Annotated in this window: 33 protein-coding genes (1 of these 33 running past the window's edge); 24 read left to right on the top strand and 9 right to left on the bottom strand. The window is 34.4% G+C overall.

Annotated elements, in window-relative coordinates; all coding sequences use genetic code 11:
* Positions 1 to 1,105: the 3' portion of a CTP synthase gene (locus tag CQ046_RS13710; RefSeq protein WP_105702813.1), read on the top strand. The gene continues 503 nt to the left of window position 1, outside the view; 1,105 of the gene's 1,608 nt are visible here — the last part of the coding sequence; its start codon lies off the left edge, out of view; it ends in the stop codon at positions 1,103 to 1,105.
* A 178-nt stretch (positions 1,106 to 1,283) separates the two neighbouring features.
* Positions 1,284 to 3,083, top strand: coding sequence for a membrane protein insertase YidC (yidC, locus tag CQ046_RS13705; protein WP_105702812.1), 1,800 nt, complete (start codon positions 1,284 to 1,286; stop codon positions 3,081 to 3,083).
* Positions 3,084 to 3,214: 131 nt separating this feature from the next.
* Here yidC and CQ046_RS13700 read toward each other — a convergent pair whose 3' ends face one another.
* Entirely contained in the window at positions 3,215 to 3,799 is a 585-nt protein-coding gene (locus tag CQ046_RS13700; protein WP_105702811.1) for a ribonuclease HII, read from the bottom strand.
* Between the two features lie 555 nt (positions 3,800 to 4,354).
* On the opposite strand from CQ046_RS13700, the gene CQ046_RS13695 reads away from it, so the two are divergent.
* The 10 genes from CQ046_RS13695 (at position 4,355) to argS (ending at position 25,600) form a co-directional block, all read left to right on the top strand.
* Entirely contained in the window at positions 4,355 to 7,360 is a 3,006-nt protein-coding gene (locus CQ046_RS13695) for a SusC/RagA family TonB-linked outer membrane protein (RefSeq protein ID WP_105702810.1), read from the top strand.
* Between the two features lie 24 nt (positions 7,361 to 7,384).
* A complete protein-coding gene (locus CQ046_RS13690) occupies positions 7,385 to 8,998 on the top strand; it encodes a SusD/RagB family nutrient-binding outer membrane lipoprotein (protein WP_105702809.1) in 1,614 nt (537 codons plus the stop codon).
* Between the two features lie 406 nt (positions 8,999 to 9,404).
* Positions 9,405 to 12,362 carry a SusC/RagA family TonB-linked outer membrane protein gene (locus CQ046_RS13685; protein WP_105702808.1) on the top strand — a complete coding sequence of 986 codons (2,958 nt, stop codon included), beginning with the start codon at positions 9,405 to 9,407 and terminating at the stop codon, positions 12,360 to 12,362.
* Positions 12,363 to 12,365: 3 nt separating this feature from the next.
* Positions 12,366 to 13,826 carry a SusD/RagB family nutrient-binding outer membrane lipoprotein gene (locus CQ046_RS13680; protein WP_105702807.1) on the top strand — a complete coding sequence of 487 codons (1,461 nt, stop codon included), beginning with the start codon at positions 12,366 to 12,368 and terminating at the stop codon, positions 13,824 to 13,826.
* Between the two features lie 57 nt (positions 13,827 to 13,883).
* A complete protein-coding gene (locus CQ046_RS13675; protein WP_105702806.1) occupies positions 13,884 to 14,330 on the top strand; it encodes a lipocalin family protein in 447 nt (148 codons plus the stop codon).
* A gap of 332 nt (positions 14,331 to 14,662) precedes the next feature.
* Positions 14,663 to 17,581, top strand: a complete 2,919-nt coding sequence (locus CQ046_RS13670; protein WP_105702805.1) for a SusC/RagA family TonB-linked outer membrane protein — start codon at positions 14,663 to 14,665, stop codon at positions 17,579 to 17,581.
* A 2-nt stretch (positions 17,582 to 17,583) separates the two neighbouring features.
* Positions 17,584 to 18,948, top strand: a complete 1,365-nt coding sequence (locus CQ046_RS13665) for a SusD/RagB family nutrient-binding outer membrane lipoprotein (protein ID WP_105702804.1) — start codon at positions 17,584 to 17,586, stop codon at positions 18,946 to 18,948.
* 323 nt (positions 18,949 to 19,271) lie between these two features.
* On the top strand, positions 19,272 to 22,274 hold the full coding sequence (locus CQ046_RS13660; RefSeq protein WP_105702803.1) for a SusC/RagA family TonB-linked outer membrane protein: 3,003 nt from the start codon (positions 19,272 to 19,274) through the stop codon (positions 22,272 to 22,274).
* Between the two features lie 10 nt (positions 22,275 to 22,284).
* Positions 22,285 to 23,706 carry a SusD/RagB family nutrient-binding outer membrane lipoprotein gene (locus tag CQ046_RS13655; protein WP_105702802.1) on the top strand — a complete coding sequence of 474 codons (1,422 nt, stop codon included), beginning with the start codon at positions 22,285 to 22,287 and terminating at the stop codon, positions 23,704 to 23,706.
* 136 nt (positions 23,707 to 23,842) lie between these two features.
* Positions 23,843 to 25,600 carry an arginine--tRNA ligase gene (argS, locus tag CQ046_RS13650; RefSeq protein WP_105702801.1) on the top strand — a complete coding sequence of 586 codons (1,758 nt, stop codon included), beginning with the start codon at positions 23,843 to 23,845 and terminating at the stop codon, positions 25,598 to 25,600.
* 254 nt (positions 25,601 to 25,854) lie between these two features.
* Here the strand turns inward: argS and CQ046_RS13645 are convergent, their stop codons facing one another.
* From CQ046_RS13645 to ccoN, 5 genes are all read right to left on the bottom strand, one after another.
* The gene (locus CQ046_RS13645) at positions 25,855 to 26,802 is read right to left on the bottom strand and encodes a YihY/virulence factor BrkB family protein (protein WP_105702800.1); all 948 of its coding nucleotides are present in this window, start codon (positions 26,800 to 26,802) and stop codon (positions 25,855 to 25,857) included.
* 1 nt (position 26,803) lies between these two features.
* On the bottom strand, positions 26,804 to 29,131 hold the full coding sequence (locus CQ046_RS13640; RefSeq protein ID WP_105702799.1) for a BamA/TamA family outer membrane protein: 2,328 nt from the start codon (positions 29,129 to 29,131) through the stop codon (positions 26,804 to 26,806).
* Positions 29,131 to 34,158, bottom strand: coding sequence for a translocation/assembly module TamB (locus tag CQ046_RS13635; RefSeq protein WP_105702798.1), 5,028 nt, complete (start codon positions 34,156 to 34,158; stop codon positions 29,131 to 29,133). The genes CQ046_RS13640 and CQ046_RS13635 overlap by 1 nt, the downstream gene beginning before the upstream one ends.
* A 288-nt stretch (positions 34,159 to 34,446) precedes the next feature.
* A complete protein-coding gene (locus CQ046_RS13630) occupies positions 34,447 to 35,334 on the bottom strand; it encodes a cbb3-type cytochrome c oxidase N-terminal domain-containing protein (protein WP_105702797.1) in 888 nt (295 codons plus the stop codon).
* A 19-nt stretch (positions 35,335 to 35,353) separates the two neighbouring features.
* Positions 35,354 to 37,633 (bottom strand): cytochrome-c oxidase, cbb3-type subunit I, encoded by a 2,280-nt coding sequence (ccoN, locus tag CQ046_RS13625; protein WP_105702870.1) that lies wholly within the window; start codon positions 37,631 to 37,633, stop codon positions 35,354 to 35,356.
* Between the two features lie 184 nt (positions 37,634 to 37,817).
* On the opposite strand from ccoN, the gene CQ046_RS13620 reads away from it, so the two are divergent.
* The 5 genes from CQ046_RS13620 (at position 37,818) to CQ046_RS13605 (ending at position 41,343) form a co-directional block, all read left to right on the top strand.
* Entirely contained in the window at positions 37,818 to 38,111 is a 294-nt protein-coding gene (locus CQ046_RS13620) for a helix-turn-helix domain-containing protein (RefSeq protein WP_105702796.1), read from the top strand.
* 312 nt (positions 38,112 to 38,423) lie between these two features.
* On the top strand, positions 38,424 to 39,842 hold the full coding sequence (locus CQ046_RS13615; protein ID WP_105702795.1) for an amino acid permease: 1,419 nt from the start codon (positions 38,424 to 38,426) through the stop codon (positions 39,840 to 39,842).
* A gap of 213 nt (positions 39,843 to 40,055) precedes the next feature.
* On the top strand, positions 40,056 to 40,292 hold the full coding sequence (locus CQ046_RS23980; RefSeq protein WP_262498053.1) for a hypothetical protein: 237 nt from the start codon (positions 40,056 to 40,058) through the stop codon (positions 40,290 to 40,292).
* Positions 40,293 to 40,306: 14 nt separating this feature from the next.
* Positions 40,307 to 40,474: an agmatine deiminase family protein gene (locus CQ046_RS23975; RefSeq protein ID WP_262498052.1), complete on the top strand. Its 168-nt coding sequence runs from the start codon at positions 40,307 to 40,309 to the stop codon at positions 40,472 to 40,474.
* A 236-nt stretch (positions 40,475 to 40,710) separates the two neighbouring features.
* A complete protein-coding gene (locus CQ046_RS13605; protein ID WP_105702794.1) occupies positions 40,711 to 41,343 on the top strand; it encodes an HdeD family acid-resistance protein in 633 nt (210 codons plus the stop codon).
* A gap of 56 nt (positions 41,344 to 41,399) precedes the next feature.
* Here CQ046_RS13605 and CQ046_RS13600 read toward each other — a convergent pair whose 3' ends face one another.
* Both CQ046_RS13600 and CQ046_RS13595 read right to left on the bottom strand, forming a co-directional pair.
* Positions 41,400 to 41,672, bottom strand: a complete 273-nt coding sequence (locus CQ046_RS13600; protein WP_105702793.1) for a hypothetical protein — start codon at positions 41,670 to 41,672, stop codon at positions 41,400 to 41,402.
* A gap of 271 nt (positions 41,673 to 41,943) precedes the next feature.
* Positions 41,944 to 43,536 (bottom strand): hypothetical protein, encoded by a 1,593-nt coding sequence (locus tag CQ046_RS13595; protein WP_123906618.1) that lies wholly within the window; start codon positions 43,534 to 43,536, stop codon positions 41,944 to 41,946.
* Positions 43,537 to 44,471: 935 nt separating this feature from the next.
* Here CQ046_RS13595 and CQ046_RS13590 point away from each other — a divergent pair.
* Both CQ046_RS13590 and CQ046_RS13585 read left to right on the top strand, forming a co-directional pair.
* Positions 44,472 to 45,797 (top strand): site-specific integrase, encoded by a 1,326-nt coding sequence (locus tag CQ046_RS13590; RefSeq protein WP_105702791.1) that lies wholly within the window; start codon positions 44,472 to 44,474, stop codon positions 45,795 to 45,797.
* Positions 45,798 to 46,199: 402 nt separating this feature from the next.
* Positions 46,200 to 47,378, top strand: a complete 1,179-nt coding sequence (locus tag CQ046_RS13585; RefSeq protein WP_105702790.1) for an NUMOD4 domain-containing protein — start codon at positions 46,200 to 46,202, stop codon at positions 47,376 to 47,378.
* 284 nt (positions 47,379 to 47,662) lie between these two features.
* Here the strand turns inward: CQ046_RS13585 and CQ046_RS13580 are convergent, their stop codons facing one another.
* A complete protein-coding gene (locus tag CQ046_RS13580) occupies positions 47,663 to 48,043 on the bottom strand; it encodes a helix-turn-helix domain-containing protein (protein WP_105702789.1) in 381 nt (126 codons plus the stop codon).
* Between the two features lie 362 nt (positions 48,044 to 48,405).
* Here CQ046_RS13580 and CQ046_RS13575 point away from each other — a divergent pair, with 362 nt between their 5' ends.
* The 5 genes from CQ046_RS13575 (at position 48,406) to CQ046_RS13555 (ending at position 57,498) form a co-directional block, all read left to right on the top strand.
* Positions 48,406 to 49,953, top strand: a complete 1,548-nt coding sequence (locus tag CQ046_RS13575; protein WP_105702788.1) for a T9SS type A sorting domain-containing protein — start codon at positions 48,406 to 48,408, stop codon at positions 49,951 to 49,953.
* Between the two features lie 5 nt (positions 49,954 to 49,958).
* A complete protein-coding gene (locus CQ046_RS13570; RefSeq protein ID WP_105702787.1) occupies positions 49,959 to 52,763 on the top strand; it encodes a hypothetical protein in 2,805 nt (934 codons plus the stop codon).
* 3 nt (positions 52,764 to 52,766) lie between these two features.
* Positions 52,767 to 56,267, top strand: coding sequence for a DUF6443 domain-containing protein (locus CQ046_RS13565; protein WP_105702786.1), 3,501 nt, complete (start codon positions 52,767 to 52,769; stop codon positions 56,265 to 56,267).
* Between the two features lie 11 nt (positions 56,268 to 56,278).
* Positions 56,279 to 56,908, top strand: coding sequence for a hypothetical protein (locus CQ046_RS13560; protein WP_105702785.1), 630 nt, complete (start codon positions 56,279 to 56,281; stop codon positions 56,906 to 56,908).
* A 263-nt stretch (positions 56,909 to 57,171) separates the two neighbouring features.
* Positions 57,172 to 57,498 carry a hypothetical protein gene (locus CQ046_RS13555; protein WP_105702784.1) on the top strand — a complete coding sequence of 109 codons (327 nt, stop codon included), beginning with the start codon at positions 57,172 to 57,174 and terminating at the stop codon, positions 57,496 to 57,498.
* The last annotated feature ends 173 nt before the right edge of the window (positions 57,499 to 57,671 follow it).

Raw genomic sequence — 57,671 nt, 5'->3', positions numbered from 1 at the left:
AGGAGAGAAAAATTCTATGGTGATTCACCTTACTTTATTGCCATATCTGGCTTCAAGTGGAGAATTAAAAACAAAACCATCTCAGCATTCCGTTCGTCAGTTGATGGAAAGCGGAATTATGGCAGATGTTTTAGTGTGCAGAACAGAACATAAAATTCCTAAAGATCAGAGAGCAAAATTGGCTCAGTTCTGTAACGTTCCTTTAGATAATGTTATCGAATGTAAAGATCTTGAAACGATCTATGAAGTTCCAATGTATCTTCAGAAACAAAATTTTGATGATGTAGTATTGAAAGAACTGGATCTGAAAAGTGATAAAGATGCAGATCTTAAAGACTGGAAGAATTTCCTTAAGAAATTCCAGAACCCTAAGAAAACTGTTGAAATTGCATTGGTAGGGAAATATATTTCACTTCAGGATTCTTATATTTCTATTGCTGAAGCTTTCAAACATGCAGGAGCTGACCTTGAAACTGAGGTAAAAGTAAGATGGGTATACAGTGGAGATATTACGGAGGAAAATATCAAAGATACTCTGAAAGGAGTGAATGGTATCCTTGTAGCTCCTGGTTTCGGAGACAGAGGGATTGAAGGAAAAGTTCTTACTGCAAAATATGCAAGAGAAAATAAAATTCCAATGTTGGGAATCTGTTTAGGAATGCAGATTATGACGATTGAATTTGCAAGAAATGTTTTAGGACATACCAAAGCAAACTCTATGGAATTTGATACCGCTACTCCGGATCCTGTAATCTCTTTAATGGAAGAACAGAAAAATATAGTAGATAAAGGAGGTACAATGCGTCTTGGAGCATGGAAATGTTCTTTGAAGAACGGATCTAAATTAAATGATATCTACGGAACCAAAAATATCTCTGAAAGACACCGTCACCGTTATGAATTCAACAGTGAATATCTTCAGGAGTTTGAGAAAAATGGTTTCCTTGCTACAGGTACTAACCCTGAAACAGGTTTGGTAGAAGCACTTGAACTTCCGGATCACCCATTCTATGTAGGAGTTCAGTATCACCCGGAATATAAGAGTACGGTAGCTACACCGCATCCTTTGTTCAGAGCTTTCATTAAGGCTTGCGAAAAGAAATAAGGTAAAACTTTATCATAAACGTCTACACATAAACTCAAGCTGAGAATAATCAGCTTGAGTTTATTATATAGTAACAACGTAAAGCATAGAGTTTTGATAAAAAAACAGTATTTTTGTCAGCTCAAATTATGTACGCTGATACGTATATTTTAAGTTTAAAATTTTAATATAAAATAAAATGCAACAAAACAACGGAATCGATAAGAAGCAAATGATTAGCTTCGCGGTTTTATGCCTTGTTCTCTTCGGTTTTATGTTCTACTTCCAGAACAAACAAACGAAAGAAGCGGAGTTGAAAGCTCAGGAGCAGAAAACGGAACAGGTAAAAAATGCCGTAAAGCAAACTCAGGCAAACAATATCAATCCAAATGTAACTCCTAATGCAATCCAGACAGCAAGTCTTGGAAATAATGAATTGAAACTTGAATTTTCAAGCTTAGGAGGGCAGGTTTCTAAAGTAGAGCTTTTAAAATATAAAGCATACAACCACAAAACAGACAATGCTGATCAGCCACTTTATCTGATCAATAAAAATAATTCAAACTACGGTTTTCAGTTTAAAGACAAAACAGGAAAGGTTATTAATACTAAAGATTTAGTTTTCTCGCCTACTGTTAACGGTAATGCAGTAACCTTAACTGCAGATTACAACGGTGCTGTCATTCAGTTTATTTATACATTGCTTCCTAAATATACTCTTGATTTTAAAGTAAGAACTCAGGGGCTTTCTAAAATTACTTCAGACAACAAAGCTGATTTTATTTGGGATTATAATGTGAGAAACTTAGAAAAGGGTAGAGCTCAGGAGCAGTCTCACTCAGAATTTTCTTATGCTTTCAATAATTATAAAGACTATGATTATGATGGAAGAACCACAATGGATGAAGAAAAGGAAACCCTTAACTGGATTGGGGTGAAGCAGCAGTTTTTCTCTTCAGTAATTGAAGCTAAAAACGGATTTACCCAAAGTAAAGGAAACCAGGAAACTGTTGAAGAAGGAGAATATTTAAAGAAATTCAACTATGAAGGTTTTGTTCAGATGACAGGAAGTGAGCTGAACCAGGATTTCACATGGTATTTTATGCCATTGGACTTACCATTGCTTAAATCTTATGATAAGAACTTTGATGAGATTCTTCCATTAGGCTGGTCATTCATCGGAGCAATGAACCGTTATTTCTTCATGTGGTTATACAGTATTATTGCTGCGTGGGGATTATCAGCGGGTTGGGTAATTTTTGTAATGACGATCATTGTAAAGCTGATTCTTTCACCAATTATGTATAAGCAGCATAAATTGAGTGCGATGATGAAAGTAATTCGTCCGGAAATTGATGAAGCAAATGCGAAGTTCAAAGATGCAGATCCAATGAAGAAGCAGCAGGCTACAATGGAGATCTATAGAAAAGCCGGAGTGAATCAGATGGCGGGATGTTTACCTGCATTGGTTCAGATTCCTATCTTCTATGCTTTATTCCGTTTCTTCCCGAACTTTATTGACCTTAGAGGACAAGGGTTTTGGTTTGCAAAGGATTTGACAGCTTATGATGATTTGATCAAGCTTCCGTTTAAAGTTCCTTTCTTAGGAGATCACTTAAGTATTTTTGCATTAGCTTGTACAGTTGTTATTTTAATTTATACAGTAATGACTTCAGGAAACATGCAGCAGCCTCAGCAGGAAGGAATGCCAAATATGAAAGTATTAATGTACATCTTCCCGATTACATTCCTATTTTTCCTTAACACTTCAGCTTCAGGGCTTTCATGGTATTATTTTGTATCAAATGCGATTAACATTTTAATCATCCTTGTTATTAAGTATGTGATTCTGGATGAGAAGAAAATCCATGCTCAGATTCAGTCTAATAAGGAAAAGCCAAAAGCAGAAGGTAAGTTCCAAAAGAGAATGAGAGAAATGATGGAGAAGGCTCAGGAGCAGCAAAAAACTCAGGAGCAGCAAAGGAATAAAAAGAAATAATTCTTAAATTATAACATAAAAAGAGAAGCAGTTTTTAAATTGCTTCTCTTTTTTTATCTGGCCTTTTATTTAGAATGGTTTTAAATTTCCTATCAATGGATGATGATTTAATAATTGAAAATCAAGGGTTTTCAATCATATTTTAGTCTGAAAGATTGTCTGTGATGAGATGTCGGGCCATACTTTATAAGAGCTTCCTGATGCTTTTTTGTAGCATAGCCAAAATTAGTGTCCCAACCATATTGAGGATGTTCTTCATGGAGCTGGATCATTAGTGTATCCCTATAGTTTTTAGCAAGAATTGATGCCGCTGCAATAGATAAAACCTTAGAATCTCCTTTGATAATACATTGATGTGGAATGTAATTGTAAGGATGAAATTTATTACCATCCACCAAAATAAGTTCTGGTGTTATGGTAAGTTTATCCAGAGCGCGATGCATTGCATGAATGCTTGCATTGAGAATATTATGCTCATCAATAAAAGAAGGAGGAAGTTCTGCTATGGCGTAGCTTTTCACGTTATCTTTGATGTAGCCATCCAGGTCCATCCTTGTTTTGAATGTTAATTTTTTGGAATCATTAACAAGGTTTTGATTGAAATCATCATCCAGAATTACTGCAGCAGCCACTACCGGCCCGCTTAAACATCCTCTTCCTACTTCATCACATCCTGCTTCGATGTAAAGGTTTGACCAGTTTTTTATTAGCTCCATATTTATCTAAAATGACAGATGCAAAATTAAAAAAACAAATATAATTAATCTATTATTTGACTGGATGATTTTGCTAATGTAAAGTGATATGATTAAGGCATTTTTTTGTGGATGATTTTTAAATATCTGATATTGATGTTTTTTGTTAAAAAAGGTTATTTTTTTGATGATTATACTATTATTTTTGATCGTTGCTGTTTTATGTTGTTTTTTTTGATAGAAAGATAATTTGTGCGAATTGAAAATATTATAGTATTATATTGTTTTTTTTAATTTATTTCACAGGTGCTATCTTTGTTTTTTTGTTTTTTTTACAGTTGTTTTGTGAGTTTTATGTAAAAATTATCAATTGTAATTTGTATTGTAATTTTTTGAATAATGTAGTCTAATAATGTTGTGATATTTGTTAAAACTTAATATTTTAACAAATATTAATATCTTATTTGTTGTATTTTTTGATAATAATTTAAATTTTTATATTTTTTTAAGAAAATGCTTTGTGTTTTTAAGAAAGTTTTACAAATTTGTAGCCTGTAAAAAATAATTGAATTTGATATGAAGAAATTAACTGCGAGTGTATTTGCGGTGGTACTATCGTCATCATTTATGATGGTATCAGCTCAAAACACGAAGGATACTCTAAAAACCAAAAATATAGAGGAGATAGTTGTTACCGGAGCCTTAGGTATCAAAAGAAAAGCTGACGCGGTAACAAATACACAGCAAGTTGTAACGACAAAAGAATTAAATCAGGCGTCTGCACCAACCGCTGTACAGGCATTGACGGGTAAGGTTTCAGGTTTACAAATCAATTTGACAAATAATGGGGTTGATCCTAGTTATAGAGTTGTCTTAAGAGGAGCTAAATCTATTACGGGTAATAACCAGGCATTAATTGTAATTGATAACGTTATTTCATCTGCTGATATCTTACAGCAGATACCACCAGAAGCAATCGAAAACATTAACGTAATTAAAGGTTTACAGGGAGCAGCTCTTTATGGTCAGCAAGGGGTAAACGGTGTAATTATCGTAACTACAAAAAGAGGTACAAAATCTGAGAAACTTCAGATGACCTTCAATTCTTCTATTGATATTTCTAACGTTTTCATGATGCCGAAAGTTCAGCAGAAATACGGAAAAGGAGTTCAGGATGAAGGATGGAGTGATGTAAGCTACGGTGGTACAAACTATGTGCCATGGGAAAACATGTCCTGGGGTGCTGCTTATGACAACCCGGCAATCGGAGGAACTATGATGCCTTCAGGTCTTCCACAGGCTGACGGATCATTTATTTATGAAAAATATGCTCCTGTAAAAAATTTCATGAACAAATTCTTCTCTACGGGAGTATTAACTCAAAACGGAATTACTGCTACTGCAGGCGGATCTGATGCTTATGTTTCTTTCTCTGCTAACAGAACAGAAAATAACTTCGTAGTTGAAGGTGATAAATTAAGACAAAACAGTTTTATCTTCAAAGCTGGTAAGAAAATTGGAAAATTAAAAATTGATGGTAACATCAACTACATTAACAGAATAGTATCTAACACGAATTCATCTCTATATGATGATATTCTTCAGACACCTACTAACAATAACATTAAACTTTATAGAAACAGTGGAATTGAAGGATATTATACAGGTTATGCTGTAAACCCGTACTGGACTATCGATCACGAAAGATATGACAGACGTAGTGATTACTTCAGTGCAATTCTTGGTTTAGATTATGAACTGAATAAGAACATCAACATTACGTATACAGGTAACCTTACTTCAAGAGGAATGACTTATACAAGACATAATGATGGAGCTATTTTCACTAAAACATATAATCTTCCTGGAGCGTCTATTGATGGAGCTACTTTTGGAGATTTAGGACAAGGAGATATTACTTCTTGGTACTATGAAAGTACATCAAAAGAAAGAAATTATTATGGTGACTTAATGATTAACTTTAACTATGATTTATCTGATAAAATCAACTTAAAGCTAAACATTGGTAATAACATCCAGGATAGAACTTACAACGTAACATCTGTAGGTGGTAATAACCTTGATATCCCAGGGTGGTACAATATTAAGAACGTTCTTAATCCGGATCCTTTCTCAAGTGCTAATTTAGATAACTATCAAACGAATAACAGAATTATTGCAGGATTTGCTAATTTAGATTTAAGCTATAATGATTATTTATTCTTAAACTCTACTTTCAGAATTGAGCAGTCTTCAGTAATGTCTACTATTCCTTACAATACAGGTAAGAGAACAAACCCAGTTTATCCATATTACTCTGTAGGTTTGTCTTTTGTTCCTACAAAAGCATTTGCTAACTTAAAAGGCGATATCCTTAACTACGCAAAAATTACAGGTTCATATACAAGAGTCGGTAACACTTCTGCGATTCCTCCATATGCAACTGACGAAATTGGAGTATTCCCAACAGGGTTCCCTTTCAATGGATTAAGTTCATATATCAATAACCAGACTCCTACAGCAGTAGATATTAAGCCAGAATTTGTTAATACTTTAGATTTCGGAGTTTCTTTAGGATTCCTTAAAGACAGAGTGAGATTAGATGCTTCAGTTTACCAGTCTACTACTGATGATTTGATTACAGCTAAAACAACTTCTAGTGCATCTGGTTTAACCAGCGTTCTTGATAATGTAGGTAAAATGAGACTAAGAGGTCTTGAACTTGATTTAGGATTAACACCTATTAAAACAAAAGACTTTACTTGGGATATGAAAGTATCATATTCTACTTACAGATCTAAAGTATTGGAATTGGCTGATGGAGCTGATGAAGTATCTCTATTGAGCAGTACTGCTGCTGCGGTAGGTATTTTTGCTGTAAAAGGATCAGACTTCCCGGTAATTAAAGGAAGTGCATTCCAAAGAGATGATCAAGGAAGAATTATTGTTGATTCTAAAGGAAATCCTTTAACAACAAGTAATCTTCAGGTTTTAGGTAGAGCTACCCCTGATTACATTCTTGGATTCTCAACTAATATTAAATATAAGGGATTCACCTTATCTGCGATGGGAGACTTTAGAAAAGGAGGTCAATTTGTATCATTTACGAAAAACTTACTTGCCTTTACAGGAGGTTTAGAAGAGTCGGCTGAGTTTGACAGAACACAAGGATATATTGTTCCTAACTCAGTACAGAATACAGGTACGGCTGCGAATCCGATATATACTCCTAACAGTACTCCAGTTGGAGGTGCAGGAACTTATACTAACGTTACTAACTACTTCTCAAGTAGTGCATATAGAGCTGTTGGAGAAAACTTAGTAGTTGATGCAACTGCATTAAAGATCAGAGAAATTGCATTGAGTTATGACATACCAAAATCAGTATTAAGTTCTACTTTCTTGAATTCATTGACAGTTGGTGTTTACTCAAGAAACCCATTCTTTAAGTATGCGGATAACAATAGAAACTATGCGGATCCGGAAACTGCAAGTACAACAGGGAATGCTGCTGGTTTTGCTTATACAACGCAGTACCCGTCAACTAGAAGCTTTGGGGTGAATCTTAAAGCATCTTTCTAAACTTTAATTAATTATTACTTGAAAATGAAAAAATTTAAATATACAATACTAGGTTTAATCGTTGCCTCTATGACGTTGACTTCATGTGATCATTATTTGGATATTAATGAAAACCCAAATAACATCCATGCAGAAGCTATTACTCCAACTTTATTATTTCCTGGTGCTGTTGCTCAGACTTATAGAACTCAAGCTACATGGATGAATAGATTTGGTGGGCTTATGATGAACTCTTATGCTGGTAACTCTTATTCTTTTGGATCTCCGTTTGGAAATGAGTATACTCTGAATGTAGATAGTTCTTTTTATCCACAGATCTGGGATGGTTTATACAGAAACGTAAGTAACTTTGTGGCAATTGAAAAATTTGACAATTCAACGCATAAGTATGACAATTACTTAGCGGCTGCAAAAGTAATGAAGGCATTCTATATGCAGACTATTGTAGATTTATATGGTGATGCTCCTTATAGTGAAGCATTTATGGGACAGGCAAATGCTACTCCAAAATATGACAATGATGAGGAAATCTACAGATCATTAATCCTTGGTATCAATGATGCAATTACTATTATTGATAATGCAAATGCTGCAGCGCTTGAATTAGGTGCTACTGATATAGTTTTCCAGGGGAATATGGATAACTGGAGACGTCTTGCTAATACTGTAAAATTAAGAATGTTGGTGAGAATGTCTAAAGTAACAGGTTCTATGGCTACTTTTAGAGATCAGCAATTACAGACTTTATCAGGAGAGGATTTTGTAAGCAGTGATGTTTTAGTAAATCCTGGATACAGTGCTGCTAATGATGATCAGCAGAATCCGTTTTATGGATATTATGTAAGAAATAGTTCTAATTCTCAGTTGCAGAACAATACATTATTCACAGCATCTGAACATGTTGCAACTTGTCTTAATGGTAACCCTTATAATATGACTGATAATGTTTATCAGAAATTTAATGGTATCATAGATGGAAGAAGAGGAAGAATGTTCTCATTAATTACTTATAACGGACTTTCAGTTGTTAAAGGAGTTAGACAAGGTGCTACGCCTGGTCAGCCAGGAGCTCCAACGGACCTAACAACGGTTTCAAGATTTGGAAATGGTTGGATATTTGGTAGTGGTAGCCCTAGTACTACTGCTCAATTAACATCTGTTGGTTCTGCTAAATCAGGAGTTATAATGAGCTTAGCAGAAGCTAAATTCTTATTGGCAGAGGCTGCAGTTAGATACCCTAGTATCTTCTCCAATGGACAAGGCGTATTTGAAGAAGGAATCAAAGCATCTTTTGATTATCTATATGCTGCTACTGCTGACTATACTGCATACAAAAATGCGATACAGACTAAAGTAGGTTTAGGATGGACTGGAACTAACGATAATAAGATTGAAGCGATCATGACTCAAAAATGGTTAGCTACTGCAGGAATTAACCCTACGGAATCTTTCATTGATTATAACAGAACTGGTTTCCCTATTACGCCTATGGCGACTACTTCTGCGAAGCCTAACAAACCATACAGATTAATGTATCCGTCTTCTGAATATGTAGCTAACTCAGCGAACGTTCCTCAGATTTCAAATGCTCAATGTTTTACTAAGAACCAGACGACTCCATTCTGGAATCAGAACTAATTCTTATAATACAATTTCAATATATTTTACCGCCTTCGGGCGGTTTTTTTTGTTTTAAAATCAGAAAAATTTTCAAATTCAAAAATATGCCTAGCATAGTACCGGTTGTGAATATTTATGGGTTTTGTCTTTTTTATTTTTTTAATTTATTGATATTCAATTTGTTTATAATAATAATTGAATTTGAAATATAGATTATATCAATTTAATTGATTGTTATTATTTCTTAAAAAAAATTAAGTTTTAAATGAGGCGTTTTTGTTAAATGTTTTGTTTTTAACTTATTTTAATAATTTATTGATTGTTTTTATTCTAAAATGTTGAATAGGTTGCAATTTTTCTACATTTTTCTTTGTGGTATTAAGAAAGTTTTACAAATTTGTAAAGTCACAAAAATTAATTTGATATGAAGAAACTAACAGCAAGTCTTCTTGTTTTAGTAATGTCTTCCTCAATTGCTGTTGCAAATGCTCAGCAAAAGAATGATACTATTAAAACAAAAGAAATTGAGGGGGTGGTTGTAACCGCACTCGGGATTAAAAGAGAGAAAAAATCTCTTGGTTATGCTTCTGAAGAAGTTAAGGCTGCAGAATTAACCGGTGGAACTACCAATACCGGTAACGTAGCATCTCTTCTTTCAGGTAAGGTGGCCGGACTACAGGTAAATACTAACAACAACTTTGGCGGATCTGCAAATCTTTTGATCAGAGGATATAAATCTTTAGGTGGTGGCGGACCTCTTATTGTAATCGACGGCTCACCAGTTAATAATAGTACTGTATCAGGGTCTACATTTGATTATGGTAACTTCCTTTCAGATATCAATCAGGAAGATATTGAATCTGTAAACGTACTGAAAGGTGCTGCTGCATCTGCTTTGTACGGTGAAAGAGGTAGTGACGGGGTAATCTTGATTGTAACGAAAAGCGGAAGAGGAAATAACGACGGAAGCTGGGGGGTTACTCTAAACTCAGGAATTACAGCCGGATTTATTGATAAATCTACTTTCCCTACTTATCAGAAAAAATATGGAGCAGGATATGGTGGGCAAGCCTGGAATGAGGCTCCTGGTCCTGGAGGCTACAACTATGCTAACTTTGTAGATGATGCATCTTACGGGCCGGCATTTAATCCTAATCAATTGGTCTACCAATGGGATTCATTTGATCCCTCTTCTCCAAACTATGGAAAAGCTACACCTTGGGTTGCTGCGAAAAACGGACCTATTAAATTCTTTGAAACACCAGTCACTTATATTAATACAATAACCATTGAAAAAGGAAATAAAACATCCAATCTTTCCTTGTCATATTCTAATATGTTATCCAATGGTTTGCTGCCTAATTCAGAGCTTAGAAAAAATACAATTTCAGCAAAGTTTAATCATGATTTTACAGATAAACTACATGCCTCTGTTTTCACAACTTTAACTTTACAAGACACAAAAGGTCGTAACGAAACTGGATATTCCGACAATGTTGTTACCGGTTTCAGACAGTGGTGGCAGACCAACGTAGATGTATTAGCATTAAGAGATGCTTATGCTAACAATGGAAACAGTAATTTTTCATGGAACAGATCTACTGCGGCTGACGGGACTCCTCAATATTGGAATAATCCCTATTTCCAGAGATATCAGAATTATCAGTCTGATAATAGAACGAGAATATTCAGTTATGCTCAGTTGAAATATGATATTTCCAAGAACTTCGGAATCACAGGGAAATTATCTTATGATGATTTACAAATGGTTGTAGAAGAAAGATTGATGAATGGATCTCTTCCTCAGGCATTTGGTGCTTCACAGCTTAATGTAAGTTCAGGATATTCAAGAACCAATGTGAAAAATTCGGAGCTTAACTTTGATGTATTTGCTAACTATAAATTCGACATTACTCCTGATTTGAATGTAAGTGGTATTGTAGGGGGGAATGTTAGAAGAAATCTTATTGACAATATTTTCATGAGCACAGAAGGAGGCTTATCCAAGCCTGGGCTCTTTGCCATTTCCAACTCGGTAAGAACAATACTTCCGCCTGATGAAAATTATGCAAAAAAGCTTACTTCCAGTTTATATGCTACAGCTTCTTTTGCGTATAAAAATTTCTTATTTGTTGATGGTACTTATAGAATTGATCAGTCTTCTAACTTACCAAAAGCGAACAATAATTATGATTATTATTCTGTAACAGGAGCCATTATTTTATCTGAATTTGTTAAGCAGCCATGGTTAAGCTTCTGGAAAGTAAGAGGTAACTATGCAGAAGTAGGTTCTTCAACAGATAATTACAGATTGGTAAATACCTTTAAAGCAAGAGGTGAAGGATTGTTTGATCAGCCTTATTTCCTTGCAAACCCGAATTTAAAACCTCAGAGATCTAAAGAAACTGAATTCGGTATGGAAGCTCAGTTTTTCAAAAACAGGTTAGGTTTTGATATCGCCATCTATAAAACCAGAACAATTGACCAGATTATCAACTTACCAGTTTCTTCTGCAACAGGATATAGAACATTCCTTGTAAACGCAGGGCAGATTGATAATAAAGGTATAGAAGTACAGTTAAACGGTACACCATTTAAATCAGATAATTTTACATGGGATGTTAATGTGAACTGGTCTAAAAATGAAAATAAAGTTATTGCATTGAATGGTGATTCTCAGAATTACCTTATGGCAAGTTACCAGGGAGGAGTATCTCTTAATGCACGTGTAGGAGAAGCTTTTGGAGCTTTGGTAGGATCAGATTATGTATACAATGCTAACGGAGATAAAGTAATTGATCCGGCAACAGGTCGTTATCTGAGAAATAATAATCAGGTTATCGGAAATATTACGCCAGACTGGGTAGGAGGTATTAGAAACAGCTTCCGTTATAAAAACTTTACAGTAAGTTTCCTTATTGATGTGAAAAAAGGTGGAGATGTATTCTCTACGGATATGTATTACGGATTGGCTACTGGTCTTTATGCAGAAACGGCTGATTACAGAGAAAGTGGTCTTGTACATCCGGGAGTTAATCCAAATGGAAACGTAAATACTACCCCTACAATCAATCCAGGATCTTTTGGTAACGTTGACGGATATAGAAGAATGCCGAATAAAAGATTTATTTATGATGCATCTTACGTAAAACTGAGAGAAGCAAGTATAGGATACAGCCTTCCTAAATCAATCCTTGCCAATACATCTATTCGTGAGGCAAAAATTTCAATTGTAGGGAGAAACCTTTGGATTATCCACAAAAACTTACCTTATGCAGATCCGGAAGCGGGTACAGGGAATGGTTTAGCATCTAAAGGTAATTCTATTGGAGTATTACCTACTACCCGTGATATTGGAATAGATTTAACTTTAAAATTCTAGAAAATGAAAAAATTATTTTTAATTATAGGTTTAGCTTCATTAGCATTGACGTTTACATCATGTGAAAGAGATGTCACTTCACTCAATGAAGATCCTAAACACCCAACAGAAGTTCCTTCAGGAGTCCTTTTTGCCAGCGCTGAGCATGCCCTTCTTGATCAGGTATTGTCTGCCAATGTAAACCGTAATATTACAAGGTTTTTTACACAGCAGTGGTCAGAAACTACCTATACTGATGAGACCAATTATGATATGGTGACAAGGCCAATCCCAAGAAACCACTATAACCGTATGATGGCATCAGCATCAGCAACAATTAACTCTCCGGGAGTATTATCTGCATTAAGAGATGCAAGAAGATTCCTTGAAAGCGAAGGACTGGATCCTGTTACTAAAAACAATAATATTGCAATGATTGAATTAGTAAATGTCTATGCATGGGCTAATTTAGTTGACACCTATGGTGATATTCCTTATTTCGGAGCATTGAAAGCTACTGCTGAAAATCCTGGAAGTGCAGAAATTCCTTATGATGATGCAAAAACAGTGTATCTGGATCTTATCAAAAGAATTGATGCAGCCGTTGCTATGATTAATACTTCTGGTAGTGGATATGACAAAGATTTGATCTACAAAGGAGATATGACTAAGTGGAAGAAAATGGGTAATTCCTTGAAATTCAGAATGGCTGTTACTTTAGCAGATTCTGACCCTGCTTTAGCTAAAAGTTATGCTGAGGCTGCTTACACTGCGGGATTATTTACAGACAAAATGGATAATTTCGGACTGCAGACTTTCCCATCAGGATTATTGTCAAACCCAGTTTATCAGGATGTAATTCAATCTGGTAGAAATGACTTTGTTCCTTCTGATATTCTTGTTGATTTCATGAATACTACATCTGACCCAAGAAGAGCAACATGGTTTACAACGGTTGCTGGTGCTTATGTTGGAGGTGTGTATGGTGATCAGAATGTTTTCAGCAGCTATTCTCACTTTACAAATGTTATTTCAGGTGAAAATGCACAGGGCTTTTTATTAGATTTTTCTGAAATTCAGTTCTTGAGAACTGAAGCCGCTGCAAGAGGTTTTAGTGTTGGAGATACTGCTGCTAACTTATATTCTGCTGCAATTAAAGCTTCAATGACTGAATATAATATCAATGATGCTACTGCAAATGCATTTATTGCTGCTAATCCATATAATGCAGCCAATTGGAAAAAATCTGTAGGAGAGCAGGCTTGGATCGCGATGTTCAACAAAGGATTCCAGGCATGGAACTTTGCAAGAAGACTGGATTTCCCTGTTTTCCAAAATCCTGGAGGTTCTGTAGTAGAATCAGTACCAGTAAGAATGCGTTATTCTGATCAGGAGTATCTTCTTAATGCTAAAAATGTGAACGCAGCAGCTTCAAAAATTGGAGGTGATAAAGTATCTACAAAAATATTTTGGGATAAATTTTAAATTAAATAATAATTCTTCAAGTCTATTTGCAGGCTTGAAGAATATAAAAACTTTTATATGAGACTTTTTATAGGAATTCTTCTTTTAATGAGTATTGCATCATGTTCTAGTGATGATGACCGTACAGTTGTAAATGAAAATGTAAGTATTAATGGTACATGGAAACCGTATAAGTACGAATTTAAGGGTAAAGAAATCATGCTGAGTGATTGTGAAAAGAAAGGAATAATATTTATTAATCCGGATTTCTCAGGATCTTATGAAAGATATGATGCTTCTTCTTCAGGAAATTGCAATCTGTTTGATTCTTTTGGAGGAAAATGGACTTTTGATAAAATGTATCAGACATTAACTCTTACTTATACGGAATCAGGAGTTTCAAAAACATTGAAAAAAGAAATTGATTCCTATTCCAGTACCGAACTCCGAATTAATGATAGCAGTAAAAATCTGGATACTACCCCTGGAAATGATGAGGCAGTCCTCGTTTTCAGAAAAGAATAAATTTTCTCATTTACCTATAAAAACCGCTATTTGGCGGTTTTTTTTATTTGTAATCGTTTTTTTTATAGTAAATAGTGAATTATATTTGGTTTTTTAATTCATATATTACATAAAATCAGTTAGTTGTGGTTGTTTTGTTGTGGTGAATTTTGATCACTTCAATTAAGATATTGAGGTTATTTTTTTTTTATTAAATCATTTGTTTTTAACATATTTTATTAATTAATTTAATTGTTTTTATATCAATTAATGGATTATTTGTTATTTTATTCAGCTTTAGTTGTTAAGTTATTAATAAAAATACAAATTTACTCCCTAAAAATTAATTTGATATGAAGAAACTAACAGCGAGTCTGCTTGTTTTGGTATTGTCTTCGTCTGTTGCTGTTGCAAATGCCCAGCAGAAGAAAAGTGATTCCGCAACACAGACAAAGGAAATTGAAGGTGTAGTGGTAACTGCACTTGGGATTAAAAAAGAGAAGAGGACAATAGGATATGCTACTTCACAAGTCAATGGAGATGATTTAAAAAAATCAGGGGAGGCAAATATTATTCAAGGTTTAGCAGGAAAAGCTGCGGGAATTCAAGTTACAGGTTCTTCTGGTACTCCAGGAGCGTCAAGCAAAATTCTGATTAGAGGTCAAAAGTCAATCAATCTGTCAAGCCAACCTATTATCGTTTTAGATGGCCAGATTATTGATAATTCTGTTAATAATAATGCAGGGCAGGGCAGTAATTTGGCTGGAGTAGATGACTCAAACAGAGCTATTGATATAAACCCTGATGATATTGAAAGTGTATCCATTTTGAAAGGAGGAGCAGCAGCTGCGTTATATGGAGAAAATGCAAGGAATGGTGTAATTATTTATACAAGTAAGAAAGGTAGAAAAAAGAAAGGAATTGGAATTGATTTCTCCACAGCTGTATCTTTTGATATGATTACTCGTTTGCCAAAACTTCAAAAAACCTATGCTGCAGGAACTAATGGAGCCACCTATATTGAACCAGCTCAATATAGCTCTGATGGCCATGCTATCACAGGTGGAACTAATCAAAGTTGGGGACCATTAATTTCAAGTGTAGTTGGTTTGAAAGCTTATGATAATGCAAAAAATTTCTTTGAAACAGGAGCTACACAAAATTATAACCTGGCATTTTCAGGCGGAGGTGATTATGGGAATTTCAGAGCATCATTTGGACATATTGATCAAACGGGGATTATTCCAAATACATCACTTAAAAAGACAAGTTTTGGTGTAAATTCTGAATTTAAGTTAACCGATAAACTAAAAGCTGGTGCTGATGTAAAATATTCAAATACAAATGGTTTAAGAGCTCAGAAAGGAAGCAATACTGCTGGAGTAATGTTATCTTTGCTTAGAACACCTACAACATACGATCTTAGGGATTATCAAACTGTGCAAGGATATAATAAAAATTATTTTGCAGCATATGATAATCCATATTATACTGTATATAATAATCCCTATAAGGATGAGACAAATAGATCTATCATTAGTGGTTATTTAACCTACAGTTATAATAAGGCTTTTAATATATTGTTAAGAGCAGGAGTTGATACCTATACAACTCATGCTCAGCAGAATTATTCATATTCAAGTAATGGTAATTCAACAGCAGACGGTACGGGGCAGGTAGTTGTAGATAGTTACACACAAAGTCAGTACAATTTAGATTTAATTTTTAGCGGATTAGTCAACTTTACTGATAATATTAATTTGAATTATAGTTTTGGTGGGCAGATTATTTCTAAATTTGGAAATGATCAATATACTCAAGGGTCTACAATGTTGGAGCCTAATCAATTCAACCTTTCTAACTTCACCACTTTTGTCGCCAATAATACAGATTTCAAACAAATTAAAAGAGGGATATTGGCTTCCGCAGAATTAGGATTTTATGATCAGTTTTATTTAACATTTACAGGTAGAAATGATTGGAGCAGCACATTGCCTAAACAAAATAGTTCCTATTTTTATCCTTCTGTTTCAGGATCGTGGTTGTTTAATAAGACATTAAATTTACCAAATTGGGTTAATTTAGGAAAAGTAAGAGTCGCTTATGCAAAAACTTTTGCATCTGCTAATCCATATAATATTGTTAGCACTTATGTAACTCCAACCTATTTTGATACATTTGGTCCACAATTAACTTCTCCATATCTGGGGGTTGGAGCCTATGGACTAACAACCATTGCGAAAAATCCAAATTTAAAGCCTGAACGCAATGACGAATTTGAAGTGGGTTTAGAATTAGAATTATTTAAGAGATTACATTTAAACGCGAGTGCTTATAAATCAACTAATTATGATCTGCTTATCCAAGCTCCTGTTGCACCATCTTCTGGATTTCAGAATTATTTTACCAACGGTCCTACAGTTGAAAACAAAGGTTTAGAAATAGAATTAGGATATGATATTCTTAAAAATCAAAATTTTAACTGGAGTGTAAACTTTAACTGGGCTAAAAACGTAAATAAAGTAGTTGAAATACAAGACAATTTAAATTTCTCCAGTGAAGGTGGTGATTTTTTTTCGGGAAATGTTGTTCCCGCAATTATTAAAGGGCAACCACTTGGTGTTTTTTATGGAACAGCTTGGGAAAGAGATTCAGCAGGAAATGTAATTATAGGATCTGATGGCTTGCCGCTGGTTTCTGCACAATCTCAAATTATAGGAAATCCTAATCCAGACTGGTTAGGAGGAATCAGAAATAATTTCAGTTATAAGAACTTGTCTTTAAGCTTTTTAATAGATATTCGTAAAGGTGGAGATATTTGGAATGGAACATTAGCGAGATTGCATAGATTAGGAATGACCCAGGCTTCTGCTGAAGACAGATCTGCTATGTATGTAATACCTGGTGTTACTGAAACAGGAGCTCCTAATACAGTAGCAATTAATAACAAAACTTATTATTCAAGCTTTTTAGGAGATGGATCAGGTAGTGCAAACGAACAACAGATGGAAAAGGATATAAACTGGCTTAGATTAAGAGATGTGAGTCTATCATATAATTTTGGTAAAATTTTGTCTAATACTCAAACTCTATCTTTTATAAGAGATGCTCAGGTTACTTTTTCCGCTAGAAACTTATTTTTAATTACTAACTATAAAGGTGTAGATCCGGAAACATCTATTGCTGGTGCTAGTTCAAATACTAATGGATTTGATTATTTCAATAATCCAGGGACCAGAAGTTATACACTATCATTTAAATTCACTTTCTAATTATGAAAAAAATAATTTACATACCTATAATTATAGCTGGATTATTTCTAAATTCTTGCCAGCATGAACTAGATACGTTTAATGATAACCCCAATAGCCCGACAGAAATTACTTCTCCTAAAACATTACTCACAGGAGGGGAAATTGGAACTATTAATAATGGAACAGGTAATCTTACAAGAGAAATAAGTTTACTTACCCAGCATACCAATGGAAATCAGTTTCAATCACTGGATTATACCAATTATTTTTTAACGGAATTAGATAACGAAACAGATTGGTCTAATATCTATAAGACTGGAGTAAACCTTCATCAGATTATCACTCAGTTTGGGGATAAATATCCTTACTATTCAGGTATAGCTAAGATTTTGCTAGCCTTAAATATAGGTTATGCCACTGATACATGGGGTGATGTACCTTTTTCAGAGGCGTTTCAAGGAGTGGATAATTTTTCTCCAAAGTTTGATACCCAGCAAAATGTTATTGCTCAAATTCAAAGTTATCTTGATAGTGCAATAGTAGATTTATCAAAACCTGGAAATGCTAACTTAGAATTACCAGCAGGTGATGATATTTTTTATGCAGGAAATATAGGTAAATGGAAAAAATTAGCCTATGCAATTAAAGCAAGATATGCCCTAAGACTTACTCAAAGAGAAGGTAGTACTGTTGCAGCAGAAAAAGCTTTAAATTATTTAGCAAATTCTTTTAGTTCTAAAGATGATAACTTAATAGCTAAGTTTGATGGGGGAAATAATCAAAATCTTTGGTTTGGGTTTAACAACCAAAGATCAGGTTATATGTCTATGGGAAAATATTTTATAGATCTTTTACAGAATAGTAATGATCCAAGACTACCTTATTATGCTGAATTAAATACATCTGGTGGTTATTCTGGGTCAGCTCCAGAAGATAGTGATATAAATGCTTCACCATTTGGAAGTTATTTTGCAGGAAATGCAAGTACATCGAATATAATATTTAGTTATAGTGAAATAAAATTCATAGAAGCTGAAGCACAATTCAGATTAGGAAACACTACAACTGCTCAAATGGCTCTGAAAAATGCTGTAAGTGTGTCTTTGATAGATGTTACAGGTGCTGATAACCCTACTTTTGCTACTACAGCTTCAGCTTCAGTAACATTACAGAATATAATCACTCAAAAATATTCTGCCTTGTTTACTACAATGGAGCCTTATAATGATTGGAGACGTACAGGTTTCCCTATATTAACACCTAACCAGAATAGTCAATCTAAAAAAATACCTTTGAGATTAATAACTCCTAAAGCTGAAAGAACATTAAATAACAATGCAACAGTTGTGAGTGATGTAAATATACCTGTTTGGTGGGATAACTAAGACTATTAAATTTTTAAACCGCCTTCGGGCGGTTTTTTATTTGTGAGTGTTTTTTATAGGATTTTATGAATTAAATTATTTTTTTTAATTTATAAATTTCAGTAATTCAGTGCTTTGTGTGTTGTTTTTGATGATGAACTTTCATTACTCCGATTAAAGTGTTGGGGTTGTTTTTTTTTATCAAATCGTTTGCTTTTAACGTATTTTATTAATTAATTTAATTATTTTTCATATCAATTAATGGGTTGTTTGTTATTTTATTCAGCTTTAGTTGTTAAGTTGTTAATAAAAATACAAATTTGCTTCCTAAAAATTAATTTGATATGAAGAAACTGACAACGAGTCTGCTTGTTTTGGTATTGTCTTCGTCTGTTGCCGTTGCAAATGCCCAGCAGAAGAAAAATGATAGTACTACACATACAAAAGAAATTGAAGGTGTAGTAGTAACAGCACTAGGTATTAAGAGGGAGAAAAAGTCTCTGGGGTATGCCTCACAGGAAATTAAAGGAAGTGCACTTTCAGATGGGACAACGAACACAGGAAATATTGCATCTCAATTATCGGGTAAAGTAGCGGGTTTGAATGTTACGACCAACAATAACTTTGGAGGATCTTCTAACTTATTAATTAGAGGAATAAAGACATTGGGGGGAGGAAATCCTTTAATTGTTATTGATGGCTCACCTGTTAATAATAATTATACTCAAGAAAAAAATGTAGATTATGGAAATGCTTTATCTGATATAAACCAGGAAGATATAGAATCTATAAACGTTTTAAAAGGAGCTGCAGCATCAGCTCTTTATGGAGAAAGAGGGCTAAATGGAGTGATTGTTATTACCACTAAAAATGGGAAAGGAAAGGATGATGGATCATGGGGAGTTACATTTTCATCTTCCATGCAGATTGGATTTATTGATAAATCTACATTTCCGGAATATCAAACAAGATATGGAGCTGGTTATTCTCAAAAATTCGGTACACAAGCTAGTAATGGCTTGAATAATGTCAACTTTGGAGCAGACGCTTCGTGGGGTCCAAAATTTGACCCTAACCTAATGGTGTATCAATGGGATTCTTATGATCCTACATCTCCAAATTATGGAAAGGCAACACCATGGGTAGCTGCTAAAAACGGACCGATTAAATTTTTTGATAATCCGACTACATTTAGTAATAGTGTAACCCTGGAAAAAGGACAAAAAGGAAAAAATATTAGTTTTACCTATGAAAATATGATGTCCGATGGTTTGATGCCTAATTCGCATCTTAATAAAAATAACTTCTCTTTAAAAATTAATTATGATTTAACTCCCAAACTTCATACTTCTTTTTATTCTACAATGACTTTACAGGATACAAAAGGACGTAGTATTACGGGATATTCAAATAATACAGTGACAGGTTTTAGACAATGGTGGCAAACCAATGTGGACTTAAAAGATTTGGAAAGAGCATATCTGGCTAATGTAGATCCTGATGTTGCAAGTGCTGCTAATAACTATGGTAATGTTGTATGGAATAGAAAATCTGCTGCTAATGGCGCACCAGCATACTGGAATAATCCCTATTTTCAAGCATATCAAAACTATACCTCAGATAACAGGTTTAGAAGTTTTACTTATGCATTGGCAACTTATGATATAATAGATAATATTTCTGTAACCGGAAAAGTTTCTTATGATAGATCTAATCTTTTGGCAGAAAATAGATTAGCAGTGGGGTCTTTACCACAAGCTTTTGGACAGTCAAATAATTCAGTTACTTCCGGCTATGCCAGACGTGATGTATTGAGGACCGAAACCAATTACGACTTAATGGTGAATTATAAGTTTAATATTACGGATAATATTAATGTTTCTGGTGTGCTTGGTGGAAACATCCGCAGAAACTATTTTAATTCTGTATATGCTTCTACAGAAGGAGGTTTGGTAATTGCCGGAATTTATGCGTTGTCAAATAGTAAAAAAGCTCCTTTAGCATCTGATGAAAATCAGTTCATTACCCAGACAAACTCAGGTTACGCTACCGCTTCATTTGATTTCTTTAAAAAATTCTATATAGATGGAACATGGCGAGTAGATCAAAGTTCCACATTACCAGCTGGAAATAATGTGTATAATTATCCTTCTGTAACAGGATCAGTTATTATGTCCGAAATTCTAAATACTAAGAATTGGATGAATTTCTGGAAATTAAGAGCAAATTATGCTGAGGTTGGTGGAACTGCAGATCCTTACCAACTTGAAAATAATTACAAATCTGCCGGAATCTTATCAGGTGTAGGAATATATAATTCAATTTTAAATCAGCCTAACCCTAATTTGAAACCGCAACGATCTAAGGAATTTGAAATAGGTACTGAAGCTCATTTCTTAAAAGACAGAATAACAATTGATTTTGCTTATTATAAAACTAAAACAATAGATCAAATTATACCTCTTCCAGTGTCTTCAGGAACTGGATTCACAGCTAAAATAATCAATGCGGGTAGAATTGATAATACTGGTTATGAAGTACAGCTAGGTTTAGTACCTATAAAACTAAAAGATTTCTCATGGAATATCGATGTAAACTGGTCTAAAAACAAAAATGAAGTAGTCAGCCTTTATCCGGGAATTACCAACCTTTTATTGAACAGTTTTCAGGGAGGTGTTTCTTTGAATGCGAGAGTAGGAGAAGCTTGGGGAACACTAGTTGGTGCTGATTATACTTATTTAAATGGAGAAAAAGTTATTGATCCGAAAACCGGAAAATATCTACCAAATAATAATCAAGTCATTGGCAATACAACTCCAGATTGGATTGGAGGTATCAGAAATAGTATCAGTTATAAAGGCTTCTCTTTAAGTTTCTTAATTGACATGCGTAAAGGAGGAAGTGTATTCTCAACTGATATGTATTATGGCTTATCTTCAGGTCTATATAAAGAAACTGCCATAGGGGATTATAGAGATAAAAATGTTGTATTATCCGGTGTTCTTCCAGATGGAACCCCTAATAATATTGCTTTGTCTCAATTTGATAATGGAAGTGCTGTGGGATATAAAACACAACCTGCCAGTGAGTTTGTTTATGATGGCTCTTTTATTAAGCTAAGAGAAGCAAGTATAGGATATACGCTTCCTAAGTCTTTATTAGCCGGAACCAAAATCTATGATGCTAAAATTTCGATTGTAGGAAGAAATTTATGGATTATTCATAAAAACTTACCATATGCAGATCCTGAAGCAATGGTAGGTGGAGGACTTAACTCTTATGGATGGTCTATTGGTTCAATGCCAACAACAAGAGATATTGGAGTTAATGTAACATTTAAATTCTAAATTATTAAAAATGAAAAATATTATAAAAATTAGTTTGATGTCTGTATGTATTGGATTGGGGGTAAGCTCATGCCAAAGTGATTTAACATCTCTTAATGATGATCCTAAACATCCGGCAATCCTTCCATCTGAAAATTTATTAGCTACAGCTTTATATCAGTCGTCTTATTATATAGATAATCCCAGTGTGAATTTTAACAATTACAGATTTTTCACACAGCAAATGTCAGAGACTCAATATCCTGATGAGACTCAATATAATTTGGTTACACGTACTCAGCCTCGTAATCATTTCAATAGAATGTATGTTTATAGTTTAAATAACATTAAGCAAGCAAAAGACAATCTAAAACATGAGGTAGAGACTGATGATGTTCGTACAAATAAACTGGCAACTTTAGAGATTGAAGAAATTTTTATTTGGGAAAACTTAGTAGATACTTTTGGTGATATTCCTTATTCTGAAAGTTTTAAATCTGATGAGGCCTTAACACCTAAATATGATGATGCTAAAGTAATTTATCTTGATTTAATTAAGAGAATTGATGCAGTTACTGCTACTATAAAGCCTTCTGCTAGCGGATATAATGACTTGGTATATGCAGGTAATATGACAAAATGGAAAAAATTTGCTAATTCTATTAAACTAAGATTAGGAATGAATTTAGCAGATACTGATCCGGCATTGTCAAAAACTACTGTTGAGTCAGCAATAGCTGATGGTGTTATTTCGTCTGATGATGAAGCTTATAAATTTAATTATGACGGGAATACTTTTTCCAGCCCTGTTTTCGATAATCTGGTAGCTTCTGGTAGGAATGATTTTTTACCTAGTGAACTTACTGTTACAACAATGAGCACTCTTTCAGATCCAAGAATGGATGTGTGGTTTACAAAAGTTGGAGGTGTTTATAAAGGAGGTGTTTTTGGAGAGATCAACGATCCTTATACCAATTATTCACAATTGAGTTCTTACTTTAGAAGTGCTACTAAAGCATCAAATTTATTAAGTTATGCCGAAGTTGCATTTTTAAAAGCCGAGGCTGCTGCAAGAGGATATGTTGCAGGTGGAACAGCAGCAACTCTTTATATAATGGCTGTAACAGAATCTATGAGGGAAAATGGAGTAAGCACAGCAAATACTACAACTTACTTATCTTTAAATCCTTATAATGCTGCAAACTGGAAACAATCTATCGGCGTACAGGCATGGATTGCAATGTTCAATAAAGGATTTGCCAGTTGGAATTTTACCAGACGCCTAGATTATCCAATCTTAGTGAATCCTCCCAAGTCGAATTTATCTTCTGTACCTTACAGAATGCCGTATTCGGATCAGGAATATGTGCTAAATGGAGCTAATGTTAAAGCAGCTGGTGATAAAATTGGCGGAGATAAAGCAACAACCAAACTTTTCTGGGATAAAAACTAACAAAAAAGTTTTTATACTATATATAAACCGCCTTCGGGCGGTTTTTTTATTTCCGTATATTTGTAGCTCAGATTGTAGGCGGAAACATACTGTGAAAATGTTTCAGCTGTAAGCATTAAAAAGAGAATTTAGAAAAATGAATATTAAAGATATTATAGAACAAAAGCTTTCGGAAGTCATTTTAAATGTATATCAGTTAAAAGACATCAAGCTGGAAGTTCAGGAAAATAAAACGGAATTTGAGGGTGATTTTACCATTGTCACTTTTCCGTTGGTAAAACAACTGAAAAAAAATCCTGAGAGCATCGGGGTTGAATTAGGTGAAGCTTTGACAGAAACAGATCTTTTCGAAAGCTTTAACGTAGTTAAAGGTTTTCTTAATGTTAAGGTGAAAAACCAACTGTTTGTAGACAACTTCAGATCAGTCACTAAGAATTTCTCTACTATAGAAAAGAAAAATGCTACAGTAATGGTAGAATATTCTTCACCTAATACGAATAAACCTTTACACTTAGGGCACATCAGAAATAATTTATTAGGATTTTCGGTAGCTCAGATTTTAAAAGAAGCCGGATATGACGTGATCAAAACTCAGATCATCAATGACAGAGGTATTCATATATGTAAATCTATGCTGGCTTGGGAGAAATTCGGGAACGGAGAAACTCCTGAAACTACGAATACGAAAGGAGATAAATTTGTTGGAAACTATTATGTAGAATTTGACAAAAATTATAAAAAAGAAATTTCAGAACTTGTAGAGCAAGGTGTAGGAGAAGAGCAGGCTAAAAAAGAGGCTTCTGTAATGAAAGAAGCTCAGAAAATGCTTTTAGATTGGGAAAATGGAGATGAGGCAGTAAGAGCGCTTTGGGCAGAAATGAACTCATGGGTTTACAAAGGATTCAATGAAACCTATAAAAGATTAGGTGTTGATTTTGACCAGGTTCAATATGAAAGCAATACTTATATTTTAGGAAAAGATCTTATTCAGGCTGGATTAGACAAAGGTGTATTGTATCAAAAAGAAGACGGTTCTGTTTGGTGTGATCTTACAGATGAAGGGCTAGATCAGAAGCTTTTACTACGTTCAGACGGTACATCTGTTTATATGACACAGGATCTTGGGACAGCAGTTGAACGTTTTAAACAAAATAATATCCAAAAACTGATCTATACAGTAGGAAACGAACAGGATTATCACTTCCAGGTTTTGTTTAAAATCCTGAAAAAATTAGGATATGAATGGGCGGATCAGTTGTTCCACCTTTCTTACGGAATGGTAGAGCTTCCTGAAGGTAAAATGAAATCCCGCGAAGGAACTGTGGTAGATGCAGATGACCTGATGCAGGAAATGTATGAAACGGCAAAATCTAAAGCTCAGGAATTAGGAAAATTAGAAAGCCTTTCAGAAGAAGATAAAGAAGCATCTTATGAAACGGTAGGACTGGGAGCATTGAAATATTTCATGCTGAAAGTAGATCCTAAGAAAAAAATGCTTTTCAATCCTGCAGAAAGTATTGATTTCAACGGAAATACAGGTCCATTCATTCAATATACTTATGCACGTATTCAATCATTATTGTCTAAAGCAGGTAGTTTGCAGACGGAAACTGCTGATATTGAATTAAATCAATCTGAAAAAGAATTGATTATGCAGTTGACCAACTTCAAAACTACAGTAGCGAAATCAGCTGAAAGCTTAAGTCCGGCTTTAGTAGCCAACTATGTGTATGATCTTGTGAAGGCTTACAACTCTTTCTATCAGAATAACCCAATTCTGAATCAGGAAGATGAAAACGTAAAACAATTCCGTTTGAATATTTCAGATATCACAGCAAAGACGATCAAAAAATCGTTAGAATTGCTGGGAATCGGAACGGTAAACAGAATGTAAAAATAAAAGGCCTCCTGAAAAATTCAGGAGGCTTTTTTGTATATAGGAGTTGTTTAGACTTAAAAAATGTTGAATATATTGAACCCATTAAGAATGAGTTAAGAAATAAAGTATAGTTAAGATGAATCATTCTGATTTTTAAGCTTAAAGCGAAGCTTATCTTAATACTCTTAACGCCTTAATACAATCTTAATGTTTTAAAAATAAAAGATTAAACAGGTTCGTAAAATAATCTTGCAACTCGCAACCCGAATCTACGTTTTATCATTAGTATTACTTTCACCATTCATCTGCTTCAAACTATCCGCATACAACTTCGCAGGAGTCCATCGTGCATGTTTGGAAAGAACTACTTTATATCCTTTTTTGTAAGTGTAAACCTTGGTAAATTCCGCACCGAAGAATATCAGCATGCAGGAATAATTAATCCACATCATAATCAGAATAACTGTTCCGGCAGCACCAAAGGCTGAAGTAGGTTTTATCTGGTTAAAATAAAGACTTAATAAAAACTTTCCAAGGGTGAATAAAACAGTAGTCAGAAATGCTCCTTTCCATACCGGTTTCCAGCTGACCAAAACATCAGGGAGAACTTTAAACATTAAAGCAAATAAAAGTATCACAAGACCAAAACCAACAGCAAAATTTACCGTTTCTACCAGCATATAGGTTTCAAAACCAAAATATTGAGTGATAATAGTATTAAAAAGGCTGATTAAGGAAGATAAAACCATGGTGATCATCAGAAGAAATCCCAGGATAAGAATCATTCCCAAAGAATTGGCTCTGTCTAATAAGAACTTGACCAGTGCCTTTTTGGGAGCAGCTTCTACTTCCCAAAGTGTATTTAATGTATGCTGTAGTTGAAAGAAAAGAGTAGTAGAACCAAAAACCAATGATCCGACTCCTACAGCTTTCATAAAAATATTCTTTTTGTCAATCAAGGCACCGGCGAGCATCCCTTCGATACTTTTAGCCACATCCGGTCCCATAATACCGCTGATTTGTGTGCTGATCTGACCACGGATAGCTTCTTCACCAAAGAAATTTCCAAGTACCCAGATAATAATGATCAATAATCCCGGGATAGAAAAGATGGCATAATATGCAAGACTTGCTGAATCTTTTGATGCAGAAGAATTGTTCCATTCCGTAAACGTGTCTTTCAGAACTTCCCAGAAAAATTTAACAGTATTGATCATATTAAAATGGATATCCGATGGCAATATTTAAAACAAGATTATCTTTTCTCCAGCTTGAGTCTCCGAAATTGATTTTATCGAAAGCCCATCTGTCTCCTTTCTGATAGTAAGGAACTCTCAGTGGCATCGCAAGATCCAGTCTTAGAATCAGGATAGAAAAATCCAGTCTCAGACCTACTCCGGCTCCCACCGCAATTTCATTTAGAAAGTCTTTCGAAAACTTAGCGCCTGGTCTTTTATCATCATCGTGAAGCAGCCAGATATTTCCGGCATCTACAAAAACGGCAGCATTTAAAAATTTATAAAGATTGGCGCGGTATTCCGCATTTAATTCAAGTTTAATATCTCCGGACTGATCAAAATAGGCTCCCTGTTTAATAGTTCTCGGGTCAAAACTTCCGGGGCCTAATGTTCTTGCACGGAATGCTCTGATACTGTTGCTACCTCCTGAGAAAAACTGCTTGGAGAAAGGAATAAATTCTGAGTTTCCGTATGGATAAGCAATTCCTCCAATAAATCTCGTAGCCAGTGAAGATTTTTCAGTGAACTTATGATAGAATCTGAAATCGTTTTCAATCTTTACATACTGGCTGAAAGGAATTCCAAATATTTTCTTTTCCTTATCCTTCTTTACATCAGCTCCTGTAGCCAGCCCTGTAATATTTCCTGCCAGATCAAGCGTACCTTTATAATAAACGGTATTGGTCTTTGGAAGCATTGTGTTGGTGTAGGTGTAAGAATAGGTTGGTCCAAAAATTAATTGTTTATCTACAATTCTCTGCATTGCAGGATTGTCAGCAGATATTTTTCTGTATTCATCAGTAACATTTGCAGGAGAGACCAATGTAATATCAATTACCTTTAGCTCATGTTCTTTTCTTGCATTTTCTTTCCACAGATATCCGAATGAACCGGTAAAATTATTTAGAGTATAGTATTTCGTCCTGTTTTGGAATTCATAGCCTAATGTAATATTCGTTCTCGGAACAAATTCACTGGAAGAATGAAAACGGAATGGAGCTACAATTCTTGGGATTGAAAGCTGTGCATTCGCTCCTGCACGGAAAATATTATTGGCATCCTGAGCACCTCCCATCTGGAAATCAAAAGCTCCGAAGATGGCTGCCTTGAATTGCTCTGCCCCTCTGAAGAAATTTCGGTGGGTCCAGTTCAGGTTGAGTTCACTACCTGCATAATTCGCAGAGTTTGTTCTTCCTAAAGCTTCCAGACGAAGTGACTGGATTTGTCTTGTTGTTAATAAATAATAGGCATCAAATTTATGACTTAATGAATCTGAAACCACGAACTCATTTTTCACAAATTTAAAGACACCGAGACTGATCAAACGGTTTAGCGTAAGATTATGATTGGAGCGGTTATAAAGATCTCCTTTTTTGAAATACAGCGCCCTGTCAAAAATTTTCGGTTTGAATTTATGTTGAGGATCAATGACGTAAATATCATCAAAAGCATATTTGGAAAGAGAATCTTTATTCATCGGAATGCTGTATTTCCCCTCTTTTACATCCTGAATGTTGTAATTGGGAAATACAATAACATTATTAATACTGAATTGTTGGGTTGCTAAATCAGGCGTATTGTCTTTCAGTTTTACGTTAAGTTCAACCTTATGATTTTTGCTTACAGTACTGTCTGCCTGTACGATGATATTATCAGGATGGAAATAATAAAAACCTCTTTCTTTTAAACCATTATCAATTCTTTCTCTTTCTGCTTTGATGACATCCAGATCAAATGGTTTACCGTTTTTAAGAAACGTTCTTTTTGTTAAACCCTGGATTTCCTGGTTTACCAATGTAGAATCCTTCTGAAATTTTACCCCGTCAATCAGATATCTGGAACCCGGTCTTACCGTATAAATAACCTGAGCCTTTTTGTTCTTGGAAACTGTATCATAAGAAGCTTTTGCATTGAAATAGCCTTTGTTTTCAGAGTAATTAACAATGATGTCTTTATTGAATTCACGGTCTACATCTCCCAACAGTACAGGCTTTTCACCTATTTTATATTTAAGCCAATAATTAAAACCTTTATCCTTTTTCGGTTCCTTGGCAATATTATAAAAATACAGCTTGGGACGCATTCCCAAAAATGTAGAATTGGGTTTTGGGGTGAGATTAGCTTCCAGTGCGGCCTGAAGATCTTTTTTTTCTTTTTTGGAAATCGTATCGTTTTCAATCTTTACTTTGGCTCCTGTATACAGCATTTGCCCTTCTTTCAAAAACCTTGTGTTGCTGCACGAGACTACTGTGGATGCCATCCCGGAAACCAACAGATACTTACAATATATATGGAACTTATTACTCATTATTTAAATTCTACCACTTGGTTATTTTGATTCTTTTTTTGCTTTTTCTCCTTAGATTTCTGGAAGATCTCACGGAATTTGTCATAATCCAATGTAATAATGAACCCGACTCCGGTCTCTATAATCTGCCCCTGAAGAGCCACCTGATATTCATCCTTACGATAAGCACGCAGCATGTATCTTCCGTCTTTGGAAAGGCTGTAATCCACAGAAACATTCCCTGCAATATTGGTCATATTTTCGTTCTGACGTGCCTGACCTTCCAATCCGAAGTTACTTCCTACCGTTACTTTCAGACGGTCATTCAGTAATTTTTTACTGATGTCTACATTCAGGTCGGTTCTTGTATTTTTCTCTCCGCTGGAATAATCTTCCGTAGAATCCAGACCAAAATTAAGATCTACTCCTTTAATCAGTCCGGAGGCAAGATTATTTAACTGTTGGGAAAGAATTTTACTCACACTCTGTCTTGCCATGGTTTCTGCAGACATTCCTGCACCGCTTTCAAATGGATTTTCTCCGATGAAACGGTTCAGAAGAAGTAAAGCAAATACCTGTTTGTTCATTTCTGATTCCTGAGTTCTGAGCTGGGCGAGTTTCGCATTCACATCCTCAGTTACTGTTGAAGCAACGGAATTATTCTTTTCATCAGTCGTAATGTCAAAAGAGAGCTGAGGTTTCAACAGTTCTCCTTTCATTTTTAATAAAGTATTAAAAGGAATTTTTTGTTTATACTGATTCATCAGTGAAGCTGCTTTTCCGCTGAGTTGCTGCTCTAAAAGATCAATAGGCGGAGCTTCTGTTTTATATACAGCCGTAATATTCATTTGAGCTATAGTAGGCTCACCTGTCCATGTAATCGTGCTGCCTTTCTGAATATCAAATTTACGTTTAAGCAAGCTCACAGAAAGGTCATAGCTTCCTTTTTCCACTTCATAAACTCCTACTAGTGTCATTTTTCCGGAAGGGTCAATTCCACCTGTCAGCTCAGCTTCTCCCTGAAGTTTTACAAAATCACCATTTACTTTATCAATAATAATAGAGAGTTTGGCTTCTTTGCTGACTTCAATATTCACACTTACATCCATTCCTTTGATACGGCTTTTGGAGTCGAGAGAATCTGTTTTGATCGTTTTATTTAAAACTACCTGATCCTGATCTATAAACTCTACAATACCGTCTCTTTCCTGTAAAGATGGAGAAGATTGAGGAAGAACAAAGGTAAAGTCCGTGTTGTCTGCCACATTGAGTTTTCCGTCTACTTTAGGAAGATCAAGGTTTCCTCGGATATGAAGTCCGGCATCAATGGCCAAAACACCATACATCATCGCATCGTTTGATTTTTCTGAATTGACAACTTTAAAATCTTTAGCATTTACATTCAGATTAAAGGCAAAATCTCTGTAAGTTTGAGTAAGAACCTGTCCGTTTACAACCAAAGCATTTCCGTCTTTGTCTTTGATCTTGAATTTATCAAACTCAATTCCACGGCTGGTAAAATCTATTTCATCACTCAGGTGTCTGAAGTCACTTCCTGTTTTTGCTATTTCTAAGCCTGCATCATTGAATTTTACTTTTCCTAAAATATTGGGTTTGTCAGCAGTTCCTGTGATTTTTAAATTTCCTGAAAGATAGCCTTCCGTATTGGTAATGGCATTCATGGAGAACCCTTGAATACTCTTCATCTGAAGCTGGTTGATGGCCATATTCAGATCAAAAGTACTTGAAGAAGTATTATAATCACCAAGGATTTTTACGTCATTGTTATTTCCGGAAAGCGCAATATATGCATTTAAAACATTCGGTGAAGCATTATTTACTTTTACCGCAAGATTTCCGACAGGACTTCCATACACAATTAAATCTGAAATATTCAGATCAGAATTGAAAGTCATTTTTTTCGTTACATCCCGAAGCTGTGCTGTCCCGTTGATAGTTCCTCTTGCCAAAACAGTATCTTTTTTAATCAATTCTGTAATGGTTTCGATTTTAAAATCTTTCAACGAAATATTTAAAGGACTGCTTGGGCTGTTGCTTTCAGACTGCACCGCAATTTGGCTGTTTCCATTGGATAGAATGAAATTATCCGCCAGAATTCCTTTATTACTGATCTGGATTTTGTTGTTTTCTGCAACATTCCAATCTGTGTAATTGAGTTTTAATCCGTTCGGATTTAAAGATATTTCTGTAATATCATTCAGTGATTTTGCATTTCCTGCAATCAGGAACTGGGTAGCATCTTTCTCGTCTTTTGTAGTGACATTGTATCGGATCGTATTGTCTGCTACATCTCCGTCAATATTGATTTTATTTAAAGAAAAGCTTGAACTTTTCAAAGCGGCAACATTCAGGCTGTACTGCAATGCCTGATTTTCATTCGTGACTTTTAAAGCTCCTTTTTCAATGGTATTTTCACCATATAATAATCTTGGAATCTGCCCGTCAATTTCAATTTTCTGAGAATCTGCATCATAATTTCCGACAAGATTGATGGTTTCAAAATCTTTCAGATCCGGAACAAATTTTCTGATCAGATCATCATTTTTAATTTTTGCTGTAAAGGTAAAATGTTGCCCCGGATCAATTTTCTGTTTGTTATCCGGTTTCTGGAACTGATAATACTGATTCAAGGTTTTCGTTAAAGCACCAAAAATCTGAGTCAGTTTATATTTACCTTTCAGTTCTACATCTGCGATCTGAGAATTGAAAATAATCTGCGTTGAATCTGTTGTGGATGAAGCTTTCAGATTCACTTCCTGTACGGGATAAACCTCTTTCGTATCTGAGAATGCGAAATCTTTAAGGTTTAAATATCCATTTAGATTATTCGGGTCTAAGCTGGTGAAATCTCCATCAATTTTTCCGGCAATAATCATTGGTTTTTCATAGAAACCAAGTTTATTGACGTCCAGTTTGATGACTTCTCCGTTCACTTTTACGGTAGGATTTTTTTCATCGTACACTCCGGAAGCGGTCAGCTGTAAACTGGCATTCGGGTCTTTGGAATCTAAAATTACATGATAAGCTCCTTTATTGATCTTTCCGGTAAGGTTCATATTTTGATAACGGTACCCTTTGTAGAATGCGGATGCAACATGTCCTTTTAAGTCGGCATTAGCATTTTTAAAATCAAAGCTTTCTCCTTTCGCAGCAATTTGTGCGGTGATGGGACCAATATCTTTATTCTGAATAATTTTTCCTACCTGTATTCCCTGAAGATTGGCCTTTACATCATATAATTCATGATTTTTTTTGCGCATGTCTACCTGTGCGATCACCGCTGCGTTCCCCAAAGTAGAGTAGAGGTTAAGATCTGTATTCACCACTTTGGTTGTTCCTTTTGCATTTCCTTTGATGCTGAAATGGGAAGGAAGAGAAATATTGGAAGGAATCGTATTTTTAGGAACAAGATTGAATATCGTTTTAGCACTGGAAGAAAATTCCCCGATTCTCAGATCATAATACAACTGATCCGGATTCATGGCATTTTTGATCTTTCCGGATGCCATTACTCTCAATTGATCCAGGCCAGAAACTTTAAGATCCTGAATTAACAGATCATTGACGCTTCCTTTTACATTCGCATTGACATTAAGAATAGCGTTCGGATATTTGTTGAATGGAACCGTATTTTTTAAAGTCGGAACCAGATTCAGAATATCGGAGAATCCTATTTTTGAATCTTTAATATTGGCTGAAATCTTTACGGCACCAAGGTTTGAAGTGAGCTGATCAATGGAGTTATAATTTAAAATAACCTCATCACGCAATATCGTTTTCGGGGTTTGAAGATAAAGATCCTTTAGGTAGGCTTCTTTTTCTGCGTATACAAAATCAGTATTGAATTTTTGGATATCCAGGCCTCTTCCTTCTTTGATTTCTGCCGTATTCACTGTGCCGGCAAAAGTGTTATTCTCCATTTTGAAACTTCTTACCTCCACATTCATTTTTGAAAATTGAAGGTGGTTGAAATCCATTCCCTGTTTAGTCGGAGCAATAGCTGTATTGTTGTAATTAACTTTTACATCATTTAAAACTAATTTTCCTAAGAGAAGTTTCATAGCCTTATCCTGATCGGAAGCTTTGGAAACCTCAGGTTCTTTTGTTGCTTTCGGATTGGCATTCTGAGCCGGAAGATAAAGATTGGCATTAATATCTGCTCCGGAAAGAAATACATTTGCTACGTTGAATGCATTATTTTCCAGATCAAGTTTATTAACCTTTGTGCTCAGTTCTTTGAAGATAACTTTTGCAAATGTTTTGGTGTTTTCATCACCGTAATCAATATCGAAATGAGTAAGCTTGATTCCTCTCAGTCCAATATTCATCGGCTTCTTTTCATTGAGAGAATCTACTTTTTTCTCAACCTTTTTAGCAACTTCTTCTACAAGTCCCTGCTTTAACTTTAATTTTAATCCGTCAAGGTTGATATCATTGACTGCATAATTATTTTTGCTGAGATCAAAAGTCTTAACTCTGGTATCAAAAGACTTAAAGTAGAGTTGAATATCATTTTTCGACTGCTGGTCATTGAAGGTTACCCCAACATCTTTTAAATTGATTTTATCAAGAGAAATGATAAATGGCTTGGAAGGACTTTCTTCCTTATCTGTGGAAGCAAAAGCATCAAGAATATAATCAAAATTGAATTTGCCGTCTGGTTTTCGTACTACATTAGCACGGGCACCTTCCATATTGACTGATGTAATATCTGCCGTAGAATTAAGAAGCTTCAGCATATGCAGTCCTACATCCAGCTTTTTAACGGCCAAGAGGGTGTCTACATCCTGTCCTTTAAGATAGAGATTTTCCATAACAAGGCTGTTGGGAAAACCTATATAAACCCTTTCAAGGCTTACAGGAGTTTTAATTTTCTTTTCCAGATAAACAATAAGCTTGTCTTTGATAAAGTTTTGAACGGCAGGAAGCCTTAAGCTTAGGATCAACAGGGTAAGAAGAACCAATATTGAAATAAAGGTTATTGCAATACGCCTTAAAAGTTTTGTGGTGTTGATTTTCAGTTTCAAATGCGATGAGGTTTCTAACAAAGATAATAATACTATTTTACTTGGTCTTTGTTGTGGTACCCTTTTGCGAATGCAAAAATCCTGCCTTGGCTGTCTTTTTATGGAATTTCTAGTTTGTAGTTGTCAAGTGAATAGTTGAGTAAGACAGCCAAAGTAAGGATTGTTATTTTTAAAAAACGCCCCCATGTTATCATTTTTTAATGTTGAAAAGGTAGTTAGCAAAAATGAAATTCAAATGTTAGTAGTTGTGAAGGGGGCGTGGCATGGTTTATATGATAGATAATAATTTTAATTGTTTCCGTTTTCCCATTTTACTTCTTCTCCCTGAGGAGCGGCACCGCCTTGTGCCGTAGTGATAGGGGCGGTTTCCTGGTTGATGTGATAAATATAAGCGGCAATTTTTTCAGCATCTCTTCCGGTAATGGTTCCTTCCTTGATGAAAGGTCTCATGGTTGGATTGTTTGGAGAGCCGTTTTCAAGCATCCAGAATACATTTTTAAATAAGCTTTTTTCTTTTATATTGATCCAGTGGGTATCGGTAAGGTTGGGGCCTATGCCTCCTTTTCCGGCATCACCATGGCAGGTAACACAGTTTGTTTTAAATAGTTCCTGTCCTTCGGCGATATTATCAGCACTGTATTTTGCAGATTCCAGATTGATCTGAGGTGCTGTTTTCTCATACTCCGCGATAGATGCTAACATGGTTTTTGTTTCTTTGGTGTATTCTGCTTCCGGATGAGCATAGTCTGTGAAAGAAAAGGCAAACAGATAGACAGCACAGAAGATACATCCGAACCAGAACAGGCCAATCCACCATTTCGGAAGCGAGTTGTCCAGCTCCGTAATTCCGTCAAAACCATGGTCGATAAGAATATCTTTTTCTTCCGTAGCGGTTTGTTTTTTGAAGGCCGAATTCCATAATTTTTGGTAATACGGAACTTTTTTCTCTTCCAGATATTGTTTTTTCTCTTCCTCAGATAATTTGCTGAAGCTTTGATTTTCTACCAAATCTCCGATAGAGTTCATGATCAGCAGCAGGATCGTAGCGATTAAGATCAGTGCCCAGAAAAAAGGAGAAGAAAAATATCCTGAATCACTGGCAAACATTTCAAAGGCCATGATCGTTAAACCTATCGTTGCTGCGATATATATTGAAATGGGGGTTCTCGTTTTCATTGCAGTTTAATTTTAAATGTTACTCTACACTTGCGGTTTGTACCTGTGTTGTTTTGATATCCGTACCTAATCTCTGCAGATAAGCGATCATTGCTACAATTTCTCTTTGCTCAAGCGGTACATAAGCCGATCCTTTGGCTGTTTTTTCTTTTACCATCTGATCTTTTACATCTGTTGCTTCAGAATATATTCTCTGTACAATGGCTTTTGACTGGTTATCCGCCCATTGGTTGGCAGAATCTATCTGCGCTTTTGTATAAGGAACATTGAAGGCATTTTTCATCAGTTTCATTTTATCCACCATTTGTGTTTTGTCCAGTTTATTGGTGATTAACCATGGGAAACGAGGCATGATAGAACCGGCAGAAGTAATTCTTGGGTTATACATATGTTTGAAGTGCCATGAATCCGGGTTTCTTCCTCCTTCTCTATGTAAATCAGGTCCTGTTCTTTTGGATCCCCATAAGAATGGTCTGTCGTAGACAAATTCTCCCGCTTTGGAATACTGTCCGTTTTTCCCTTCAAATCTTACCACCTCATCACGGAAAGGTCTGATCATCTGAGAGTGGCAGGAGTTACAGCCTTCACGGATATACAAATCTCTACCTTCCAGCTCCAGTGGAGTGTACGGTTTTACCGCTGAAATTGTCGGAACACTCTGCTTCAGTGATAGTGTCGGAACAATTTCCACCAGTCCACCGATTGCTATGGTAATGAAAGCTAATACAGAAAGGAGAGTAGGTGTTCTTTCCAACCAAAGGTGTACACCTTCGCCTTCTTTTCTGTTTTTACTGATGTTTGCCAACGCTGGAGCTTCAGCAGGAACTTCTTTCTGGAATGAACCAGCCTTGATCGTTTTGATAACATTGATCACCATTAAAATAGATCCTGATAAATAAAGTAGTCCACCTAAAAATCTCATTTTAAAGTAAGGAATAATTGCCGTTACCGTATCCAGCCAGTTTTTCCACAATAAGGTTCCGTCCGGATTGAATTGTTTCCACATTAATCCCTGTGTGAATCCTGAAATATACATTGGAACTGCATAGAAAATGATTCCTAAAGTACCTAACCAGAAATGCCAGTTGGCCAGCTTTTTAGACCAAAGGGATGTTCTCCACATGATCGGAACCAGGTAATATACCACCCCGAATGCCATGAAACCATTCCATCCAAGAGCTCCTAAGTGTACGTGGCCAATCACCCAGTCGGTATAGTGACCAATTTTATTTAATGATTTTGTTGCTAATAAAGGTCCTTCGAAAGTAGCCATACCATAGCATGTAACTGCTACTACAAAGAATTTTAGAATCGGATTTTCTCTTACTTTATCCCAGGCTCCTCTTAGTGTAAGAAGACCGTTCAGCATTCCTCCCCATGACGGTGCAATCAGCATGATAGAGAATCCTGTTCCCACTGCCTGAGCCCATGCCGGTAAAGCTGTATATTGCAGGTGGTGAGGCCCGGCCCAAAGGTATACAAAGATCAGCGACCAGAAGTGAATAATGGATAGTTTGTATGAGAATACCGGTCGCTGAGCTGCTTTTGGCATAAAATAATACATCAGACCTAATACAGGGGTGGTTAATACGAATGCTACTGCATTGTGCCCATACCACCATTGTACTAATGCATCTTTTACACCTGCATATACAGAATAGGATTTCCAGCTTGTGAAAGATAACGGGACTTCCAGATTATTGAAGATGTGAAGCATCGCAACAGCAATCCAAGTGGCTATATAGAACCAGATGGCTACATATAAATGTCTCACTCTTCTTTTGGCAATCGTTCCGAACATATTGATTCCGAAAATGATCCATGAAAATGCAATTAAGATATCAATAGGCCATTCATGTTCGGCATATTCTTTAGAAGTATTGATTCCCATAAGGAATGTGATCACTACACTGATAATCATAATCTGCCATGACCAGAAGTGAATCCATGAAAGGGTGTCACTGTACAATCTGGTTTTAAGAAGTCTCTGCATGCTGTAGTAAGCACCACAGAAAAAGGAATTACATACGAAAGCAAAAATAACAGCACTTGTATGAAGCATTCTGATTCTTCCAAAGCCCATAGCTCCCTGGGTATTGATAAGCCCCTGAATATTGCCCGAAGCCAAGCTTTTAATAGTTGTATCGTCCGTACCGAATAAAAATTCAGGCAGTTCAGGATAAAAAAGCATCAATGCAGCTGTAAGCCCAAGCAGAAATCCTACAAGTCCGAATGCGATAGTCGCATAAAGGAATGCTCTGACAATATTATTGTCATAATTAAATTTTTGCGTCTCCATAAATTCCAATAGTGTTTACCGAAGTGATATTTTCTCTGAAAAAAGGTGTATTTTTAGTCCTTTTCTATGTTGAAAATAAATATCATGTAACGTGTGTAATGTTTTGCCAAAGGTATTTATTAACTTTGTTGAAGGCTAATAGCTAATCTTCTAAAATATACCGAAAACTACTAAAACAAAAACGATGAAAGTATGTGGACAAAATATCAGGAAAATACGTAGGAGCAGAGACCTTACGCAGGAGTACATGGCTTTTGAAATGGGGATTTCCCAAAAAGCTTATTCCGATATTGAGAACTCCAAGGTGAAGATCAACCTGGAAATACTGACTAAAATATCAGATATTTTAGACATCAAACCATCTGATATCTGTAGTATTTCGCATAAATGTGGAACAGATGGATATGAAGATAGATATCAAAACCTTTTGGAATACATGAAAAAAAATAATATTTCAGTTCCTAAAGAGTTTTTATAAATTTTTGCTTTCCGTTTTATATTCAATGTAAATCATGATAAAAAAGTGATCTCTTTCCATAGCGGAAGGAGATCATTTTTTTGAAATACGTTTGTGATGAATAGCAAATAATTTCATATCAAAACTTTAAAATTCAATCTTTATTTCACTTGTCAAGGTTGTTTTGGTAAATGTATTTTGAACTTTATCAGAAATAGAGTAAAAATAAAAGGGGTGTGCGCTCCGGGATGAGGTGGAATTCTCAATTTACCCCATGGAATGTGAATTTCTCTGAAAAGTTTTTATATATTTAGCGACCGAATAATTCATTCAATGAGCAACGAAAATAAAACAGGACAAAACGAGACTTTAGTTAGAGGATTAACAAACCGACATATACAATTAATTGCCCTTGGAGGTGCCATAGGAACAGGGTTATTTCTGGGAATTGGGCCCGCAGCAGTACTGGCAGGACCATCCGTAATCTTAGGTTATGCTCTGGCAGGAATTATCGCCTTTTTTATTATGCGTCAGCTGGGTGAAATGGTAGTTCAGGAACCTGTTTCGGGAAGTTTTAGCTACTTTGCCTACAAATATTGGGGAAATTTCCCAGGTTTTGCTTCCGGATGGAACTACTGGATTCTCTATATTTTGGTAAGTATGGCGGAGCTTACAGCAATTGGCCATTATATTCACTTCTGGTGGCCGGAAATACCACTCTGGGTTTCCAGTTTGTTCTTTTTTATAGTCATCAACGCACTTAACCTTGCTTCTGTAAAGGTGTATGGAGAAACAGAATTCTGGTTTTCCATCATCAAAGTAGTGGCTATTATTGCAATGATTATTTTCGGAATTTATCTTTTAATAAGTGGTACAGGAGGAGAAAAAGCAACCATTACCAATCTTTGGAATGATGGAGGATTTTTCCCGAAAGGATTATTCAATAAAACAGAAAACGGATATTCGGGGCTATTTGCAGCCATGGCGATGATCATGTTCTCCTTTGGTGGGCTTGAACTTATCGGAATTACAGCTGCAGAAGCGAAGAATCCTGAAAAAACAATTCCACAGGCTACCAATCAGGTGATCTATAGAATTCTTATTTTCTACGTAGGAGCGTTGGTGATTTTATTCTCATTAAGTCCTTGGAGAGATATTACAGAAGGTTCCAGCCCGTTTGTAATGGTATTTCAAAATCTGAATGGCCTTGAATTCAGCCTTTTTGGTAAAGTGATTCAGTTCAATACATTAATTGCGAATGTTTTGAACCTGATTGTTTTAACAGCAGCTTTGTCAGTATACAACAGTAGTGTTTACAGTAACAGCAGAATGCTTTTCGGATTGGCTCAACAGGGTAATGCTCCTAAATTTCTGAAAAAACTAAACAAAAACGCTGTTCCTACCAACGCAATCATTATTTCTTCGTGCTTTGCTGGGATTTGTATTATCATTAATAAATTAGTGCCGGAAAAAGCTTTTGAATACCTAATGGCTTTGGTAGTATCTACGCTGATTATCAACTGGCTGATGATATGCTACACGCATTTAAAGTTTAAAAAATCAATCAATGCAGAAGGTATTCAATCCAAATTCCCTTCTATATTTTACCCGATCTCCAACTATATCTGCATAGCATTTTTGGTTCTGATTTTAGGACTGATGAGTATCACAGGGATGGAAATTCAGGTGATTCTGATTCCGATATGGATTGGCTTCCTGTTCGTGATGTACAAATTATACAAACCGAAATAAAAATATAAAACAGATCTAAACATGTTTTGGAAAGGTGAAAATCAATTGACTTTCACCTTTTTGTTTTTATTTTCAGCAAATTTAGGATAGAAAATAAAATCATTGTATTTATTTTCCCTGTATGAATAGAATGTCAATCTAGGGTTTTAAACCTATGACGGAGTTTCTAAAGTAATCTGGCTGGACGGAGTAACAGGATTGGACGTTACCGATATGCATATTGACGGTTTTATGAAATTTAGTAATCCTAATACCATGATTACCATGAAAGAAGATGATCTTCTTGATCTTGGGCTTTCCGAAAAAGATGTCAATACACTTTACATCGCTACCAATGTAGATGGAAAAGAATACAAAAAAGTATATGTTCCGGGTACTAAAAACAAAGTGATAACAGCCTATGGAAAGCAACTGGATGAAAAAAAGGCTCTTATGTCAATTATTATGTAGCTAATTATGTTGTATTGGTTCCAAACTATGGAGATCCCAATGATGCAATTGCCAATAAGATTATTCAGGATCAGTATCCAGATAGAAAAGTGATAGGAATAGACGTAAGAAATCTATATGAAAATGGAGGAATGGTGCATTGTGTAACCCAGCAGCAACCCGCCGGAAATCCTGCAAGATAAATTGAAGGAATTAAATGATAATTATTGTGCATCAGGTGGAATCAATTGAATAAACTGGTTTCATCTGATGTCTTTTTGTGAAAACAATTCACAGAATACAGTGCTTTCCTTGGTTATTTTTCGTACATTAGTAAGAGGTTATATTTCAAATTCAGGTGAAAAATTATAATCTGTTTGAATGCCTGCGGATAAGCCGAAACCGTTTCAAAAAGTAGGCAGAATTAAAAAAGACACCTATGGCCAATTTATTTCAAACACTTACCAACACTGTAAAACACTGGTACATTCCATTAATCTTCGGAATTATTTTCCTTATCTGTGGTTTCTATGTATTCAGCGTGCCTCTTGCAACGTATGTTACTCTTTCTATTTTTTTCAGTGTTTCCTTTTTATTTTCAGGAATTACCGAAATATTCTTTTCCTTACAAAACAGTAAGTCCTTACAGGGATGGGGCTGGTTTTTGGTAAGCGGATTATTAACAACCGCAATAGGGGTATATCTTATTGCAAATCCTCAGATTTCAATGACAGTACTTCCGTTTGTGATTGGATTTACTTTACTGTTCCGCTCTTTTCAATTATTAGGCTTTGCATTTGACTTGAAAAGTATGAGAATAATGAGCTGGGGAAATGTTGCCCTTGCCAGTGTTGGAGGAATTATCTTTTCTCTGTTGCTGATATTTAATCCGGTGTTTACAGGAATTTCATTAGTAACCCTTACCGGAGTTTCTTTTATTTTTATGGGAATAGCTTCCATTATGCTCGCCCTGGATTTAAGAAAAATAAAAAAAATTCCAGGAAAAGTAAGCCAGGAATTAAGAGACAGAATTAAATCTATACAGGAAGAAATTGATGATCTTAAAAAATAAAGAGTTATATTATTTCTAAATAAACAAAGCCATCTTTTAAAAGGATGGCTTATATTTTAATGAGGCATAAATCTGCTAATGTCATCTTTTTCAAAATCCCGAGTATTTATTCTCTCTGATTGTGGAGTCTTGTTATTAGGATCATATCTTAAGTAATCAGAATAATTATTGATAATGAAGTCTTGCTTTCTAGGGGTATTTAAGAATTCATGCTGCTTTGTTTTTACATCATCAACATTTTTGCTTATGTCATTTTTTTGTTCAGAAACATTTGCTGTACAACTACTAACTACAAATCCAATAAAGATTGGAATAATGATTTTTTTCATTTTTTTAATCTTTACACCAGCTAAAAATATACCAATATAAAATGAAGGTGAATTAAAGTATAGATATTTTATGAGTTTCTTATAGAAACTAATGAGTTTTTTAAATCAAAAATGCGATTTTTTATTTGTTATAAGTTATAAAAGTATGCTCAGTATCTTTATCAAAGTTTTAAAAAAAGATGGCTACTGCAAAGTAGCCATCTTATCTTAGTTTATAAGAAAAATCAGTAACAATTAAAGCTTAAAAATACAAGCTCAATGTTTATTGTTTCTAATTTTTAATACAACGAACCGGAGTTCCTGATCCTCTACCACCATTTCCAACAAATGTTTTAGTAGTTGCTGTAAAATTTGTGTATTGTCTACCTGCACCTGTCGTAGATACATCGCTTGATGTTAAGTTAAGTCCTACTCCAGCACTTGTAATATTATTCACATTATAACCCACTATACCTGATGCTGGAAATTTGAATACTGAACCAAATGCATCAGCTGTATTATTTATACTACCGATTTCAGCATTAATTTCAGCTTGTGTCGGAACCCTAAATCCTGAAGGACACGGATTGTTGATTCCGGCAACTCCCTGCCAAAGATTATTGTTCTGAGGAGAACGCCAATCACCATTAGAGGTTGTAGTGGAAATAAATAAGCCACCATTATTTGGCGTATCTGTAGAAGATAAAGTAGTTGTTGATGGTTTATTATCTGCTGATGTGCTGCTTCTCCAAGTGACATTTCCATGTCCGTCAGAAAGTCTTCCCCATTGAATTAAACAGCCGTAAGCAGCATGGTCTGTACTAGATAAAGCAGGACGGTTTGCACCTAAGTTTCTATCCATCCATACTTTCCCTGTAAGTGGTGAAGTTATCTCTACAAGTTGAGTAACATCTGCAGAACCGCACTTAGCTAAAATAGTGATAGGAATGGTGAAATTACAAGTCTGTCCACCAAGATTTACAGTAAAGGTTGCGTTGGCTGTTTCGTTGTTGGCTATAACATCTGTTTGCCCCGTAATTGTAAATGTTAAACCTCCGCTTCCATTGGTTATAGTGCCCGCAGGGATATTCATAGTAAGCCCCGTAGCTCCTGTGGAAGGAATACTTAATGCAGGATATTGGAAGGTTCCTGTAGCTGTATAATTAATTACTTTAGTAACACCAGAAGCAGCTACTTTGTCTTCAACTGTTCCTGTAAGTGCTCCTGTGGTACAATTCAATGAATTGATTGTTCCTGATTGCACCGTTACGGAATTTGTACAAGTTAATGAGAGTTTCTTCCAGGCACCAGTAAGGGTACCTGTACTTGTAGGTGTTCCTGTAAGATTATAGGTAATGAGAACTGACTGCCCAGGTATTAAAGTGCTGGAAGCAGGAGTTACTGTTGATACAGAAATACCACTCACTCCACTTAATGTCAAATCACTAGCTTGAGAGGCTATCGTTACATTACTAAAAGAGTTGTTTGTAAGAGTCACTGTAAATTTTGCGCCACTTAAGGCAGCTCCATTTAAGTAAGTACCTTCAAAACCATTTTGTGCACAATTGGCTTCAACTGAAGGGGTTGCAGGTGTATTTAGACATGGCCCCCAGCCTTCTGGTGATGTTCCTCCTGTTGCGTGCTGGCTGTATACTTTAACGCAGTCTGCAGTACTATCATACATGATTGTTCCAGGAACAACATTTCCTCCCTGAGGATTGATCATATTAGTTGGAGATGTATTTGCGGGTAAGACAAGTCCAAGATTATAGCTTGTTGTCTTGTTAATGTCCAATGCACCCCTAGGCGTTGTCGTCCCAATACCAACTTGGCATGTAGCAATTAAAGGTATTGTGGAAAAAAGTAATAGAAATTTTTTTTTCATGTTTTAAATATTTATTATTAATCTAATTTCAGATGATATACTATTATTTAAACTGTTTAAGCTTTTATTAGATTAGAAATATTAGATAATTTTGATTGATCTAATTGATATTCGATGTTTCGTTTTTTTTAAGCTTTGAAACTATCAGGTTAATAGGCTGGACTTCTATTTTAAAACTTTCCTTATAAAGTCTCGGATCTAAATATCTATGTTTAGTATCTTCCGGAACATTTAAGAATTCCTCACTGATAAAACCAAAATTCATATTGAAAAGCATTCTTTATTTTTTATGTATTAAAATTACTTTTTTTTTAATATATATCCTTGTTTTAATCGTATTTTTTTTATAATAATAACATTAGGTTGATATTAGTTTTAAAATAGATGTGTTTTGTTAAAAATAATTCATGGTGTGGATTAAATATTGAAAAATATTAATTTAAAAATACGGGCGTAAATTAAATATAGCTTATGATTGATATGAAATACTGTTTTGTATCTGGTAAGTAAATTCAAAAAAATGAAAAATCAGGTTTTTCACTTTAAGAAAAATTTTAACCTACTATTATAGAAAAGAAAGAAGGCTTTTCTATTTACATTGACTAGACTTTTACATAGTCTAAGTTTAGATATTAAATCAATAAAGACTTTTGATGAATAGTGAGCTTTGTTCTTTAAGATAAACAAAAACCATCCTTAAAAAAGGATGGTTTGTAGACCCACAGGGACTGTAAATGTTTAATCGCCTAAAATATATTTTATTCTTGTTTAATATTGTATCTTATATAATGTTTTAATAATCATTATTTTATTTGTTTTATGAATTGTATTGTAGTTAAATAAATTAAAATAAATTTAAAATAAAACGATTTGTTATTGACTAAAAATTGACTAAATGCTTATATTTGTATTGTTCAAACTTTAACAGTACAAAAATGGCTACGATAAAATTTATTCTTCAGTCAAAGAAATCCAATTCAACTATTTATGCGAGATTTTCTATCGGAGCTAATCAGGTGTATAAACGTAAAACCCGTGAAATGGTCAATCCTGAAAACTGGAATACCAAAAAAGGTTCTATTATTCAAAGGTCTGCACTTACCAAAGACGACTTACAAAAACAAAACGAACTTATCAGTACTTTAAATAAACTTGAAACATTCATATTAGATCAGTATAGAAAAAGAACCGAAACTGAAATTATAAATGGAGATTGGTTAGAAGAAATTATTGCCTCTTACTATTCCGGTGGTCGGAAATTTGAGCAATTGGACTTTATAGAAAATTATTTAGAACATTATAAAACGGATATTTTACCTTTTAGAAAATACAAAGGGAAGCCGATTACCCTAAGAACTAAGCAGAAGCATCTGACGATCATAGAAAAGTTTCAGGATTTTTTGAAATCAGAGAAGAAGAGGCTGAAGGTTTCGGATTATAATATAACTGTAGGAAACAGATTTGTTACCTTTCTAAGAAGGCAGCATTTAAGTGATAATACCGTAGGGAAATATCTAAAATATACCAAAACGATTTTTAAAGATGCAAAGATTGAAAATATTCAAGTCAATGAACAGTTGAGTGAAATCAAAGGATTTACTATGGAAACTCCAACTCCATATCTCAAAGTAGAAGAGTTGGAAAAAATACAGGATTTATTAATTATTAATGAAAGACTTGAACAAACTCGAGACTGGCTAATTATTGGCTGTTATACTGGACAAAGGGCTTCCGATCTTTTTAGAATGACTCCCGATAAAATTGTTAATATTAATGGAAAGGAATTTATTAATCTAAGCCAGAAGAAAACGAAAACTCCGGTTTTGGTTCCAATTCATACAGAGGTAAAGAAAATCTTGAATAAAAGAAATGGTAATTTTCCTGCACAATATTCAACTAACTTAGAAAGTTCAAAGACTATATTTAATGATAATTTAAAAAAAATCTGTAAGATGGCAGACATTGACCGTCAGGAATATGGAAGAGTATTTGATGAGGTTAAAAAGCATTATGTCTTTGGAAATTACCCAATGTATGATTTAGCCTCATCACATATATGTCGAAGAACCTTTGCCACCATGTATTATTCTAAAATTCCCACAGCTATCATTATGAGTGTAACAGGACATAAAACGGAAACAGAATTTTTAGGATATATTGGAATTGATAATAATACACTTTCTGAGCAAATGTATTCTTATTGGGAAAAGTTAGAGAGTAAAGAAAATAATACAGAGTTGCAGACTAAAAATGTAAATTGATTTTTAAAATATATCAACGACTAGAAAACCCAGTGAAACCCAAAATAACCCATTGGGTTTTCTGGGTTTTTAATAACAAATATTTTCAAGAACAAAATTCAAAAATATTATACACTACTTTTGACAAGTAAATAATGAAATATACTATAGAGCATTTTTTCAAAAAGTAAACCGTGTTCTTAGAGTCCGTATATATACAAGAAATAACAAAGTGTGGCTCACTGTGAACCACAAACTGAACCGCAAAACGAGCCACAAAATTAAATTTTTGGCAAGAGTCTGATAATATTTGATGAATCATAGTAAACTATAAAAACACCTGTTTTTCTTACCCATAAAATAAGTTTCATTTTCTTTTTTTATTTTTATTTCAGGCAATCAGTATTTATTTAATTTCCCTTTATGAGTATACCTTCCGAAATGCAAGACAAATACGCAAAAAATGTCCTTTGTAATACCTCTTTAAAAAACCTTCCTAATGAAGAGTGGAAGGAGATTAAAGAATTTGAGAACTATATGATTTCCAATTATGGGAGGATAAAAAGTGTAGAACGTTGGGCTAATCCTTTAAATGGAAGAAAGTTTAAGCTGCCGGAGAGGATTATGAAGCTGCAATTTATGCAGTTTTATAATAAACACCTTGAAGGTAACTTTTATAATATCACCTGTTTATTATCATCTGAAGGAAAAAGGTTTCGAAAATCTGTACCTCGATTGGTGTATTACCATTTTGTTGAAAAATTTGAATTAAACGACCGCAAAACACTTATTTCATTTAAAGATAACAATAGATTTCATTTACATGCAGAAAACTTAGAAAGGCTTTCTGTAAGTGAGGAACTTTTTAAAAGAGTCCGAACCAACAGGGTTAAAAATAGTAGAAGTGACTATAATCAGTCCGTAAACCAATATACTACTGAAGGTAATCTTTTATCAACTTTTGATAGTATTGACTCTGCTTCAGACAGCCTTGGAATTGTAAACAGGCATATTCTGGCTGTCATAAAGAAAGAACGTTTAACAGCAGGTGGATTCAGATGGTTTCTCAAGAATTATATTCCCAAAAAAGAAGATTTTATCTTTAGTCCTCAAATAGAAAATTCAACCCGATTACTCAACAGGTCTCTATGGGAAAAATTGGGTAGCCCTTCTATTGATGAAACTAATCCACCAGCTTGTATGAATTTATCCCTTAAAGATCTTCCCGGAGAAAGATGGAAACCCATACCCGGTTTTGAAGATTGCTATATTATTTCAAGTATGGGAAGAATAAAACGATTGGCTGGCTGGACTACCATCGGCAGGAAACTTTTTTTTAAGGAACAGATTCTATCTATTATGTTGGATGGTAACATCAATATGGCTTATCATCTTTTTTGTGTACTACGATACAACGGGAATAAAACTCATATAATTATTACCCGATTACTTTATCATCTTTTTGTAAAGGAATTTGATATACATGACAGAAGACTTGTTGTTGTAAATAAAAACAATCCATTATGGGATATAGACTTATCAAAACTATCGTTACAACCTGTTTATTCTTTACTTAAGCAAAAGAACCGTGGTAACAGATAGTTGGGCTTAATAATTCAAAGATCTGCCTTTTTTAAAGAAGACTTGTCTCTAACTAATTTAAATATTTCACTGTTGCTGAAGATTTAATAGCCTTCGTTAATTTTTCACTCCAAAATTCTCTATTCTTAAGTTATCAAAAATTAAATTAAAGACTTTAACTGATTTTCTCTACATCGCTTCATGTATGTACAAAATTTGTGTATGAAAATGTTTTTTTTTAAATATTCCACTATCTATTCCACGTATGTGAAAACATATTAGAAAGGCTCTTACTTTTAATTATACTATTTTTTAAACAGAATCTCTATCAGTTTATTTTGAGATTCTATAAGCTTTGTGAGCTGTTCCTGATTTTTTAATATGCTTTCAGCAATTTCGGGTGACTGCATATTAAATACTGGATTATATTGATTGATTGTACCTGCGCTAGATAAATCACTGAACTTGTTATTTGAAATATTAACCTGAATACCCTCATTTAACAGCTCGTTAATGTCTACATCCAATTCTTTGGCAATTTTATTCAGTAGTAATGAGTTGGGTATATTTTTATCAGATTCTATACTCGAAATGGTACTCTGCGCCACATCCAGACGTAATGCTAATTCATCCTGAGAAAGACCTCTTGTTTCTCTAAATCTTTTTACTTTCGTGCCTATACTCATAATATCAATATTTTGTTCAAAAATAACAAAATACCGATGATATTGAAAGAAAATTTCTTTTATGTTTGTAAAGGTATATTTCACTGACTATAGAGAAGTGTGATTTTTAGGAAACTTTGGAAATAGTTTAAATAAAATTTAATACGACATGGTTTGTCGCCTTATGTTTGTAGCTTTGCTTCAGATACTAAGAGTAATTAATTGTTAAGAATAAATTCAATTTAACCAAAAAAATAATATGAAAACAAGGCTTGATTCAGGATAAAAAATACCTAGTAAAATCACAATCAAAATATGTGTTTTTTACGGATTGTCAGAAATGAACATATACAATAAATTAGCGACTTTAAAAAAAACAGAATATGAAAAAAAATTATACCCTCGCACTTTTCCTGTGCGCATTTCTGAATATGTCTGCTCAGGAAACAGGAGTAGTTTGGCAACGTGATATAAATTCCAGCACGCAGGATTTTTTAAGTCAAATCACTACTACAATAGATCAGCAGTATCTGATCACGGGCAGCTCAATTCAGAGCGAAAAATTACAACAAGCCAGCAAACAAAACAACGGTTATGATTTTCATTTGATCAAACTTGACCAACAAGGGAATGAAGTCTGGGAAAAATACTTCTCAGGAAAAAATCACGACTATCTGTCCGCCACAGTTACTACACAAGATGGTGGTTTTTTGTTAGCTGGGACATCTTATTCAGGAAAAGGTCTGGACAAGAAGGATGATTCTAAAGGAGGCTCAGACATCTGGCTCATCCGTATCAATGAGTTTGGAGATGAACTATGGCAGAAAACATTAGGGAGTTCATCTGATGAAGAAGCAAGAGCTGTCATTCAAACTACAGATTCAGGATTTTTTGTTGCCGGAAATGTACAGAATTCTTCAAAAGGTTATGGTTCAAAAGATCTTTTGATCACAAAATTAGACAAAGACGGAAAAGAATTATCCCAGCTTATTGTAGGCGGAAAAAGTTTAGATGAGGTTGAGAAGATGATTCCCACCCTTGACGGGGGCGCATTACTGGGAGTATATTCCCGTAGTAATGCCAGTGGAACAAAGAAAACGGAAAACTATGGAGAAGGAGACTTTTGGGTTATAAAACTCTCTAAAGATAATAAAGTAGAATGGGAAAAAAACCTTGGAGGTAAAGCAGATGATCATGTAAGAACGCTGGCTGTAACCTCATCCGGATATTTAATCGGTGGGGAATCCCGTTCTGAGCGTTCAGGAAATAAAACAGTGGGAACTACTGAAGGGACAGATCTATGGGTCATATCTTTAAACGAAAAAGGTGATGAAATATGGCAGAAATCCTACAGTTTTGGGAATCGGGATGTTCTAATGAGTATGAATGTTCTTCATTCAGCGGATGATAAGTCTATCAAAGGAATTCTACTCGGTGGTTATACACCTTCAGAGATAAGAACGGAAAAAGATGATAATACTTTTTGGCTGCTTTATACCGATCAGTTAGGGAACGAGGTATGGAGAAAATATATACCCGGAGAATCCCGACAAAAAGAAGAACGGCTGGCATCCGTGGCAATGGGCAGAGATGGTTCTATTATTCTGGCCGGAACCAGCGCAGAAGAATTAGGTAAAGAAAACTGGAAGATTGTAAAGCTGGGAGACAGACAAGTTGATCAGCTGATTGAAAAATATGACATAAAAATCTATCCGAACCCTGTCTCAGATTATACTTATGTAGAAATTGGAAGCCAATTCAAAGATGCTGAAATTCTATTATATGATATGAGCGGAAGACAGATTCAAAGCCTTTCAACAAAGAACAAAGTCACTAAAATTAATACTCAGGCACTCATTCAGGGGGCTTATGTAGTGACTATAAAAACTGATACTAATAAAACGGCGAATGCCAAATTAATCAAGAAATAAAAACAATGTTTAAGAAAATTATTTTTGCACTGATTTTCCTGATTTTTAACTTAGGAAAATCACAGATTGAAAGGAATTATGGGGATACAGCTCAGCCTGTACCATCAGCCTCTTCCTTTTCTTCTTATGTAAATACCCCTGTCTCTTTATCTACTGGGATACCAAGTATTGGAATTCCTTTATTATCATTACCAACAGGAAATAAGGACTTTGAGATTATGACATCATTGAGTTACCATCCTTACAATACAGGACAAGACAAACCAGCAAGTGAAGTTGGTCTTGGATGGTCTTTATTTAAAGGTGGCGCTGTTATTTCAAGAGTAATTAATGGTGCTGTTGATGAGTTCAATTATGATGCAACGAAATCAAGTTATAAAAAGAATTTATTTGATGACATCTATTACTATGATTTACCAGGTAATTCAGGAAAGTTCAAATTTGTCAGAGATACTATTAACAATACTTTTACGCTGAATAATATTTCAGGAAGTAACGTTAAAATAGAATACACAAGAGATTCTAATACAGCGACACTTGTCCTTAACTCTTTTAAAATAACTGACAGCAAAGGATTTAAATATGTTTTTGAGGATTATAGTATTGCAAGATATGATACAAGTTCTAAAGGTTTTAATTATAAATCGGCCTTCTATTTAACAAAGGTTATTGATGAAAATAATATTACCATAGCTACTTTCAATTACCAGAAAAATAGTAAAAATGTAGATAATAGTAGTATTTTATTATATCAGAACTGTAAGATGGAAAGTATTAATACTTCCTATGGAAGAATCACTTTTGAAAATCTATATACTGGAATTAGTGATGATGACCCTTATATTATAAAAAGTCTTAGTTTATTGGATATGTCCTCTCATCTTATTGCTAAATACAGACTTGATTATGGGAGTTTTTACAGTTCTACTTATCCAAATAATGTCAATCAAGGAAAAAGGACTCTGTTATCAATTCAAAAACTAGACAGAAATCAAAACCTTATTGAAGGAAGACAATTTACATATGATGGAACGGGTTCAGAAACCAACTATGGAGCTTCTCCAAATCCTAATGAATATGGAAACTTTTTGTGCCCTGATAATACAAAAGCCGATCCTAAAACATATACCTTAGGGCTCCTCAAAAAAATGACTTTACCTGAAGGTGGATATGTCGTATATAATTTTGAGGCTAATGAAGTTTATGAAAATAAAAGTAACCTACAATTAGATACTAATCAGCTCAAAGATCCTGCATTACAATATTTAAATATTGCTAATACAGTTAATTATAATACAAATAGCAGTAGGAGCTATACATTTCAGGTATCAACATCGCAAAAGTTTTTTATTAAACTTTTAATTGATGAAGTTTACGAAATCGTAAACATTCACGGAAATATTATTCTCCCACCAACCTATAAGTTATTAAACTCAATAGGAAATGAAGTTACAGGAACAGCTAATGGCTGCTCAGAAAATGTTAAATATTATAATTTAGCGCCAGGGACTTATACATTCAAAATCAGTGGAAATGGAAATGGACGCATTCAAAATTATGGGATAGTTAATTTATCTGCTCCTTATAAAAATACAACTCAATTGAAAATAGGAGCCCGAATTGCCAATATAAAATATTACGATACAGATAATACAGTAAAAAAAGCCATGTCTTATAAGTATGATTTGTTTGATAATAGCGGGACAAGTGGTAAAGTATTTTCCGGAGAAGTCTGCAATGAAGAGTTAGGAAATCTAAATCAATCTGTATTGTATAGTAATGTAAAGGAGATATATGGGGGAAGCCCAGAGAGTCAGGGTTATTCCCAATATTATTTCAAAACTCCTGATGATTATACAAGCACTATCAATTTCTATAAACCTTATTATAATGTTACCTCTACAGGTCTTTTGACAAAAAAAGAAATGTATAATCAACAGAATCAACTAATTTCCAGTGAAAATACAGATTATGTGCTTGATGAAATTGGAGGAGTACAGGAATATATTATTTGTGGAGGTTACAAGTCTAAAAGTGCCTGGTTAAAATCAACTACAACAACGTCTAAAACATTTTATGCTAATGGAAGTAGTTTACAAGGTACTACAGAAACAACTTTTAATACTACTAATTTTCAACCTGCTTATACAAAGAATACTTCTCCGGATGGAAAAATTACTGAAACCACTATAAAATACCCTTTAGATCTTTCGAATACCCGTTTGATCAATGCCAATATGCTTTCAGTTCCTGTTCAAACGGAAACAAAGGTAAATGGAAGTGTTGTCAGCAAAGGTGGGGCAAAATATGAATTTGTAGATAATTTGTATCCTTCTTCTGTAGTTACTTTTGAGATGAAAGATTTAACACCTATAACCACAATGACCTATGATGTGTATGACACTAAAGGAAACCCTGTACAGATTAAGGGTAAAAATGGTATTCCTACAGTAACAATCTGGGGATATTATCAAACATTACCTATTGCTGAGATTGCTGGAGTTACTTATAGCCAAATCTCTAGTTTACCATCAGTCCTTGCTGCTATAAATGCCTCCAATGCTGATGCTGATAATCCTGCTAATGAGGCATCTCTATTACAAGCTTTGGAAAATCTACGTAGAGACCCTGCATTACAATCTAATCCTGTAACAATTTATACCTATGATCCTTTAATTGGGATTACTAATGCCGTTTCTTCTAATGGAGCAAAAGTATCCTATGTATATGATTCTGCCAACAGATTAGTAAAAACAATGGATTCTGATGGGAAAACACTACAGGAATACCAGTATAACTATAAACACTAATACATGATGAAAAAAATTTTAAATATATTCAGTCTTTTATGGCTAGCAGGGCATTCTTACGCCCAAACATTAAATGCTACAACTGCTGAAAACTACGTATATACTAAAAGTTGTCTGGATGCAGACTGTATCAAAAAAACGGAAGCAATACAGTATTTTGACGGGCTGGGACGAACGAAACAGACAATAGGAATTAAAGCCACTCCATCCGGCAAAGACATCGTAAATCATGTAGAATATGATGCATTTGGAAGAGTAGCTAAGGAGTATCTTCCAATCCCACAAAGTACAACACAGAATGGTGCTTTTTATACGGCTCCGCTTGCCAATGCTCCTTCAGTATTTGGGCAGGAGAAAATTTATTCGGAAAAGCAGTTTGAAAACTCTCCTTTAGGCAGAATTAACAAGATTACACCTTTAGGCAATGATTGGGCACAGCATCCTGTACAAATGGGATATAGTGCAAATATTGCCGGAGAGGTAAAGAAATATACTGTAATCAACTCCTGGGTCGATGAAGCTACTTATTCAAAACTGGTAGAAAGTGGAACCTACGGTGCCAATCAGCTGATGAAAACTACTGTCACAGACAGCGATAATAATATTTCTGTTGAATTTAAAAATGCTGCTGGACAGACAGTTTTAGTACGCAAGAACGACGGGACAAAGGATGTAGACACCTATTACGTTTATAATGATTTGGGAATGCAGGTTTTCGTTATTACGCCATTGGCTGCTACAACTACGGTAGATGGAAATGCTTTAGATAATCTATGTTATCAATATCGTTATGACAGTTTGGGTAGGTTGGTAGAAAAGAAACTTCCTGGCAAAGATTGGGAATATATGGTGTATGATAAAGCCGACAGGCTTATTCTTTCTCGTGATACTAATATGAAGCAAAACAACCAATGGTTGATGACAAAATATGATGAGCTTGGAAGACCTGTTTATACAGGCTTTTTAATAGGAGGAGATAGAGCAACGAGACAAAATGATTTGAAAAACCTTATCATCACTGAAAAAAGAGATACAACTGGTTTTTTTAGAAGTGCAACAAATATTTATTATACAGAAAACTATTTCAGTGGTGAAACACCCGTCATTTTAAGTATTAATTATTACGATACATATCCACAAGGAACTCCTCCTAAGCCAGCAACTATTTTTGGACAAGATATTATATGGGATAATACCTATGCTTTCCAAAACACAAAAACTCTTCCTACTGCTTCATATGTGAAGAATATTGATGATGATTACTGGACATATAACTGGATATGGTATGATTCGAAATTAAGAGCTGTAGGAAATCATTCTATCAATCATTTGGGAGGATACACCAAAACAGAAACAAAGCTAGATTTTGCAGGTGTTGCAGTGCAAAGTAAAGCGTATCACAAGAGATTACAGACTGATCCTGAGAGAACTATTAGTCAAATTTTTGAATATGATGATCACAACAGGCTTTTGGTACAGAAACATCAGGTTGATAACAACCCTATTGAAATTTTGTCACAAAATGAATATAGTGAACAGTCTCAGCTGAAAAGAAAAAAAGTAGGAGGAACTGATACAGCCAATCCATTACAATCTATAGATTACAAATATAATATCCGGGGTTGGGTAACCCAGATTAATGATCCTACCAACTTAGGAAATGACCTGTTTGGATATAAAATAAAATATACCGATCCTGTGATAGGAAACTATCCAGGCAGGTTCAACGGAAATATTGCTGAAGTAGATTGGAAAGCCGCCACAGACGGCCAGCTGAGAAGATATAATTATTCATATGACCGTCTCAACAGATTAGTACATGCCATCTATTTGAAACCCAATGCTTCAGTTGTACAAACTAGTGCCTATAATGAATGGGTAGATTATGATATTAATGGAAATATCACCCGACTGGACAGGTATGGAGATTCTGATGGCAATGGCCCTTTACAGATCGACAGACTCTACTACACCTATTCCGGAAACAGGCTAAGCAAAGTTGAAGATACCACCCAAAACCCATCGGGATATCCATATGTACCCACCCCTAATACAATTGCCTACGATGATAATGGAAATATGACCAGCCATATGGATAAAGGAATTTCCTCCATCCAATATAATTATCTAAATTTACCAGGAAAAATTACTCAAAACTCCAAAGTAACCAATTATATTTACAGAGCAGATGGAGTAAAAGTAAAAAAGGTCTTTGACACAAAAACTACAGATTATCTGGATGGCTTCCAGTATGAAAACTCTACATTGAAATTCTTCCCAACCACAGAAGGATATTTTAATGTTGAAACCGGAAAGTATGTATACAATTATACTGACCATTTAGGAAACATCAGGTTAAGCTATGCTAAGAACGGCGCAGGAACAGAGATCATTGAAGAAAGTAATTATTATCCGTTTGGATTGAAGCATGAAGGATATAATGTTTTTTCTGGAAATCCTACGTATAAATACAAGTACAACGGCAAAGAGCTTCAGGAAAGTGGAATGTATGACTATGGAGCGAGGATGTATATGCCTGATCTGGGAAGATGGGGAGTAACAGATCCATTAGCTGAATCTTTCAGACGACTTAGCCCTTACCATTATGGAGCTGACAATCCTGTTATGTTTATAGATCCTGATGGGATGAGAAATGTTCCTTATGATAATGGGGGGATTATCAATAATGTTCCTGATGGTTCATATTGGTTTGCCGGGATGAATGGGAATTTCACTTATACTCCTCAATTTAAACAAGGAAGTCGTAATGGTGGAGGTTCTACTCAGGGGACTTTTGGAAATACACAGGCATATAGAGACCTAATGTTAGCTACGCAAAATAAAGGAACATTTGGTTTGACAAATACCAATGGGGCTATGAAATGGTGGACTGATATACCTGATAGTTATGATAAAGAAGGAAATTTTGTGAAGGGTGTTGGTGGGTTTAATATTCTAAAATTATTAGGTAATGGTTTATTAGGACTTACGAATGATATAGAAAGTGCAAGTCATTCTTTAATGAAATATCAAACAGAAGATTTTTTTAAAGACACTGAAAAACATTTGAATGGACAATTAGGAAATGCTAATATGATAATAGATGAGTATAATAAATTATCTAATGTAAGCAAAATAAACGCTTCAACATTTCTTTCAGCAGTTAGTGGTATTAGAGCTGGAAAGATTTTAAGATCAACTGAAGGATTTATGAATTCTGTGGGTAAAATTTCTAAAAGATTAGGTTATGTTGGTACAGCATTAACTGCTGGAGTAACATTATATGAGTTTGGAACTGATACTTGGGATGCTCATTCAATTGTAAATCTCGGTCTATTAGGTGCAACAGCTATTGCTACATTTGCCACAGCTCCTGTTATAGTTGCAGCAGCTCCTGCTATTCTTGCAGGGATTGCAATTTATGGAGTAGCAGACTATATGTTTGGAGTAGGCGATCAGTTAGATAAGAGTATTGGTAGAAAATCTACAATTTGGTACCCATAAAAAAATATTAAATGAAAAAATATAAATTTAAAAATTTTTCAATAAAAAGACTAATATTGTTTATGTCTTTTGCTTTTATTTTAGTAATAATATTAACTATACTAACTTCTATTTATTATAATCCAAAAATTTTTCCTGCGATTGTACTTTTTGCATTATCAGCTTTAAGCTTTATGTTAATTAAGAATAATTGTACGATTACATATAATATAATTTTGGATAATGATTATATTTTTTTTAACAATAAAAAAATTGATATAATAGATATTCGTAATTATAATTTTAGTGAAACTGAAAAATTTTATGGATGTAGATTAGTCTTTAAATCTTATAAATTTTTTTTAAATATTCCTAAAAAAGACAGCGGTAATTATTTAAATTTTAAAGAAGATTTAATTGAAATTATCACTTTACAGAATAAAAAAAGAAGTAATGATTTGATTGTTGAATACAATTGGTATAATACTAAATCAGCTAAGATTTATGGTTATATAATGATTGGGATAATGTTAACATGGCTAATGTTAATGGTAATGTTTCCTAATAAATTGAATCTATCAAATTTAGGATTGTTCTTAATTGTTTCAGTAGGTCTTTTACCAATTTTATTGAGGATTTTTAAAAATAATAGGTCAGTATAGAAAACTGGCAATACTAATTAATAATTTTGACAACAAAATAGAGCATTGAAATCCAATGCTCTATTTTAAAATATTAGTAAACTTACTTGAAAATTCCAGAATAAGTTTTAATATGTAATCCTTAATAGAGAATTCTCAAAAAAAATTGTAGATTTTGACGACTTATTATTCAATCAGCTAAACGAATTGGATGATAAATATTATGAATTGGAACAAGAGAATATTATGAATCTATTGGAAAATTATTTGAATAATTAAAAAAAATGAAACTACTAGATTTAGTAAAATATTTTAGAGATGGAGGCTCTTTTGACGAGTTTTGTCACAAGCAATCTTTGGATTTTGAATCTGAAGCTATTGAAATTTACATGGAACAGCCATTGAAAATTTATAATGATCTGGCTTTCTTTGAAATTGAGAAAACAGAAGGTAATTATGAATATTCAAGTGATGGTGTAGAATATTCTAATTTATTTGATTTCTATTACTTTCTGGATGCTATTGATAAGTCAAATAATGCAGAAAATAGTTCCGTAAGTAATGAGAACTTAACAAAGTTTCTTTATGACTATGCAATTAATGATGCATAAATATTAAAATTTGGAATTCACTTAAATAATTAAATGGCTCCTGTTTGAGATATTAAACAGAAGCCTATTTTTTCCAATTGAGTAAATTATATTAATGAAGTCATCTTGACTTTTTCAAAAATTATATTTTTTATTTGAAATAAAAAAAGGGATTAGGAAATTAGAGTCGCTAA

Origin of the sequence: Chryseobacterium sp. MYb7 (genome assembly GCF_002979455.1) — a bacterium.
Classification (GTDB): domain Bacteria; phylum Bacteroidota; class Bacteroidia; order Flavobacteriales; family Weeksellaceae; genus Chryseobacterium.
The sequence above is the reverse complement of the archived record's forward strand: the minus strand, read 5'-3'. Positions and strand labels throughout refer to the sequence as shown.

Excerpts from the sequence above, each read along its gene's own strand:
- yidC (WP_105702812.1), top strand. The coding sequence starts at position 1,284 with ATGCAACAAAACAACGGAATCGATAAGAAGCAAATGATTAGCTTCGCG.
- CQ046_RS13700 (WP_105702811.1), bottom strand. The coding sequence starts at position 3,799 with ATGGAGCTAATAAAAAACTGGTCAAACCTTTACATCGAAGCAGGATGT.
- CQ046_RS13695 (WP_105702810.1), top strand. The coding sequence starts at position 4,355 with ATGAAGAAATTAACTGCGAGTGTATTTGCGGTGGTACTATCGTCATCA.
- CQ046_RS13690 (WP_105702809.1), top strand. The coding sequence starts at position 7,385 with ATGAAAAAATTTAAATATACAATACTAGGTTTAATCGTTGCCTCTATG.
- CQ046_RS13685 (WP_105702808.1), top strand. The coding sequence starts at position 9,405 with ATGAAGAAACTAACAGCAAGTCTTCTTGTTTTAGTAATGTCTTCCTCA.
- CQ046_RS13680 (WP_105702807.1), top strand. The coding sequence starts at position 12,366 with ATGAAAAAATTATTTTTAATTATAGGTTTAGCTTCATTAGCATTGACG.
- CQ046_RS13675 (WP_105702806.1), top strand. The coding sequence starts at position 13,884 with ATGAGACTTTTTATAGGAATTCTTCTTTTAATGAGTATTGCATCATGT.
- CQ046_RS13670 (WP_105702805.1), top strand. The coding sequence starts at position 14,663 with ATGAAGAAACTAACAGCGAGTCTGCTTGTTTTGGTATTGTCTTCGTCT.
- CQ046_RS13665 (WP_105702804.1), top strand. The coding sequence starts at position 17,584 with ATGAAAAAAATAATTTACATACCTATAATTATAGCTGGATTATTTCTA.
- CQ046_RS13660 (WP_105702803.1), top strand. The coding sequence starts at position 19,272 with ATGAAGAAACTGACAACGAGTCTGCTTGTTTTGGTATTGTCTTCGTCT.
- CQ046_RS13655 (WP_105702802.1), top strand. The coding sequence starts at position 22,285 with ATGAAAAATATTATAAAAATTAGTTTGATGTCTGTATGTATTGGATTG.
- argS (WP_105702801.1), top strand. The coding sequence starts at position 23,843 with ATGAATATTAAAGATATTATAGAACAAAAGCTTTCGGAAGTCATTTTA.
- CQ046_RS13645 (WP_105702800.1), bottom strand. The coding sequence starts at position 26,802 with ATGATCAATACTGTTAAATTTTTCTGGGAAGTTCTGAAAGACACGTTT.
- CQ046_RS13640 (WP_105702799.1), bottom strand. The coding sequence starts at position 29,131 with ATGAGTAATAAGTTCCATATATATTGTAAGTATCTGTTGGTTTCCGGG.
- CQ046_RS13630 (WP_105702797.1), bottom strand. The coding sequence starts at position 35,334 with ATGAAAACGAGAACCCCCATTTCAATATATATCGCAGCAACGATAGGT.
- ccoN (WP_105702870.1), bottom strand. The coding sequence starts at position 37,633 with ATGGAGACGCAAAAATTTAATTATGACAATAATATTGTCAGAGCATTC.
- CQ046_RS13620 (WP_105702796.1), top strand. The coding sequence starts at position 37,818 with ATGAAAGTATGTGGACAAAATATCAGGAAAATACGTAGGAGCAGAGAC.
- CQ046_RS13615 (WP_105702795.1), top strand. The coding sequence starts at position 38,424 with ATGAGCAACGAAAATAAAACAGGACAAAACGAGACTTTAGTTAGAGGA.
- CQ046_RS23980 (WP_262498053.1), top strand. The coding sequence starts at position 40,056 with ATGCATATTGACGGTTTTATGAAATTTAGTAATCCTAATACCATGATT.
- CQ046_RS13605 (WP_105702794.1), top strand. The coding sequence starts at position 40,711 with ATGGCCAATTTATTTCAAACACTTACCAACACTGTAAAACACTGGTAC.
- CQ046_RS13600 (WP_105702793.1), bottom strand. The coding sequence starts at position 41,672 with ATGAAAAAAATCATTATTCCAATCTTTATTGGATTTGTAGTTAGTAGT.
- CQ046_RS13595 (WP_123906618.1), bottom strand. The coding sequence starts at position 43,536 with ATGAAAAAAAAATTTCTATTACTTTTTTCCACAATACCTTTAATTGCT.
- CQ046_RS13590 (WP_105702791.1), top strand. The coding sequence starts at position 44,472 with ATGGCTACGATAAAATTTATTCTTCAGTCAAAGAAATCCAATTCAACT.
- CQ046_RS13585 (WP_105702790.1), top strand. The coding sequence starts at position 46,200 with ATGAGTATACCTTCCGAAATGCAAGACAAATACGCAAAAAATGTCCTT.
- CQ046_RS13580 (WP_105702789.1), bottom strand. The coding sequence starts at position 48,043 with ATGAGTATAGGCACGAAAGTAAAAAGATTTAGAGAAACAAGAGGTCTT.
- CQ046_RS13575 (WP_105702788.1), top strand. The coding sequence starts at position 48,406 with ATGAAAAAAAATTATACCCTCGCACTTTTCCTGTGCGCATTTCTGAAT.
- CQ046_RS13570 (WP_105702787.1), top strand. The coding sequence starts at position 49,959 with ATGTTTAAGAAAATTATTTTTGCACTGATTTTCCTGATTTTTAACTTA.
- CQ046_RS13565 (WP_105702786.1), top strand. The coding sequence starts at position 52,767 with ATGATGAAAAAAATTTTAAATATATTCAGTCTTTTATGGCTAGCAGGG.
- CQ046_RS13560 (WP_105702785.1), top strand. The coding sequence starts at position 56,279 with ATGAAAAAATATAAATTTAAAAATTTTTCAATAAAAAGACTAATATTG.
- CQ046_RS13555 (WP_105702784.1), top strand. The coding sequence starts at position 57,172 with ATGAAACTACTAGATTTAGTAAAATATTTTAGAGATGGAGGCTCTTTT.